General features: G+C 65.5%; 29 protein-coding genes, 2 tRNA genes and 1 rRNA gene. 29 read left to right on the top strand and 3 right to left on the bottom strand.

The window, feature by feature from the left end; all coding sequences use genetic code 11:
• Positions 1-71: 71 nt before the first annotated feature.
• The 18 genes from AC1AYN_RS09520 (at position 72) to AC1AYN_RS09435 (ending at position 23147) form a co-directional block, all read left to right on the top strand.
• A tRNA-Thr gene (locus AC1AYN_RS09520) sits at positions 72-147 on the top strand.
• A 101-nt stretch (positions 148-248) separates the two neighbouring features.
• Positions 249-329, top strand: a tRNA-Leu gene (locus AC1AYN_RS09515).
• A 60-nt stretch (positions 330-389) separates the two neighbouring features.
• Entirely contained in the window at positions 390-1391 is a 1002-nt protein-coding gene (locus AC1AYN_RS09510; RefSeq protein WP_476533043.1) for an AEC family transporter, read from the top strand.
• A gap of 188 nt (positions 1392-1579) precedes the next feature.
• Positions 1580-3280 carry a glucose-6-phosphate isomerase gene (gene pgi, locus AC1AYN_RS09505; RefSeq protein ID WP_476533042.1) on the top strand — a complete coding sequence of 567 codons (1701 nt, stop codon included), beginning with the start codon at positions 1580-1582 and terminating at the stop codon, positions 3278-3280.
• Between the two features lie 158 nt (positions 3281-3438).
• On the top strand, positions 3439-4281 hold the full coding sequence (locus AC1AYN_RS09500) for a hypothetical protein (protein WP_476533041.1): 843 nt from the start codon (positions 3439-3441) through the stop codon (positions 4279-4281).
• A 191-nt stretch (positions 4282-4472) separates the two neighbouring features.
• Positions 4473-6569: a S8 family peptidase gene (locus AC1AYN_RS09495; protein WP_476533040.1), complete on the top strand. Its 2097-nt coding sequence runs from the start codon at positions 4473-4475 to the stop codon at positions 6567-6569.
• 177 nt (positions 6570-6746) lie between these two features.
• Positions 6747-7670: a DUF362 domain-containing protein gene (locus AC1AYN_RS09490; RefSeq protein WP_476503057.1), complete on the top strand. Its 924-nt coding sequence runs from the start codon at positions 6747-6749 to the stop codon at positions 7668-7670.
• A gap of 17 nt (positions 7671-7687) precedes the next feature.
• Entirely contained in the window at positions 7688-8275 is a 588-nt protein-coding gene (locus AC1AYN_RS09485) for an ECF transporter S component (protein WP_476533039.1), read from the top strand.
• Complete coding sequence (locus AC1AYN_RS09480; RefSeq protein WP_476533038.1) at positions 8268-8717, top strand: DUF1893 domain-containing protein; 450 nt, start codon at positions 8268-8270, stop codon at positions 8715-8717. The genes AC1AYN_RS09485 and AC1AYN_RS09480 overlap by 8 nt, the downstream gene beginning before the upstream one ends.
• Before the next feature lie 286 nt (positions 8718-9003).
• Positions 9004-9360: a 50S ribosomal protein L19 gene (gene rplS, locus AC1AYN_RS09475; protein WP_476503060.1), complete on the top strand. Its 357-nt coding sequence runs from the start codon at positions 9004-9006 to the stop codon at positions 9358-9360.
• Positions 9361-9544: 184 nt separating this feature from the next.
• Positions 9545-10423: a signal peptidase I gene (lepB, locus tag AC1AYN_RS09470; protein ID WP_476533037.1), complete on the top strand. Its 879-nt coding sequence runs from the start codon at positions 9545-9547 to the stop codon at positions 10421-10423.
• Positions 10423-11193 (top strand): ribonuclease HII, encoded by a 771-nt coding sequence (locus AC1AYN_RS09465; protein WP_476533036.1) that lies wholly within the window; start codon positions 10423-10425, stop codon positions 11191-11193. The genes lepB and AC1AYN_RS09465 overlap by 1 nt, the downstream gene beginning before the upstream one ends.
• A gap of 125 nt (positions 11194-11318) precedes the next feature.
• Complete coding sequence (locus AC1AYN_RS09460; protein WP_476533035.1) at positions 11319-12431, top strand: LacI family DNA-binding transcriptional regulator; 1113 nt, start codon at positions 11319-11321, stop codon at positions 12429-12431.
• A gap of 198 nt (positions 12432-12629) precedes the next feature.
• Complete coding sequence (locus AC1AYN_RS09455; RefSeq protein ID WP_476503064.1) at positions 12630-14273, top strand: xylulokinase; 1644 nt, start codon at positions 12630-12632, stop codon at positions 14271-14273.
• 87 nt (positions 14274-14360) lie between these two features.
• On the top strand, positions 14361-15053 hold the full coding sequence (locus tag AC1AYN_RS09450; RefSeq protein WP_163196825.1) for an L-ribulose-5-phosphate 4-epimerase: 693 nt from the start codon (positions 14361-14363) through the stop codon (positions 15051-15053).
• A 281-nt stretch (positions 15054-15334) separates the two neighbouring features.
• On the top strand, positions 15335-16852 hold the full coding sequence (gene araA, locus AC1AYN_RS09445) for an L-arabinose isomerase (protein ID WP_476503065.1): 1518 nt from the start codon (positions 15335-15337) through the stop codon (positions 16850-16852).
• Between the two features lie 241 nt (positions 16853-17093).
• Positions 17094-18050, top strand: coding sequence for a CTP synthase (locus tag AC1AYN_RS09440; RefSeq protein ID WP_476533034.1), 957 nt, complete (start codon positions 17094-17096; stop codon positions 18048-18050).
• A gap of 378 nt (positions 18051-18428) precedes the next feature.
• Complete coding sequence (locus tag AC1AYN_RS09435) at positions 18429-23147, top strand: beta-L-arabinofuranosidase domain-containing protein (protein WP_476533033.1); 4719 nt, start codon at positions 18429-18431, stop codon at positions 23145-23147.
• A 9-nt stretch (positions 23148-23156) separates the two neighbouring features.
• On the opposite strand, the gene AC1AYN_RS09430 is transcribed toward AC1AYN_RS09435, so the two are convergent.
• The gene (locus AC1AYN_RS09430; protein ID WP_476533032.1) at positions 23157-24209 is read right to left on the bottom strand and encodes a LacI family DNA-binding transcriptional regulator; all 1053 of its coding nucleotides are present in this window, start codon (positions 24207-24209) and stop codon (positions 23157-23159) included.
• 817 nt (positions 24210-25026) lie between these two features.
• Between AC1AYN_RS09430 and AC1AYN_RS09425 the strand changes: the two genes are divergently transcribed.
• Both AC1AYN_RS09425 and AC1AYN_RS09420 read left to right on the top strand, forming a co-directional pair.
• Positions 25027-29772, top strand: a complete 4746-nt coding sequence (locus AC1AYN_RS09425; protein WP_476533031.1) for a hypothetical protein — start codon at positions 25027-25029, stop codon at positions 29770-29772.
• A 350-nt stretch (positions 29773-30122) separates the two neighbouring features.
• The gene (locus tag AC1AYN_RS09420) at positions 30123-36197 is read left to right on the top strand and encodes a family 43 glycosylhydrolase (protein ID WP_476533030.1); all 6075 of its coding nucleotides are present in this window, start codon (positions 30123-30125) and stop codon (positions 36195-36197) included.
• A gap of 446 nt (positions 36198-36643) precedes the next feature.
• On the opposite strand, the gene AC1AYN_RS09415 is transcribed toward AC1AYN_RS09420, so the two are convergent.
• Positions 36644-38467, bottom strand: a complete 1824-nt coding sequence (locus tag AC1AYN_RS09415; RefSeq protein WP_476511896.1) for an AMP-dependent synthetase/ligase — start codon at positions 38465-38467, stop codon at positions 36644-36646.
• A gap of 239 nt (positions 38468-38706) precedes the next feature.
• Between AC1AYN_RS09415 and AC1AYN_RS09410 the strand changes: the two genes are divergently transcribed.
• Positions 38707-42516 (top strand): thiol reductant ABC exporter subunit CydD/CydC, encoded by a 3810-nt coding sequence (locus AC1AYN_RS09410; protein ID WP_476533029.1) that lies wholly within the window; start codon positions 38707-38709, stop codon positions 42514-42516.
• Between the two features lie 91 nt (positions 42517-42607).
• Here the strand turns inward: AC1AYN_RS09410 and AC1AYN_RS09405 are convergent, their stop codons facing one another.
• Entirely contained in the window at positions 42608-44902 is a 2295-nt protein-coding gene (locus AC1AYN_RS09405) for a sugar porter family MFS transporter (RefSeq protein WP_476533028.1), read from the bottom strand.
• A 362-nt stretch (positions 44903-45264) separates the two neighbouring features.
• On the opposite strand from AC1AYN_RS09405, the gene AC1AYN_RS09400 reads away from it, so the two are divergent.
• The 8 genes from AC1AYN_RS09400 to AC1AYN_RS09365 all read left to right on the top strand — a co-directional run.
• The gene (locus AC1AYN_RS09400) at positions 45265-46599 is read left to right on the top strand and encodes an ABC transporter substrate-binding protein (protein ID WP_476503072.1); all 1335 of its coding nucleotides are present in this window, start codon (positions 45265-45267) and stop codon (positions 46597-46599) included.
• Between the two features lie 266 nt (positions 46600-46865).
• Complete coding sequence (locus AC1AYN_RS09395; RefSeq protein WP_476533027.1) at positions 46866-47804, top strand: carbohydrate ABC transporter permease; 939 nt, start codon at positions 46866-46868, stop codon at positions 47802-47804.
• Positions 47801-48802, top strand: coding sequence for a carbohydrate ABC transporter permease (locus AC1AYN_RS09390; RefSeq protein WP_476533026.1), 1002 nt, complete (start codon positions 47801-47803; stop codon positions 48800-48802). Before AC1AYN_RS09395 ends, AC1AYN_RS09390 begins: the two co-directional genes overlap by 4 nt.
• A 454-nt stretch (positions 48803-49256) precedes the next feature.
• Positions 49257-51488, top strand: a complete 2232-nt coding sequence (locus AC1AYN_RS09385; RefSeq protein WP_476533025.1) for a beta-galactosidase — start codon at positions 49257-49259, stop codon at positions 51486-51488.
• A gap of 55 nt (positions 51489-51543) precedes the next feature.
• Positions 51544-52599 carry a LacI family DNA-binding transcriptional regulator gene (locus tag AC1AYN_RS09380; protein WP_476503399.1) on the top strand — a complete coding sequence of 352 codons (1056 nt, stop codon included), beginning with the start codon at positions 51544-51546 and terminating at the stop codon, positions 52597-52599.
• A 257-nt stretch (positions 52600-52856) separates the two neighbouring features.
• Positions 52857-55607, top strand: a complete 2751-nt coding sequence (locus tag AC1AYN_RS09375) for a glycosyl hydrolase 53 family protein (RefSeq protein ID WP_476533024.1) — start codon at positions 52857-52859, stop codon at positions 55605-55607.
• Between the two features lie 387 nt (positions 55608-55994).
• The gene (locus AC1AYN_RS09370; protein ID WP_476533023.1) at positions 55995-56891 is read left to right on the top strand and encodes an aldo/keto reductase; all 897 of its coding nucleotides are present in this window, start codon (positions 55995-55997) and stop codon (positions 56889-56891) included.
• 704 nt (positions 56892-57595) lie between these two features.
• Positions 57596-57671, top strand: a 16S ribosomal RNA gene (locus AC1AYN_RS09365); the annotation flags it as partial.

Genomic DNA, 57671 nt, shown 5'->3' with positions numbered 1-57671 from the left:
GTTGCGTTTTGCGCGACGGCCCCTATACTTTTTCTCTTGTGCATGGGTAGCGAATGCTTCCCAAGCGCAAAGCCACTTTAGCTCAGTCGGTAGAGCGGCTCACTCGTAATGAGCAGGTCGTCAGTTCGATTCTGACAAGTGGCTCCAGCACCCGGATTCGGTTCGCCGAATCCGGGTTTTTCGTTTCCCCGTCCGTCTTCCGGTGCCGTGCCCCGTTTTCCCAGCCGACTGATAGATTGTCTTCTTGCGCGCGAGTGGCGTAATGGTAGCCGCGCAGGATTTAGGTTCCTGTGTCTTCGGACGTGTGGGTTCGAGTCCCATCTCGCGCACGAAATCCCCGGGCCCCGTCCAATCCGTCGCTCGCACGGCCGCGGGGTGGGGAGGGAACCATGACGGCGATACTCGGCCCGGCCTCGCTGCTGCTCATCATCCTGGCCGGATACCTGTTCAAGCGCTTCGGGCTGTTCGGCGCGAAGGACTACCGCGTCATCCAGACGGCCGAGTTCAACGTCGTGCTGCCGGGCGCCATCGTCTACTCGTTCGCCACGAACCCGCACGACGTGAGCTATCTGTGGATCAGCGTGTTCGCGTTCTTCTGCGCGCTCATCCCGCCCGTCCTCATCTACCTGACCACGCGCCGGCGCAACGTGACCGACCGCGCGTTTCTCATGCTCAACGGCGCCGGCTTCAACCTCGGCTGCTTCTGCTTCCCGGTCGTCACCTCGTTCTGGGGCGCGGGCGCGGTGGTGCCGGCCGCCATGTTCGACATCGGCAACTGCATCATGGTCGCGGCCGGCACGAACGTGATGACCCAGCAGCTGCTGCACATCCAGCCGGGCAAGACGCTCGCCGAACAGCATGCGGGCAGCGCGCCCACTCTGCCGTACGAGAAGCCGAAGGACCGGGACGCGAGGCGACTCGCCCGGCGCGCCTTCGCCAAGAACGTGTTCAAGAGCTTCTTCGGCTCCGTGCCGTTCGACACCTACATGCTGATGATCGTGCTCATGGTCGCGCACGTCCAGATCCCCGGCTGGATCGCGACCGTCATGCAGCCGTTGAGCGGCGCGAACGCGTTCTGCTCGATGTTCATGGTCGGCATGCTCATGGACCTGCCGCGCGACCGCCACGACGTCAAGGAGGTGCTGGCCGTGGTCGCCTGGCGCCTGCCGTTCGCCGTCGTGTTCGCGGCGGTCGCTTGGTTCCTGCTGCCGTTCACTGCGGAGATCCGCGCGGTGCTGGTGATCTGCGTGCTCGCGCCGATCGCGATCTTCTCCACGCTGTTCACCGACAAGGTGCTCGGCAACGCGAAGCTCGCCGGCTTCTCGCTCGCGTTCACCGCGATCATCGCCCTCGTGATGATGGCCGTCGCCCACGCGCTGATGGGTGTGTGACGTCCCGCCGCGTCCTGTCTCCACCTTTCCGTTCACCGCTACGTCGCCGGCGCGTAGCCGCGTGTTCTTTTTGTGTTCTTGTGTCCGCTTTTGTGAGTATTCTGTTGCGTGATACGGAACGGTAGGCGGACCGAGATGCAAGCGGCCCGCACGCCGTCTCCAATCAATGATGAAAGGAATGGAATCCTATGGCCATCAATCCGCCCGTTGACGCCACCACCACCCCGGCGTGGGTCGCCCTGCAGAAGCACTACGACGAGCTTCAGGCCGAGGGCATCAGCCTCAAGAAGTGGTTCGCCGAAGACTCCGACCGTGTCAAGGAGCTGAGCTTCGACGCCGGCGACCTGCACTTCGACCTGTCCAAGAACCTCATCAAGCCGGAGACCCTCCAGCTGTTCGTCCACCTCGCCAAGGAAGTCAAGCTTGACGAGCGCATCAAGGCCATGTACAGCGGCGTCCACATCAACAACACCGAGGACCGCGCCGTCCTGCACACCGCGCTGCGCCGCCCGGTCGAGGACGAGGGCAAGTACATCGTCGACGGCCAGGACACCGTCAAGGACGTGCGCGAGACCCTCGACAAGATCTACGCCTTCGCCGACGACGTGCGTTCCGGCAAGTGGACCGGCGTGACCGGCCGCAAGATCGAGACCGTCGTCAACATCGGCATCGGCGGCTCCGACCTGGGCCCCGTCATGGCGTACGAGGCGCTCAAGCCGTACGCGGACGCCGGCATCTCCGCCCGCTACATCTCCAACATCGACCCGAACGACCTGGCCGAGAAGACCAAGGGCCTCGATCCGGAGACCACCCTGTTCATCATCGTCTCCAAGACCTTCACCACGCTGGAGACCCTGACCAACGCCCGCGAGGCCCGCACCTGGCTGCTCGAGGAGCTGGTCGCCAACGGCGCCATCTCCGACAACGACGAGGCCCAGAAGGCCGAGGCCATCAAGAAGCACTTCGTCGCCGTCTCCACCAACCTGGAGAAGGTCGAGGAGTTCGGCATCGACCCGGCCAACGCGTTCGGCTTCTGGAACTGGGTCGGCGGCCGCTACTCCGTCGACTCCGCCGTCGGCACCTCCCTGGCCGTCGTCTTCGGCCCGGCCCGCTTCGAGGAGTTCCTGCACGGCTTCCACGAGATCGACGAGTACTTCGCCAACACGCCGTTCGAGAAGAACGTCGTCGTGCTGCTCGGCATGCTCAACGTCTGGTACCGCAACTTCTTCAAGGCCGCCTCCCACGCCGTGCTGCCGTACGACCAGTACCTGCACCGCTTCCCGGCCTACCTGCAGCAGCTCACCATGGAGTCCAACGGCAAGTCCGTGCGCTGGGACGGCACCCCCGTCACCACCGAGACCGGCGAGATCTTCTGGGGCGAGCCGGGCACCAACGGCCAGCACGCCTTCTACCAGCTGATCCACCAGGGCACCCAGCTCATCCCGGCCGACTTCATCGCGTTCGTCAACACGCCGAACCCGACCAAGGACGGCGACCAGGACGTGCACGAGCTGTTCCTCGGTAACTACTTCGCGCAGACCAAGGCGCTCGCGTTCGGCAAGACCGCCGACGAGGTGCGCGCCGAGGGCACGCCGGAGGAGATCGTCCCGGCCCGCGTGTTCACCGGCAACCGTCCGACCACCTCCATCTTCGGTGTGGCCCTGACCCCGTTCGCGCTCGGCGAGCTCATCGCCCTGTACGAGCACATCACCTTCGTCGAGGGCACCGTGTGGGGCCTCGACTCCTACGACCAGTGGGGCGTCGAGCTCGGCAAGCAGCTCGCCAAGCAGATCACCCCGGCGATCTCCAAGGACGACGAGGCCCTCGCCGCCCAGGATGCCTCCACGAAGTCCCTGATCGAGTTCTACCGCAAGAACCGCGAGTTCTGATTCCGTGAACCCGATTCCGGCGAAGCTGGGCGGGGACGGGGCCGATGAGACATCGGTCCCGAATCGGAACGCATGATGATGCCCGGCGTCGAAGAGGCGCCGGGCATCATCCGTATACGACGAAAGCGCCATCGGCGCCAAGGAGAGACAGGAGACACATGGTGGCAAGCAATTCGCAGAGGAAACGCAAGGCCGCGCGCCGCAACGCGCGGGGCGGCCGCGCCGACGCATCGCAGACGCGCGAACGCTGCGAACGGCCGCGCTCCGGCGCGCCGGAACCGGCACGGCGCGCCGGCGGCGGCCGGGACGGGCGCAACGGTCGGCCCGGCTTCGGCATGACCGTGCACGGCGAGTTCACCGTCGTCATCACCCAGCTCGTCGCCTACGCGCTGTTCTTCGGCATCGTCTACACGCTCGGCGTGCTGACTCCCGGCGGCATCATGGGTTCCGGCATGCTCGCCATGTCCGCCACGATGCTGCTCATCGTCGGCTGGCCGTTCGGCGGCGACGATTCGCAGGCTGTGTTCGGCCGCGCCGTGGCCGCCGCCACGTTCGTGGTCTCCGCGATCGTCGTGCTGCCCAGCGAGTTCTACACGGACGTGACCTACATCCGTTGGGCCGCGTATCTGGTGATCGCCGCCGCGCTCGTCGTCGCCGCGTCGTTCCTGTGGAACAACCTCCAGCGGGGCAAGGGCAGGAACGACGGCTACACGCGCGTCGGCATCACCGCCGGATTCACCACGCTGTGCGGCGCCTCGTGGATCTTCCTGCCCGCCATGTATTCGGACATGTCGAAGCCCGAGGCCGCCTCCTCCGTCGGATGGACGGTGTTCATCGTGCTCGTCGTGGCGGCCGTCGTGCTGCTGCGCGTCTCCACGAAACGCTGGAACGCGCTGGAGAAGCCGGGTGCGTACTCGTGGCTCGGCATGGGCATGGTGCCGGTCATGTGGTTCGGACTGGCCGTGTTCCTCGCCTCCTGCGCCACCAACTGGCTGCTGTGAACCGTGAGCCGTGAGCGCTTGGCCGGTCGAGAGCGGGCCGGGTGGCCGAGGCTTCCCGATTCCACGATGCGGTCGGTCCGCCGCATCGTAACACGACTTTCATAGAGTGCCTCTTGTCATCGCGGATCGCGTCCACATACGTGGGCGCGGTCCGCTTGTGCGTTATGCACGGATTGGAAGAGAGGAAAGTCATGCAGCACTTTGCGCTGACCAGGAAGTTCGCGACCGCATGCGCCGCGTTCGCCATGGCGCTGTCGTGCGGCGCCATGGGCGTCGCCTCCACGGCGCACGCCGCCGACGCGACCCCGGTGTACTCGCCGGTCGAGCAGTCTGATGCGGCCCGCAACTACGCGGTGAACCTGCCCGAAGGCTCCAGCGAGGCCCAGGTCAAGGCCGCCGTCGCCGAGGCGGAGGGTATGGGCGACGTCGTGGCGCTGGCCCAGTACCCGCAGTTCGGCACGTTCTTCGTGCAGGCCAAGTCGAAGAGCTTCGCCAAGGATTATGCCGAGAAGGCCACCGCCGACGGCATCGCCATCGACTCGGTCGGCACCACCCGCCAGGCGCGGGTGACCGGCAGCGAGGACGTGGTCGACAAGTATGGGATTTCCCCATTCTCGATGACCCGACTGAGCGAAAACAGCCAGTTCGCCAAAGAGGAATCGTTGCAGTCTGATCCGGATACCACGGCAGGCGGCGCGTGGGGCGTGCTTGCGCTCGGTGCGGACAAAGCGGCAGAAATCACTGATAAGGACGTTCCGTTGGCATCAGTGACTGTCGGTGTGATTGATGCCGGCGTCGATGCCCGTCATGCCGAATTCCGCAATAGCGACGGCACCAGCCAGATTGATGCCAGCAAGTCGGTGGGATGCCAGAACAACGGCATTCCGGATCAAAGCTATGAGGCGTGGCAGCCGACCACGAGTTCACACGGTACACATGTGGCGGGTACCATTGCCGCAGCTACCAATGGCACTGGTGTGGATGGCGTCGATCCGAAGGTCAAAATCGCCGCAATCAAAGCCGGCAATGATGCGGGCTCCCTGTACCCCGAATATGTGGTGTGTGCATTCAACTGGGCCGCTACACATGACATCGACGTGACCAACAACAGCTATTACGTCGATCCTTGGGAGTTCTGGGTGCCGTCCGACCCGACGCAGACCGCCGGCTACGAGGCCGTGCGCCGCGCCGTCGCCTACGCCACGTCCAAGGGCGTGACCAACGTCGCCGCCGCCGGCAACTCCAATCAGAACCTCGACGACCCGTCCCCTGACAACAATAGCCCGAACGACGTCGCAGATGATCCGGACGGCAAGACCGTCATCAAGAACCGCGATGTGAAGAACGGCGTCGATATTCCGGCGTCTCTGCCCGGCGTCGTGACCGTCTCCGCGGTCGGCGAGACCGATTGGGGCAAGCTCGGCAGCTACTCGCGCGCCTCCTTCTCCAACTACGGCAAGAACAGCATCGACGTGGCTGCTCCGGGTCTGTACATCTATTCCGCCGTCGACCCCGACATCGACAACGGCAAGGACTACGCCTACTACAGCGGCACCTCGATGGCTTCTCCGCATGCGACCGGTGTCGCCGCCCTCATCAAGGGCATCCACCCCGACTACACACCCGCCCAAGTAGTCAATCTCATGAAGAAGCAGGCCGTTGAAAACTATGGTCAGCTTGCTGATCCGTCCACTGATGCCAGCAAAGAATACCGTGGTGCTGGCTTGGTGAATGCGCTCGCTGCCGTCACCAAGAATCAGCCGCAGCCGACCGTTGCCGAGCCGGAATACTCCACTGATGCCGGCAAGACGTGGGCTCCGCTCAAGGACGCCACGGTTAAAGGCAAAGCAACCGTACGCGTGAACGCCAGTGGTCCGGTGAGCGCGCTGACGTTGACGGTCGCTGGCAAGACTACCACGGTCAGAGCCGACAAGAAAGCGTTCGACAACGTGTTGACTGCCAGTGCGGATGTTGAATTCACGGAGGCCGGTGATCAAAAGGCCGACGTCGATGCCAACGGCCTGAACGATTATGCTGATGCCGATGATGACGTGACCGTCGCCACCGCCTTCAAATCCGCACTCGCTGACGGTTCTGCCAACACGTCGGGTAAGAACCCCGGTGACGGTGCCGCTAATCCTGTGGGCAAGGATTCCGCTGTGAACAACGCCTCCGCCGCCAAGCCGACGCTGTCGAGCACCGGCAGCACGGTCGCCGGAATCGCCGGCGTCGCGCTCCTGCTCGCGGCCGTCGCGACCGCGCTCGTCGTGCGCCGCAAGCGCGCGTGAGACGCGTATGACCGTGGACCGGTCATACGCGACAAGGCGTAGGCCATGAACCCGATGCCCGACATCCCCGCGGATGCCGGGCATCGTTCTTTTGCCGGGGAAGAGTGAAGCGAGTTCACGCGGACGAAGTATCCTTGGAGACGGGAAACCGACCGTCCGGCAGCAAGGAGGCACCACATGACGGAGACGACGCCCAGAACACCCGGAACCTACGAGACCGACTATCCGATGGCGGCCAAAGTCTACTTCACGCGCGACATCAGCCCGGCCGGGCTGATGCGCGTCTACGAGGCGCTCGGCGCGAAACCGCAGGGCAAGGTGGCCGTCAAACTCAGCTCCGGCGAAGGAGGCAACACGCACTACCTGCAGCCGGCGCTCATCAAGGACCTCGTGCAGCGGCTCGACGGCACCATCGTCGAATGCAACACCGCGTACGCGGGCACCCGCGACACCACCGAACACCATTGGAAGACCATCAAAGAGCACGGATTCCTCGACATCGCCCCCTGCGACATCCAGGACGAGGACGGCGAGATCGAAATCCCCGTGGAAGGCGGCAGGCGCATCACCGCCGACATCGTCGGCTCCCACTTCCCGAACTACGACTACTACGCCGTGCTCTCGCACTTCAAAGGCCACATGATGGGCGGCTTCGGCGGCGCGCTCAAGAACATCTCCATCGGCATGGCCTCCTCGCGAGGCAAGAAACGCCTCCACTCCGGGCAGGACGAGATTCTCGCCAACCCGTTCAGCGGCGACCAGGACGCGTTCCTCGAGGCGATGGCCGAAGCCGCCACCGCCGTGTTCAACACGCTCAAAGGCGAGATGTGCTTCATCAACGTGATGAACAACCTGTCCGTCGACTGCGACTGCGACGGCAATCCGCACGCGCCCGTCATGGCGGACATCGGCATCTGCGCCTCGCTCGACCCGGTCGCCGTCGACCAGGCGTGCGTCGACATGGTGTACGTCTCGCACGACAACAAGGAGCCGCTGATCGAGCGCATCGAATCGCGCCACGGCATCCACACCATCGAACACGCCGTCGAAATGGGCCTCGGCAGCCGCGAATACCAGCTCATCGACCTCGATTTGCGCTGAATCGAAAGGAATCCAACATGCGACCACAATCCACTGTTTCGGCCCGCGCCGCCGCGCTGCCGTCCATCAAGTTCCAATCCGTTGCCACGCTGCTCGCCGTCGTGGCCGCCGTCGCCCTGCCGCAGGTCTTCCACCTCGCCGGTGCGGCGATGGGGCTCGGCGCGATGATCGGCCAGACCCTGCTGCCGATGCACCTGCCTGTGCTGCTCGTGGGGTTGCTCGCCGGTCCGTTCGCCGGCCTCGTCACCGGAGCGCTCGCTCCGATCGTGAGCTTCCTCCTCACCGGCATGCCGATGGCTCCGATGGTGCCGTTCATGGTCATCGAACTCGCCTCCTATGGCCTGATCGCCGGTCTTCTGCGCGGCGTGCGCGTCCCCGAAGCCGTCCCCTCGCCGCTCGGCTGGCTGGCGAAGCTCGTCGTCGCCCAGGTCGGCGGACGACTGGTCGACGCGCTCGCCATCGCCGTGGCCGTCTTCCTGCTCGGCAACGCGCAGATGTCGGTCGCGAGCGTATGGGCCGCCGTCGGCACGGGCCTGCCCGGCCTCGTGCTCCAATGGGTGCTCATCCCGCTGGTCATGTTCGCCGTGGACCGTCACCGTGACTGACGATCGTCTTCGCGCCCGCGACGATCTGCTCGCCGATGGCGCGCTCGGCTGTGTGGCCTGCCGCACGGACGCCGCCGGCCGCGCCGAAACGCTGACCGGCACGGGCCGTGGCGTGCGCCCGCTGCTCATATGGCTCGACGAAGGCCGCAGCCTCGCAGGCTTCTGCGCCGCCGACCGTGTGGTGGGCAAGGGCGCCGCCCTGCTCTACGCCCGCCTTGGAGTCAAAGCCGTATGGGCGTGCACGATGAGCGAAGCCGGACTCGCCGCCCTGCGCGCCCACGGCATCGAAGCCGCCTACGGTGCGCTGGTCCCCGTCATCCTCAACCGCGGGCGAGACGGCATGTGCCCCATCGAGCAATCGGTCGAGCACATCGACGACCCGACCGCCGCCGAACCCGCCATCCGAGCCGCCGTTGCCCGCCTCATGGCGGCGCGCCGCTGACTGTGCGGGCGCTGCGCGCTGTCCCGGTCCGGCCATAGACTAGACGATTGCTGTGTCGTGGCGGGGGTCGCCGCATAAACCCCTGTCGCATGAGGTCCAGCCGGGCCGCCCTCGGGCGCGATTTCCGGCGGATCGGCACCCCTCGCAGGCAGACCTGCGGGGAAGGAACATCGGTGCGTGCACCGAAGCCGGGAGACGGATACGTCCCCGGAGCCCGCGAGAGAACCGCGGGTCGTGCGCGCGCCCCGTCCGGTGGCCGATATGCGGCGGCACCTAAGGAACAATCATGGTCAACGCCATCGAGGCTTTCGACGCCAAGCACATGAAGCCGGCCGAGGAGATCCCGACCTTCCGTCCCGGCGACACCGTCGACGTGAACGTGAAGATCAAGGAAGGCAACAACTCCCGTATCCAGACCTTCACCGGCGTGGTGATCGCCCGCCAGGGCGCCGGCGTGCGCGAGACCTTCGTGGTCCGCAAGATCAGCTTCGGCACCGGTGTGGAGCGTCGCTTCCCGCTGCACTCCCCGTCCATCGACTCCATCAAGGTCGTGCGTCTGGGCCGCGTCCGTCGCGCCAAGCTGTACTACCTGCGCGCGCTGCGCGGCAAGGCCGCTCGCATCGTCGAGCGCCGCGCCAAGTGAGCAGCCTGAGTCGCTGACTCGCTCGAAGCGTAGAACGGTCCGGAACCTCCGTGGTTCCGGACCGTTTCGTATTTCCGGCACCCGTGCGACCCGTGCGTGTTCGGTGCAAGTCGTGCCCGCGGCGTGCGTGTGGGCATGCGCCCGATTACGATGAGTGGAGTTTTCGCGGGGAACAGGAGGGCACATGCCATACGACAACGATGAGCGCGACCGTCACACCGTCCTGGTGGCCGATCACGGCGTCGATCCGGCCGTCATGCCGGAGACGCCGGAATCGTCGGCATCGCCCGCACGGGCCACGGCCGCGACGCCGGCGGACCCGAAGCGGACCCGTCGCGACGACCGCTTCTCCTGGCGCGACACTCTCATCTGGTGCGGCATCCCGATCCTCGTCGTGATCCTCATCCGCGTGTTCCTCGTCGGCTTCTACGAGATCCCCACCCGGTCGATGGAAAGCACCATCGAACCCGGCGACCGCGTCATCACCTTCAAGCCCGCACCGAAGACGGTCGGCCTGAAGCGCGGCGACGTGGTCGTCTTCCACGATCCGGCCGGCTGGCTCGCCAACGAGCAGACCGCGAGCCCGCTCGCCGGCGACTATCTCATCAAGCGCGTCATCGGTCTTCCCGGCGACACCGTCACCTGCGAGGGCGCCGGCCAGCCGATCAAGGTGAACGGCGTCGCCATCACCGAGACCGCGTATCTCAAGGACGGCGTGCAGCCGAGCGCCTTCCCGTTCAGCGTGACCGTCACCGCCGGACATGTCTTCGTCATGGGCGACAACCGCGCCAACTCCGCCGACTCCCGCTACCATCAGGACGACGGCGACCACGGTCTCGTCCCCATTGCCGACGTGGTCGGCGTGGGCCTGTGCCGCTATTGGCCGCTGAGCCGTCTCGGCTCGCTCGACGCGCACCACGAGGTGTTCGCCGACGTGCCGGACGCGAGCGTCTCGGCCACGTCGGATACGTCCGGCACGACCGCCGGTACGTCCGGCGTCACGTCCGAGTCGAGCGTGACGACCATCGACCCGAAGCACGCGAACGACGGTCTGGGCAACTGATGATCACGCCGACGCTCGACCTCGAACGTGAGCTCGCCTCCCGCGGATTCGACCTCATCGCCGGCTTCGACGAGGTGGGACGCGGTGCGCTCGCCGGCCCGGCGATGGTCGGCTGCGTCATCATCCGCGCGCGCGATCTGATGGGGAAGACGGCGGACGGCGGCGATGTCGCCGGAACCGGCGATGTCTCCGGCGGCGGCTCCAGCGACGGCTCCGGCCTCGCCGTGCCCGCCGGCGTCGCCGACTCCAAGCTGCTCACCGAACGCCGCCGCGAGGCCATCTACGACGAGCTCACCGGCTGGGCCGCCGCGTGGGCGGTCGGCGCGGCGAGCAACGCGGAGATCGACGAGTGGGGCATCGGCCACGCACTCGGCATAGCCGCGTTGCGCGCGCTCGCCGAGGCGGAATCGAAGCTGGGACTCGGCGCGCCGGGCGCCGCGGGGGAGCGGCGCGTGCGCGTCGGCGCGATCCTCGACGGTCCGTACGACTACATCACCAAGGCGCTCGACACGTTCGACGCGCCCGACGTGCCCGTGCCCGCCGACGTGACGACCAAGGTGAAGGGCGATCGTTCCTGCGCGACCGTTGCGACGGCCGCCGTCATCGCGAAGGTGACGCGAGACCGGCTCATGGAGCGTCTCGCCGAACGCCCGGAATACGCGGCGTACCAGTGGGGGAGCAATAAGGGCTACGGCACGGCGGCGCACAAGGCCGCCATTGCCGCGCAGGGCCCGTGCGACCTGCACCGCGTCTCCTGGAAGCTCGTGTGACCGGCGTGCGACACATGCGACACGCGCGACACGGGAAAACCGGCGTGTGAACGTTCACGTGTCGCGGTGGTTTTCGCGCTACACTGCGTAAGTCAGTGCAGTGCCGCGCGAAAGGAGAAGAGGTTATGTCTGCTCGCCGCGCCAACAAAAGGCCATCGATGTTCGAGGTGGCGAAACTCGCGGGAGTGAGTCACCAGACCGTCTCCCGCGTCATCAACAACTCCCCGGACGTCTCCGACGCCACGCGTGCGCGCGTCAAGGCGGCGATCCGCGAGCTCGGGTACCGTCCCTCCAACTCGGCGCGCGCCTTGGCTTCCAGCCGGTCGCGCACCATCGGCCTCATCGCCGGCGGCCTTAAGTTCTTCGGTCCGATCTCCGCTATCTCGTCCATCGAGTCGATCGCGCGCGGGCACGGCCTGTTCATGAGCGTGATGATGGTGCACGAGGCGCTGTGCACGCAGGCCGAGTTCGACGACCTCATCGACACGTTCAACGAGCAGAACGTCGACGCGTTCATCTTCCTGACCCCCACCGACGTGATGCTCGACGTCGCCTGCCGCGCGCGCGTCAGCCAGCCGCGCGTCATCGTCACCTCGACGCACGGCGGCATGAGCATGCGCGAGGCGCGCTCGCTGATCCCCGCCGAGGATCTGGAGCGCACGTCGTTCGTCGGCATCGACCAGTGGGGCGCGATGGCCGACGTGATGCGCCTGGTCAAGTCCGCGGGGCATCGTCGCGTCCTCTATCTCGCGGGTCCCCACGACTGGCGTGACGCGGCGACGCGACTGGCCGCGTGGGAGACGCTGTCCGGCGCGGAGGCGATCCAGACTCAGGTGATGCGTTGCGAGACGTGGGATTCCGGCGAGGCGTACGCGAAGATGAACCGTCTCATCGACACGGCCGGCGTGACCGGCGCGAAGCTGCCGACCGTGGTCGTCGCCGCGAACGACGCGCAGGCGGTGGGCGTGGCGCGTGCGATCCAGGAGCACGGCCTGCGCATCCCGCAGGACGTGAGCCTCGTCGGCTTCGACGACATGACCGGCATGGACAACCTCTTCCCGCCGCTGACGACCGTGCGCCCCGACTTCGAGGGACTCGGCACGGCCGCCATGCGCGAGGTGCTGCGTCTGCTCGGCGAAGGCCAGGAGCCCTCGCTGCCGAACTCGCAGCATGGCGTGGGCCTGGTGCCGGCCGCGGTGCGCGACCGCATCTCGCTCGGACCGGTGCCTCGCGTGTAGGGGGTATCAGACGTGTCGATGACCTGTTATCAAACCGTTATCTTTCATGGCACGTCGGGGTTGTGATACGGCCTGAAGGCCGTTACAATGAATACGGAAATTGTGAGCGTTAACGGCCACCCAAGGAAGGGGTGCGGTAAGCGCCCAAGGAACGACGATCGGGCGGTGCTGGCCGGCCGGTCAGAAGGAGTCCACAGAATGGCAGCAACGAACGCCTCCGAGCAGGTCGCCACGATCGCGGAGAAGATTCGCGCCGGCAAGACCTCGCTGGGCATCGAATTCGGTTCCACGCGCATCAAGGCGGTCCTGATCGACGACGAATACAAGACCATCGCCTCCGGTGACTACGGCTGGGCCTCCCATCTGGAGGACGGCCTGTGGAGCTACTCCAAGGAGGAGATCTGGAAGGGCCTGCAGACCGCCTACGCCTCGATGGCCAACGACGTGAAGACCGCCTACGGCGAGACCCTCACCCACATCGGCCACATCGGCTTCTCCGCCATGATGCACGGCTACCTCGCCTTCGACAAGGACGGCGAACTGCTCGTGCCGTTCCGCACCTGGCAGAACACCAACACCTCCGAGGCCCACAAGAAGCTCTCCGAGCTGTTCCAGTACAACATCCCCGAGCGCTGGTCCATCGCCCACCTCTACCAGGCCGTGCTCAACAAGGAGGAGCACGTCTCCAAGGTCGCGTACTTCACCACGCTCGCCGGCTACGTCCACTGGAAGCTCACCGGCAAGAAGGTCCTCGGCGTCGGCGACGCCTCCGGCATGTTCCCGATCGACCCGACCACCCACGACTACGAGACCGAGTTCATCGAGAAGTTCAACGCGCTGCCCGAAGTCGCCGCCCAGCCGTGGAAGCTCACCGACCTCCTGCCGAAGCCGCTCGTCGCCGGCACCCCGGCCGGCGAGCTCACCGCCGAAGGCGCCAAGCTGCTCGACCCGTCCGGCGCCCTCGAGCCCGGCGTCGTGCTCGCCCCGCCGGAAGGCGACGCCGGCACCGGCATGGTCGCCACCAACTCCGTGCGCGTGCGCACCGGCAACGTCTCCGCCGGCACCTCCATCTTCGCGATGGTCGTGCTCGAGCACAAGCTCAAGGCCCTCCACCCGGAAGTCGACCTCGTCACCACCCCGGCCGGCGACCTCGCGGGCATGAGTCATGCCAACAACTTCACCTCCGACCTCAACGCGTGGGTCGGCCTGTTCGGCCAGTTCGCCAAGGCCATCGGCAACCCGGTCGACGCCGGCACCCTGTACGGCACGCTGTTCCGCGCCGCCATCGCCGACGACGTCGACGCCAACTGCGGAGGCCTGCTCAACTACCCGTTCCGCTCCGGCGAATTCCTCGCCGGCCTGCCGGAAGGCCGCCCGCTGTTCGCCCGCAGCCCCGAGGCCAACATGACCCTCGGCAACTTCATGCGCGCCCAGCTGTTCTCCGCGTTCTCCCCGGTCAAGATCGGCATGGACGTCATGACCAAGCAGGAGCACGTCCAGATCGACTCCCTCGTCGGCCACGGCGGCATCTTCACCACCCCGAAGGTGGCCCAGAAGATCCTCGCCGCCGCGTTCAACACGCCGATCAAGGTCATGTCCACCGCGGCCGAAGGCGGCGCCTGGGGCATGGCCGTGCTCGCCGACTACCTGTGGCACACCGACGAGGCGCACGACAACCTCGCCGACTACCTCGACGGCTGCGTCTTCAAGGACGCCCAGTCCACCACCGAGGCGCCCTACGCGGGCGACGTCGTCGGCTTCGAGGACTTCTTCGAGCGCTTCAGCAAGGGCCTGCCCATCGAGCACACCGCCATCGAGAGCATCGACCTCGAAGACAAGTAACCCCATAACCCCCATATATCCATGAGACTTCGGCTCCCTCTCCGGAGGGAGCCCATAGACGTCAGAACAAACGAAAGGAAACCAACAATGGCAACTCTGGCTGATTACGGTCCCGAGGTCCGCGCCGAAGTCAAGCAGGTGCGCGAGGTCGTGTCCAACCTGCACCAGCAGCTGATCAAGTGGAACCTGGTCGTGTGGACCGCCGGCAACGTGTCCCAGCGCCTGCACACCGCCGACCTCATGGTCATCAAGCCGTCCGGCGTGCGCTACGAGAACCTGACCCCGAACTCGATGGTCGTGTGCGACCTCGAAGGCAACGTGGTCGACGGCTCCGAAGCCCCGTCCTCCGACACCGCCTCCCACGCCTACATCTACCGCAACATGCCCGACGTCTACGGCGTCGTGCACACGCACTCCACCTACGCCACCGCCTGGGCGGCCACCGGCCAGAACATCCCGTGCGGCCTGACCATGATGGGCGACGAGTTCGGCGGCCCCGTGCCGGTCGGCCCGTTCCGCCTCATCGGCTCCGAGGCCATCGGCAAGGGCGTCGTCGAGACCCTCAAGAAGTACCCGAAGTCCCCGGCCGTCCTCATGCAGAACCACGGCCCGTTCACGATCGGCAAGGATGCTGAGGGCGCCGTCAAGGCCGCCGCCATGACCGAGGAGGTCGCGCACACCATGTGGGCCGCCCGTCAGCTCGGCGACATCATCGAGATCGACCAGGCCGACATCGACAAGCTCAACGACCGCTACCAGAACGTCTACGGTCAGCACTGATTCGATGGAGCGCCTCCCGCGTTGCGGAGGGCTCGACGTACCTTCGTACGCCTTCGCCCTCCGCGCCTTGGAGTCGCACGCATCGGATGATCGCCGGCTCCGCCAGCACTGAGGTTTTTCCCTTGGCCACCTCTGACGAGGGGGCTCCCGGCGAAGCCGGGTGGGGGAGAGACCCCACAAGAGACCCCGACAACACAACAACAAAAGACTTTGGGTCCTGCTTTGAAGGCGGGACCCGAGATGTGATTCCATCCATCACAACGAAGTAAAGGAAGTAACCCATGGTTATGGAGAACCCCTTCGAGGGCAAGGAAATCTGGTTCGGCGTCGGCTCGCAGGACCTGTACGGCGAGGAGGCGCTGCGCCAGGTCGCCGCGCACTCTGCCGAAATGGTCGACTACCTGAACAAGACCGGCAAGATTCCGGCCAAGATCGTCCTCAAGCCGACCCTGAAGTCCTCCGACGGCGTCAAGCAGTTCATGGTCGAAGCCTCCGCCAACCCGAACGTCATCGGCGTCATCACCTGGTGCCACACCTTCTCCCCGGCCAAGATGTGGATCCGCGGCCTCGAAGTGCTGACCAAGCCGCTGCTGCAGCTGGCCACCCAGCACCACAAGGAGATTCCGTGGGAGACCATCGACATGGACTTCATGAACCTGAACCAGGCCGCCCACGGCGACCGTGAGTTCGGTTACATCGTCTCCCGCCTCGGCATCCCGCGCAAGATCGTCGTCGGCCACTACACCGACCCGGAGGTCGCCGAGAAGGTCGGCACCTGGGCCCGCGCCTGCGCCGGCTGGGACGCCTCCAACAACATGAAGGTCATGCGCTGGGGCGACAACATGCGTAACGTCGCCGTCACCGAAGGCGACAAGACCGAGGCCGAGCGCGTCTTCGGCGCCTCCATCAACACCTGGGCCGTCAACGAGCTCGTCGCCGCGTACGACGCCGTCAAGGACGACCAGGTCAAGGAGATCATCGAGGACTACAAGGCCAAGTACGACGTCGATCCGGCCCTGCTGGACGCCAAGTACGACTCCCTGTTCATCGCCGCCAAGGAAGAGGCTGCGATGGTCAACATGATGCGCGCCAACGGCTGCACCGCCGGCGTCGACAACTTCGAGGACCTCGGCGCCCTGCCGCAGCTGCCGGGCGTTGGCCCGCAGCGCTTCCCGTCCGAGTACGGTTGGGGCTTCTCCGCCGAAGGCGACTGGAAGACCGCCGTCCTCGTGCGCATCGGCGCCGTCATGGGCTACGGCCTCGAGGGTGGCGCCTCCCTCATGGAGGACTACTCCTACAACTTCACCGAGGGCAACGAGCTCGACATGGGCTCCCACATGCTCGAGGTCTCCCCGGCCATCGGCACCATCGCCAAGCCGAAGCTGGAGATCCACCCGCTCGGCATCGGCGGCAAGGCCGACCCGGTCCGCCTGGTCTTCTCCGGCAAGCCGAAGAAGGACGCCGTCGTCGTCTCCATGGCCGACGAGCGCGAGCGCTTCCGCCTGCTCATGGACGTCGTCGACGTCGTCGAGCCGCAGGGCTCCCTCAAGGAGCTTCCGTGCGCCCGCGCCGTCTGGAAGCCGCAGCCGGATCTGAAGACCGCCGTCCAGTGCTGGATCACCGCCGGCGGCTCCCACCACACCTGCATGACCACCTCCGTCGGTCGTGAGGCCTGGGAGGACTTCGCCCGCATCGCCGGCGTCGAGCTCGCCGTCATCGACGACAAGACGACCGCCCGCCAGTTCGAGAAGGAACTGCAGCTGTCCGAGATGTACCACCGTCTCGACAACCGTCACTGATTAGAGGTGGGACGTTCGTTCCCGCTGACTGATTGGTAAATCAGGGCCCATCCCACCCGGGATGGGCCCTTGTCGTTCCCCTTCCCGCATTTCTCCCCGTACCAAACCCCCGTTATCCCCGATTCACAGCGTCAAATGCCCGGAACAACCCCATCAAAACGGGTGTTTGGTGCTGTAAATCTCGGATAACGGGGGTTTCGTCCCTGAGATTCGCGATGCCGGGCCCTTCTACAATGGGGACATGGTAAGGCATCATGCGGTTGATGCGCTGTTCGCCGAAGCGCGTCGGGAGAAGCGTTGCGTCGTGGCTCCCACGGACACCGAATTCAAGGCGATTCAGCGTCGCATGCGTTCCGGCGCCATCGTGAAGCCTTTCCGCGGACTATATGCGCAGGTCGATTATTGGAATTCCCTCGACCGTTACGAACGGATCCGGCACATCGTCCGGGCATTGGCCAAACGGCATCCCGATTGGGTGTTCGGCGGGCCCACCGCAGCGGTCATGCATCGGTTGGACTGCTCCTATCGTCTGGCGTGGCCGTTGCATGTCGTGGGCGCTCCCGGCACGCACTACCGCAATACCAATCGGTTGGAACGGCACGTCATCTCCGATCCCGAGGTCGTGGAGGTGGAAGGAGTGAAGGTGACGGGCTTGCTGCGTACCCTGTTCGACTGCGCCGCCACCTTGAGCCTGAGATATTCGTTGGCCCCCATCGACTCGTCGGTGCGTTCCGGCTCCGTCGACAAGGATGTCCTGCTCGCCTATCCGTCGTCGGTGAAGTATTCCCGCCATCGCCAAACCGTCATGCGGGCGTTCGATCTGGCGGACGCGCGCAGCGAGAACGGCGGTGAATCGTCGGCGCGGGGCATGCTGCATGACATGGGCTGTCCTCCGGACGATATCCAGGTCGAATTTCCCTGTCTGGACCGCCCGAATCGCTGCCATCGCGTCGATTTTCTCTGGAGGACGTCGGGCGATGGGCAGGTGGCATTGGAATTCGATGGAACGCGGAAATACGTCGATCCGGACATGACCTCCGGCAGGGCGATTCGTGAGGTCGTTGACGATGAGCGTCGTCGGCAGCATTGCCTGGAGCGGCAGGGGCTATCGGTCATCCGCATGCATGCCAACGAATTGGACGCCCCATGGCGCGTCATCCACGAACTGGAGGAACAGGGCGTACGGAGGACGAAGTGATGGTGACGGTTGCCGATGCAATGGCGACGGACGATGACGACCTCTACCTGCTGCCGCAGGAGCGGGCGTGAAACGTGTGCGTTATCCGCACAAAAACGCGCGTGGGAGATGTGCGAATCAACGTGGGTGAACACTTGTGAACATGAGCTGCGCCGTTGTCAATGGCGACACGCGGTGAAAGCCTTTTCTCAATGTGGTATCGCTCTTATCGTTATAAACTTGAGGCCAATCGGTTCGAGAGCGTTCACGGTCAATGTTCACAGTCAATGGAGACAAGCCCTGTAAGCGTTCACGAGGAAGAAGCCGACGGCACGGCGGACAGCAGACCCACAACGGCGTTCGGGCCCGTACCGTGCAGTCACCATGTAAGGAGAGAATGTGCTCGATCACATCCGAAACCATACGCTGAAGAGCCGTGCGTTTCGCGCGGCGATCGGCGTATTGGCGGCCCTCGCCATGTTCGTCACCGCGCTGCCCGCGCAGGCGGCGGTCGACTGGGCCGGCAAGAGGCTCGTCAATCTCGCCCTCTACGCCAAGGCAGGCGCGGACAAGGAGAACACGCCCGTATCCAACGTGAACAACGGCTACCTGGCCGGCTCGGCCTCGACCTCGTGGAACACGTGGTCGCAGGGCGGCGTCGAATACCCGACCAAGGTGTGGCTCAAATGGGACACTCCGCAGCAGCTGTCCGGATCGCGCGTCATCTGGTGGGCCGACAACAACGACATCACGGCCACCGACAACGTCACCTTCCCGAAATCCGCGACCATCGAATACCTCGACGACGCCACCGGCGAATGGAAGCAGCTCACCGGCATGACCGACGAGGACGGCAAGGCCACCGACCAAATGGGCGTCAAGTACGACACCTCCGACGGCAACGGCCTCAACGGCGCCAACAAGTACTGGAACGAGGTGCTGTTCGCCGCCGACGTGACCACTACGCAGGTCCGCATGAAGATCGAACGCAACGGCAGCGGCAAGAACGGCGTGGGCATCAGCGAATGGGAGGTGTACGGCGCGCAGGGCGAGGACTTCCAGCCCGGTATCGCCCAAGGCAAGAACATCGCGCCCGAGGGCGTCGTCTCCGCCGACTACACGAACTCCGGCACCAATACGGCCAACGTCAACGACATGAACCTCGCCGGCAAGAGCGACACCTCGTGGAACACGTGGAAGAGCGAGGGCGACCTCGAATACCCGCAGCCCATCGAACTCACGTGGAGCGAACCGAGGAACATCCGCAGCATGCAGGTCATGTGGTGGGCCGACGGCGGCGGCGTCAAGTATCCGAAGAGCGCCAGGCTCCAGTACTGGAACCACGCCACCGGCAAGTGGGCGGACGTCACCGGCATGCTCGACAAGGACGGCAAGACCGTCGACACGGTCGGAGTCGACCACGCCGACGGCAAGTACAACGGCGACAACCGCACGTGGAACGGCGTCGCCATCGACGCGAAGCACCCGATCAAGACCACGAGGATCCGCATGCTCGTCGACCGTGACGGCAGCGGCCAGACCGGCGTCGGCATCGGCGAATGGCAGGTGTACGGCGAGACCGTCACCGACGAGTTCGTCACCGCGAAGGTGACCGGCAAGGCGAAGATCGTCAACGGCGAGAACGCCACCTACACCGCCTCCCCGCTGCCCACCGGATACGCGGGCGACTTCACCTACCAGTGGAGCACGGAAGGCGACGCCCTCTCCATCATCGGCGACAGGACCGGGGCCACCGTGACCGTCGCCGGCGCGAAGAAGGGCGAGGGGACCGTCAAAGTCGCCATGACCGACAAGACCAGCGGCGAGACTCGCACGGCGACCGCCTCCGTCGCCGTCGAGGAGGTCACCGGCGTCGACACGTACAAGACGTCCACCGTGGCCGGCATCGCGCCGATCCTGCCGAACAGCGTCGTCGTCAACGGCATCCAGTTCGACGATCCGACGCCCTCCACGCACAACACCGGGCAGAAGACCGTCTCCTACGACTTCGGCGAGACCTTCGACTCGAAGCTCATGCCCGTCACCTGGGACAAGGTCGATCCGGCCAAGTACGCGGCCGACCAGGTCGGCAAGACGTTCACCGTGACCGGCACCGTGTCCGTCAACGGCGTCGCATTCCCCGCCAAGGCGGAGATCGCCGTGAACAGCAAGGTCGCCGCCTCCACGGCGAACAAGTCCGTCACCTTCGAGAACGTGACCCTCACCGACGACTTCTGGAGCCCCAAGCAGAAGGTCAACATGATGAAGTCCCTCGAGGTGTCCATCGGGCACATCGAGGAGGCGTCCGGCGGCGAACCGAACTTCGAGAACGCCGTGAAGAAGCTCAACGGCGAGGAGTATGCGGCGTTCCAGGGCTTCGTGTTCCAGGACTCCGACATCTACAAGTCCCTCGAGGCGATCAGCTACACGCTCGCCGCGATGAAGGACGAGAGCGACCCGACCGTGCTCGAGCACAAGGCGCGCCTCGAGAAGAAGCTCGCCGAATGGGTGGACCTCATCCAGAAGGTGCAGTACGCGGACGGCTACATCAACACGCACTTCACGCTGCGCTCCTCCAGCTACTCCGGAGGCCGCGCCCCCGGCACCCACCGCTGGCGCAACTTCAACAACCACGAGATGTACAACGCCGGCCACTTCATCGAGTCGGCCGTCGCGTACACCCGCTACCGCGAGGGCATCGGCGACCCCGACTACAGCCTGTACGTGGCCGCCAAGCGCTACGCGGACGAGATCGTGAACCTGTTCGGGCCGAACGGCACCCGCCACGAGGTCCCCGGACACGAGGAGATCGAGCTCGCGCTCGCCAAGTTCTCCGAACTCGTCGAACAGCATGAGGGCGAGGGCGCCGGCGACAAGTACGTCCAGACCGCCAAGACGCTCATCGACCGCCGCGGCGAGGATCCGAAGCTGCGTGACAGCCAGTATGACGGCTACTCGTCCGGCCAGCGCGAATACTCGCAGGACGCGCTGCCGTTCACCGAGGAGACCAACGCGGTCGGACACGCCGTGCGCGCCAACTACCTGTACGCGGGCGCGACCGACGTGGCCAGGCTCGTCGGCGGCGAGACCGAGACCTCGTACCTGCATGCGCTCGACGAGGTGTGGGATTCGGTCGTCAACCGCAAGATGTACGTCACCGGATCGATCGGCGTGGCCAGTCACGGCGAGGACTTCGGCACCGACTACGAGCTGCCCAGCAACGACTCCTACGCGGAGATCTGCGCCTCCATCGCCCTGGCGAACTGGAACCTGCGCATGAACCTCGTGCACGAGGACGCCAAGTACGCGGACGTCATCGAACGCGCCATGTACAACGCGATCCTCGACGGCGTGAATCTCGAAGGCGACCGCTTCTACTACGCGAACAGGCTCGAACTGCCCACCAAGAACGGCGGCACGCTCGGCCGCTCCAGCTGGTTCGCCTGCGCCTGCTGCCCGCCGAACCTGATGCGCACGCTCGCACGCCTCTCCGAATACATGTACACGACGCACGGCGACAACGTGTTCGTCAACATGTACATCGGCAGCGAGGCCACCATCAGCGTGTCCGGCGTGAAGGTCGGCGTCACCCAGAAGACCGCCTATCCGAACGACGGCAACGTCGAGATGACCGTCAACCCCGAGCAGTCCAAGGAGTTCACCCTCAAGGTGCGCATCCCCAGCTGGCTCAAGGGCCAGAGCGACGAGACGCCGGTCATCAAGGTCAACGGCAAGAAGGTCAAGACCGACGCCGTCAAGGGCTACGTGTCCATCGACCGCACGTGGGTCAAGGGCGACGTGGTCTCCCTCGACTTCCCGATGGAGATCAAGCTCACCGAAGGCAACGAGAAGGTCTCCGACCAGCAGGGCAAGGTCGCCGTCGAACGCGGACCGCTCGTCTTCTCCATGGAGAAGGCCGGCAACAAGCAGCTCAACAGCGGCATCGCCAACTTCGACCCGCGCAAGATCCAGATCCGGCGCGACGAGAAGAACACGCTCAAGGCCGCCGAGGGCACGCTCATCGACGGTATGGACGCCAGCCGCATGATGATCATCACCGGCAAGGCCAAGTACGTGGACGGCGACACGACGCAGGACATCGACATCCAGGCGATCCCGTTCTACGCGACCAACAACCGCTCCGACGGCACCACCTACGTGCAGAACAGCAACTCCACCGGCATGGTGACCTGGACGAAGGCCGCCGGCACGGCCAAGGTCGACACGGCCGCCCTCGAATCGGCGCTCGCCGAAGCCAAGGGCTATGACGCCGCCGACTACGAGGCCGACGAGGCGTGGGACGCGCTCCAAAACGCGATCGACGCCGCCGAGACGCTGCTCAAGAAGACCGGCGCCACGCAGGCCGAGGTCACCAAGGCCACCGCCGACCTCAAGAACGCGATGGCCGCGGTCACGGCGAAGAGCGTCCGGCCCGAGGCGACCGTCGAGAAGATCGAGGTCACCAAGGCCCCGGACAAGACGACCTACACCGTGGGCGACGCCGGCCCGGACCTCAACGGTCTCGAAGTGACCGCCACGCTCTCCGACGGCACCACCAAGGCGCTGGCCTACGGCGACGACTACGAGCTGACCGATCCGTCCGGATTCGACACCGCGACCGCCGGCGAGAAGACCGTCACCATCGTGCTCAAGTCGGACACGACGAAGACCGCCACGTTCACGGTCACCGTCAACCCGGCCGAAGGCAACACGGTCAACAAGGAGGCACTGACCGCCGCCATCCAGAGCGCATCCGCGCTCAAGGAGTCCGACTACACGGCCGTCACGTGGAAGAAGTTCCGCGCCGCCCTCGAGAACGCGATCAGCGTCCACGACGACAAGACCGTCTCGCAGATCGACGTGAACGACGCGCTCGCCAAACTCGAGGAGGCGAGGAAGGCGCTCAAGCCCGCCCCGTCCGCGGGCGAGCCGGGTGCGGGCAAGCAGGACGCCGGCACGCTCACCGGTGGCAAGGGTTCCGGCAAGACCGACGGTTCCGGCACGGTCGCCGGCCTGTCGCGCACCGGCACGGCCGTCGCCGGCCTCGCCATGGCGACGCTCGCGCTCGCCATGGCCGGCCTCGCCGTCCTGACCGTCCGGCGCCGCCGTCGCGAGTGACGGACGGTCTCAGCCGCGTGCCGTCCAATCGACGGTGGTGGCCCTTCTGACGATGCCGGTGGGGGCGATGCGTTCGACGCGCGCCTCGCCGGCCTCGCCGTTCAGGCGCTCGAACAGCATCTCCGTGGCGCGTTCGGAGAGTTCGATCGGCGTGGTCGAGACGTTCGTGACCGGCCATTCGAACGATTCGGCGGCGTAGTCGGAACAGTACGACACCACTGACACGTCCTCTCCCGGAGTCAGATGATGACGCCGCAGCGTGCGCAACAGCCATTCCGTGGGGCGTGGCTGTCGCACGATGATGCCGAGCCGGTCGTCGGCGTGCGCCAGCAGCTGGCCGGCCGTCTTCTCGATGCCGGACCAGTCGTCGTCAAGCCTCTGGACCAGCGAGAATGTCATATCACGCTCCTCCGCCCGGTCTCGGGCGGCGATGTAGAAGTCGTCGACGAAGGTGTATTCGTGCGTGTCGGTGCCGATGATGTTGCCGACCATCGCCACATGGCGATGCCCGGTCGTCGCGAGTTCGTCGACCGCGAGTTGCGCCGCCCGAGCCGAGTCGGCGACGACCGAGTCCAGTCCGCGTGGATTATTCGTGCGTCCGAAGAGCACCACCGGCTGGTTGAATTCGGACGCTATCGGGACGCGTGCGTCTTCGCTGCGCACGTCCATGAGGATGAACCCGTCACAAATGGATTCGCCGGCCATGCGCTTCAGTGCGGACACCCCGTCGCGCATGGTGTTGATGATCACGTCGTAGTCGTGGCGTCGCGCGCATTTCACGATGGTATCGATATATGGAGTCGATTCGTTGGCGTCAGAGGCCTTGTTCATCTCCACGAACAGGGCGATGATGTTCGTCTTCGAGGTGCGCAGCATACGCGCTCCGGCATTCGGCTGGTAGTTCAGCTTGCGCATCGCCTCCTCGACACGCTTGCGCGTGGATTCCGCCACCACGCTCTTGCCGTTGATCACGAACGAGACCGTGCTCTGCGATACGCCTGCCAATGCGGCGACGTCCCTGCTGGTGGGCGGCCTGTTGCCACGTATGGCTTTTCTCGACATGAGTGCTTCCTTCGCATAGTGATTGCTTCACATGGAAATGTGTGCAGGCATGCATTGAATAATGCATTCAAACGTTTTCAATCTATTCTAGTAATAATATTTGCTACGTATTCATTAACTGTAGCCATGCGCCAGGTGTTTGGATTGTAGGTAAGCTTGATTCGCTGTGCTAAGCCGATGAAGGAATGCTGATATATATATAACCAGCGTAGGGCAATCCAATAGGGGGTTTTCTGCGGAACCTGTCTTCAAAATCGTCGCCGTCGCACCGCCACACTGGTATCCGGTTCTCCTGCCGGTTGGGTTCCGATGCTGTCGGAAGAGAAGCGAAAGAGGACGGTTCCGTCATATCCCGATACGGCTTATATACTCGACAAGGCTGGCGCAGTTGTTGGGCAATCGGAATTAATACGTATCAACACGCGGAATTGATGTTTTCGCAAACATCGGTTACGATGCAGATAACACATGCAAAGCATGTGAGACCCCCGAAGTGGGGAGGGCCTTGAAGGCGAGGTATGACTGGGAAGAGGTGGTTTCACCGACTACAACATCTGATATAAGACGGATTCCGACTACCTGCAAGTAACGGAATCCGATTGAATACGACGAACGATGGACGTCCCATCGGCAAATGACGCGTCAATCGTTCGAAATAGAAAGAACAACACACGAATCGTGTGTCCTTCCATTGATAATGGTAGCAGAAATGCAGTCGAAAACAAGGAATATCAGGATATTCCCTGTTTTTAGGGTGATTGTTCGCAGATTGCGAATCCGTTGTCGGTGTGAAGGTGCACGGGAACGGAAACAGGATATGAGCAAGAAAGCAATCAGAGGCCTGGCCTTGATGGCCTCGGCGTCCATGCTGCTGTCGTTGATCCCCGCCGCGGCGGTGGCGACGACGGCGCTGGCCGACGAGCCTGTGGGCACGAAGACCTATGTGGTCGATAACTCGACGGGCAAGACCCAGGACGGTGTCGCCATGGCGTCTCCAGGCGTCAAGGTCGGTGATATGTACTACACCATCGGTTCGAGCGCCATCGCGGCATCCGCCGGTGGCTCGAGCAACCTCGTGCTGTACGGCGGCAAGGACTGGCTCAACAAGCAGCCGGTGCTCGACAAAGACGGCAACGAGATCGTCATCATCGGGCCGGAGACGCACTTCACCGACCCGAACACCGGCGACGAAGTCTACCCGCTGGCCAATGCGAAGTCGGAACGTGTGGCGTTCTCCCAGACACCGAACGGCAAGTTCATCGTTTGGATCCACTGGGAGATGAACTCCGACTACTCCGCCTCACAGACGCTGGGCCTGATCGCCGACAGCGTCGAGGGGCCGTATCGCATCTATCAGAACCATCAGCGTCCAGGAGCCAGCACTGTCGACAAGAACGGCGGGCATGCCGCCAAGAGCCTCGACCCGAGCGTGCTTGCAGACAGCGAGCTCAACACGGACATCCCTGAAGCCTACGGCGACAGGCAGGGCAAACTCATCACCGACCGGCACACCGTCGGCACCGACGGCAACAACCTAGAGAAGCCGGCGCGGAACCCATACCCCGAGAGCATCAAACTGTACAACACCAGTGATGGGGGCAATCCGACGGTCAACGGCGACGGTTCCGTGGCTGATCCGAAGTGGAGCACCAAGGCCGGCTGGAACCTCTCCGGCAACGCGAGCTTCGGTTCCTCCGAGGCCGGCAACCGGTGGACGTACCAGTTCAACGACCTCAAGGACACCCTGCATCTGAGCGCTCGCGCCTTCCGTATGACCGACTTCGATTCCAGTGTCTACACCTCCAGCAAGAGCAACTACAGCGGCAACCTATCCACCAGTAGCTATGTCGCCCGCTACCCGGCCGTCAAGACCGACGATCCCAAGGACGAAGGCAAGTATGCGGCGGGCGTAGACGGCTCCGCCTACGTGGGCAAGACCAAGGACGGCGTGGACGGCGTGGCGTATCCGGAAGGTGGCTCCACTCCGGCCTACGATCCGAATACGAAGGATTCGATCGTCCCCCGTATGGGCGAGTACGACGCCTCCTCCACGATGAGGGTCACGGCCGATTTCACCAAGAACGCCAAGTCCGATGGCAGCGAGGACGCCAAGCCCGCGGCACCGGTCATCTCTCCGAAGCTCGATGAGAACAACAAGGACGGCGTGCTGGTGCTGCGAGGCAACAGCGATCCGCAGAAAGCCGACGGCATCTACGCGACCGCAGGATCCGCCGCCACGTACGACTCCACCATCTGGCTGACGAACGACGGTTCGGATCCGACCGACGAGAACAATCCGAACCGCATCTCCTACCACACCCGTTGGAACCCGTATCCGATCGTGGTCACCCAGGGCAATGGCGGCGGCACCCTCGTCCAGGGGAACTTCACCATCAAGGCGGCGACCCAGACCGGTAGCGAGGACGAGGGCAACGTTAAGTATTCCGACGTTGTCTCCCAGACTTTCCGCTACGCCGACCAGGGAACCGACGAATGGTATGACGTGCCGATCTTCCAGCCCGTGTCCACGCACGTGTCCGGCACGTACGACCATCAGGTCGGCTATCAGGAGGTCAAGGTCTTCGAGCCTTCCTACGGCACCGAGGTCTACTACACGATGGACGGCTCCACCCCGGCCCCGACCCGTTACGGCCAGAACTTCGGCTATGGCAGCCGCGACTACTCGTTCATCAACGACACCGTGGAATCCGGCGGCGACGGCAAGGCCTACTTCTTCACCGCGTCCGACGACCAGTACATGCGCGTCTGGGCGATGAACGACAACATGACCGCCGTCGTGCCCACGAAGGAATACGACATGAACGTCGGCGAGCACCGCGAGGCGCCGCAGCTGATTCGAGGCCCTCACGGCAAGTACCTGTACATGTTCACCTCCGGCCAGTCCGGCTGGTACAAGAACCAGGCCCAATACCAGCGCACCACCGGCGCGACCGTGGCGGCGGGCTTCGACGAGTCGAAGTACCCGCGCGACAAGTACGGCTACCGCGACGGCAGCGGGGCCTGGACCAGACTCCAGCCCTTCTCCGACGGCACCACGTACAACAGCCAGGTGGGCGGCGTGTACAACCTCGGCACCAAGGACGAGCCGAACTACCTGTTCAGTGGAAGCCACTGGGTGGTGGGCAACCTCGAGGATTCCTACACCATCTGGCTGCCTATGACCATCGACGACGATGCGTACGGTCCTGGAGGCAAATCCGGCCGCGAGCTGCGCGTCAAAGGCAAGGACGACAAGGGCAACGACCAGATTTCGTACCTTCCGATCTACACCGAGGATCCGGGACTGGTCACGGTGAAGTACACCGGCAAGACCTACATCACGCTTGGTGCGGATGGCAAGGGCACCGCTTCCGCTGACCCGTCTACCGAGAAGATCGACATCAAGGCGCCGAAGTCCTACGACCAGCTGAAGACCGATGAATTCAAGGTGAACCCGGACAACCACACGCCGCGAGTCATCGACTACCAGCAGGAGCAGAGCTTCCAAGCGTCCAAGTGCGATATCCCGGACTCCAACGGATGGCAGACCTGCTGGGACGGTAATCCCGCCGACAAGGATTCCGCGGTTTCCAAGAAAAACGGCGTCGTCGCCGATGCCAACGACTTCCTGCTCGGAGCCGACGGCAAGCAGCTGCTTGATGCCGACGGAAACCCGACCACCGATCCGGACAAGGTCATCGACAAGTCCAAGATCCAGTACGAGAGCATGAAGGACGCGGGCATCATCCGCAACTACTCGGTCGCCACCGCCTTCAACAACAAGGACTGGGATCTCGACAACTACGACGGCAACGAGGAGGCGTATCTGGGTTCCGGCGTCGACTTCTACATCACCGTGGACCTCGGCCAGAAGCGCGACGTGAAGACCATCGGCCTGTCGTTCAAGTCCGTCGGTGGCTCGGACAACGCCCACCGCTACGGCATCTACGCCACCAACGACGTGGATAAGAACGGCAATCCGACGAACTGGCAGATCATCGAGAACAACAAGGAGAACAACGTCCCCGGCTTCCAGGGCCACAACTTCGAGAACACGAAGTACCGCTATGTGAAGTGGGCGAACTCCGGCAACCAGGACATGTCGCACGGCAAGAGCGCCTCGTGGTCCCGCGGCCTCTATGAGATGACCATCCGGGCCACGAAGCTCGTCAAGGAAGGCCTCGATGCGACGGCTCTGGAGAAGAACATCAGCCAGGCCACCGCACTCGTCGGCTTCACCGACCGCTACACGGCCGATTCCCTCAAGAAGCTGGGTGACGCGCTCAACGCCGCGAAGTCCCTCGATGACCAGCTGTACGCCGAAGGCCAGGCGACCAAGCTCACCCAGAGCGACATCGACAAGGCCAATACCACGCTCGATGACGCCATCAAGGGATTGACGGACATCAACGCCACCCCGACGCCGACCGTGACGGCCGACGGCCTGAAGCAGGCCATCGCCATCGGCTCCGAGCTGGCGGCGAAGACGGACGTGTACACGGCCGATTCGCTGGCCGCGCTCAAGACGGCCGTGGATGACGGCAACGTGGTGCTGACGAAGACCGACGCCACGCAGGACGAGGTCGACGCCGCGACCGCGAAGATCGCCGACGCGATCAAGGCGCTCGCCGTGATCGAGCCCGAGCCGACCCCGGCGCCCGCCCTGTCCCTCGACGGTCTGAAGGCCGCGATCGACCTGGCCGACAAGGTGAACGCCGACGACTACACGGACGCCTCCGTCAAGTCGCTGGCCGACGCCGCGGCGGCAGCGAAGAAGGTGCTCGAAGCCGCCCAGGCCGAGAACACCACGACCACGCAGGCCGACGTGGACAAGGCCACCTCCGACGTGCTCGCCGCCTACGGCAAGCTGGAGAAGAAGCCTGTGGAGCCGACCCCGGCCCCGCTCGACTACTCCGCCCTGCAACAGGCCATCGATGACGGCAACGCCATCGTGAACGGCGTAGATGCGAAGAGCCTGTACACGGAAGACACCCTCAAGGCCCTCTCCGACGCGATCGCCGACGGCGAGAACGTGAAGAAGACCGCCACCGAGCAGAAGCCCATCGACGCTGCCGCCAAGGCGATCAACAAGGCGATTTCCGGCCTCAAGAAGCAGGAGACCAAGCCTGAGACGGCCAAGCCGGACACGTCCAAGCTCGACCTGGCGATCAAGGAATCCGAGAAGCGCAAGGCCTCCGACTACACCGCCGACTCCTGGGCCGTGTTCCAGAAGGCGCTCGACAACGCTAAGCAGGTGCGCAACCACGCTGCCACCCAGCAGGCCGTCGACGACGCGCTCGCCCAGCTTGCCGACGCCGCGTCCAAGCTGGTGCCCGCGCAGTCCGGCGACAACGGCGACCAGTCCGGCGACCAGTCCGGCGACGGCAGCCTGACCGGCAACGGTTCCAACGGTTCCAACGGTTCCGCCGACGGCAAGACCGGTTCCGCGTCCGGCCGTCTGTCCAAGACCGGCGCCGACACGGCCGGCCTGGTCGCGGTCATGGTCCTGATGACCATCGCCGCGGCAGGCGCCGCCTTCGTCAAGGAAAGGAGGAACGACTGATCTTCTGATCCCCTAGTTTTTCTCCTCCTTCACCGCGAAGCCCGGTCCCATCGCCATCCTCCTTCCACACAAGGCGACGGGAACCGGGCTTCGCCGTCTTCGCATCCCGTATTCCCGCGTCCTGTATCCCACACATACGTGCGGAGGTGTCATATCGTCCGGAAGGCCGCGAAACGCCGTCGTATTGTTAATACGTATGAACGCTGTGGTAACGTAAACATTATTGCGGATGCATCATCGCATCACACGCCGGACCACGTGCGTCGCGGTGAGGGCGGGATGCGGCGACGCGGACGAAGGAGTCGGCACCCACCGATCGCCTCCGCACAACAGAAGGAAGGATTGCAGCAATGCCCACCAACGCAGGAAGAAGGACGGTCGCGCTGCTGGCCGCCGCGGCGACGCTCGCCTGCGGCGTACCGGCCGCCGCGGCCGCGACGCCGCAGGCGAGCGCCGACGGCGCCACGCTGGGAATCGCCGCACAGGCGTTCCAGTTTGCCGGCGAGACCGACGTCGACAACATTAAGGTCAACTGGGCCGGCGAGGCCGGTGCCACCTACGACATCGCACGCGCCGAACGCAAGGACGGCGCGACCGGCGGCTTCACCACCGTGAAGAAAGGCGCCACCGGCTCGTCATGGGACGACTACGACCTGAAGACCGGAACCGACTACGTCTACAAAGTGACCGCCTCCTCCGGCGCGGCCGGCGAGAGCAACACCGTCGCGACCTATAAGGCGCCGGGCGGCCTGGCCACGTGGGAGAACACGAAGGCCGGCGTCTACCAGGGCAAGAGCGGCATCAAGGTGGGCGACACCTACTACCGGTACGAGGCGAAGAAGGCCGACGGCGGCGTGGACGTCGTCGAATACACGTCCGCCGACGACGCGACTTGGTCGAAGCCGCGCACCATTCTCGACCACACCAAGGTGAGCTGGCTGAAAGGTGCGAAGATCGAAAGCTTCGGTGCGCACTACAACGCCAAGACCGACAAGGTCGTCATCTGGGCGCACTGGGAAAACGACAAGGACTACACCGAGGCCAAGGTGTTCTCCGCCTCCGGCACGCCCGGGAAAGACGATTTCAGGAGCGTCGAGCCGTACCGCCCGCAGGGCAACGAATCGCGCGACCTGAGCTTCTACGAGGACTCCGACGGTAGCGCCTACCTGATTTCCTCCACCAACAACAACTCCGACCAGATCATCTACACGCTCGACAAGGACTGGACCGCCGTGTCCGACAAGTCCGGAGTGACCGTCAACAAGGGGCTCAACCGCGAAGCGCCGAGCCTCGTGCGCGTGGACGGCTGGTACTACCTGTTCACCTCCGGCACCAACGGCTGGTATCCGACCCAGGGCCAGGTGCTCGCCGCCAAGACCATCGCCGGACTCGCCGACGCCAAGCCACAGCTCATCGGCAACAGCCAGACCTACGGCGCGCAATCCGGCGGAGCGGTCCGCGTCGGCGACGACTACATGATCGCCGCTAACCGCTGGTCCGGCGGTTGGGCGAAACCCGACCCGGCGTTGAACGGCGCGTTCTCCTCGCAGCGCATGCTGCCCGTCGCGTTCAACAACGGGTTCGCCGCGTACGACTACTACGCGCAGGTCAAGTACAGCAAGGATTCCGACGCGAAGAACGCAGTGATCGTGCCCGTGCAGTCCGGCCGTGACCTCACCGCCGGAGCGACCATCCTCACCGATCAGACCACCGAGGCCGGCACCAACACCGACGCCGGCTGGACCGGCGAGGCCTCCTACGCCATCGACGGACTCGACGACGAGAACGCCCGCCAGTACATCCCCTCCGGGAACGGCGCGTACACATGGACCGTCGACCTCGGCAAGCTGAGCACCATCAGCCAGGTGGATATCGACTTCCATGAGGTACGCGGTTCCGACACCTACGCGCAGTACGTCATCAAAGGCAGCGCCGACGGCGTCAACTACACGACGCTCGCCGACAAGTCCGCCAACACGATTCCCGGATTCAACGAGAACCTCATCGACGCCAACGGCCAGTACCGCTACCTGCAGATCGCGGTCAACGCGACCAAGCGCGTGAAGGACGACGCCTCCGCCGAGACCTGGTGGCAGCGCGGCTTCAAGGAGGTCCGCGTCTACGGCATCCAGACCAACGCCCAGTACGACGGCAAGACCTATAGCGGCGTACCCGTGGGCGAGGAATGGTACGACACCTCCGGCCAGCCCATCCAGGCCCACGGCGGCGGCTTCCTGCAGGAGAAGGACGCCAAGGACAATCCGGTCTACTACTGGGTCGGCGAGGACAAGTCCCACAACTCCGCCAACTTCAAGAGCGTGAATCTGTACAAGTCCACCGACATGCTCAACTGGACCAAGGTCGATTCCATCCTCACCAAGGACTCCGCCAAGGCGGCCGGCGCCGAATACGGTCTGATCGACGTGAAGATGGAACGCCCCAAGATCCTGAAGAACAAGGCAGGCAAGTACGTGGTCTGGGCCCACTGGGAGGACGCCACCGGTTACGCCTCCAGCCAGATCGCCGTCGCCACCGCTGACAGGATCGAGGGACCGTACACCTTCCAGGGCCATTGGCGTCCGGGCGCGGGCACGGCCGCCAAGTACCGCAACTGGCGCTCCGTGTCCAACGGCAACGAGACCATCCAGATCACCGACGCCGATTACGCCAAGGACACGGACGACGGCGGCAAAGCCATCACCGATCCGGCCGTCTGGGCGGCGATGAAGGCCGACGCCATCACGGACAAGGGCTTCAACGACACCATCGACGAGAGCGACTGGAGCGAAACCCCCGATCCCGAATACGGCCAAGGCCAATACGGCTACGGCTCGCGCGACATGACCCTCTACCAGGAAGGCGACGAGGCGTACATCGTCACCGCCGAGGACTACCAGCAGATGCGCATCCACAAGCTGAACGCCGACCTGACCGACGTGGCCTTCACCGACGCCTCCAAGACCAAGGAGACGATGACCTACCGCGCCTTCCAGGGCAAGCGCCTCGAAGCGCCCGCGCTGATGAAGCACGACGGCGTCTACTACCTCATCATGTCGACGCAGTCCGGCTGGTACCCGAACCAGGCCCGCTACTACACGAACACCGATCTGACCAAGGCGAACGGCTGGAGCGGACCGACCATGATCGGCAACAACTCCACGTTCTACAGCCAGCCCACCAGCATCATGACGGTGACGGCGAACGGCAGGAACAGCTACATCTACCTCGGCGACCGCTGGCAGCCCGACCGTCTCGGCTCGTCCACGTACATCTGGTTGCCGCTCACGTTCGGCGGCAAGGACGGCAAGACGCTGACGATGGACTACACGCCCGGCTGGAAGCTCAACACCAAGACCGGCGACATCGAATACGCGAAGACCAAGCTCGTCTCGCAAGGCCGCCCGGTCTACGCCGACCCGCGCAAGGACGGCAAGACCGATGCCGCCTACGCCCCCGGAAAGGCGAACGACGGCGACTACCAGATCGACACCTGGTGGGACGAGAACAAGACCTACTACGCGCAGGACCACGTGCCGTTCACCTGGACGGTCGACCTGGGCGCGGTGAAGGACCTCGCCCGCGTCGACCTGAGCTTCCCGATGGTCGGCGGCTCCGAAGCGAAGTTCGGCTACCTGATCAAGGGCTCGAATGCGCCGATCTCGTCACTCGACGAGGCGAAGGCCGCCGACTGGACGACGCTCGCCGACCAGCGTGACAACCAGACCGTCGGATTCAAATCCGATCGTGTGTCCGGCAAGTACCGCTACGTGCAGATCGAAGTGGACAGCGCCATCAACGTGCACAACGGCAATTCGGTCGCCGACTGGCTCAACGGCCTCGTCGAAGCGCAGGTCTACGAGAACACCGGCACCGGCGAACTCGCCGCCCTGCCGACCTCCAGCCTCAAGGCCGGCACCTACACCAGCGATCAGCAGGTGACGCTCTCCTCCAGTGACGAGGGCGCGACGATCCACTACACCACCGACGGCTCCGCGCCGACCACCGACAGCCCCGTGTTCGACAAGGCCAAGCCGATTACGGTCACCAAGGGCGTCACCACCGTCAAGGCCATCGCGGTCGCCGACGGCAAGGCGGCCAGCGGCGTGGCCTCGTGGACATACCGGATCATCGACCCGAACGACGTGACCGGGCTGCAGGACGGCCAGGCCACCGCGTTCGCCGTCACCCCCGACGAAGGCGCGAACGGCCTGCCGAAGACGCTCAAGGTGATCACCGCCGACGGCAGGAAAAAGGACGACGCCGCCGTGACGTGGAACACCGACGGCGCCGACCTGACCACCCCGTACACGCAGACCAGCGTCACCGGCACGATGGCCGGCGGCTACACGGTGCACGCCACCGTCGCCGTCGCGCCGAAGAACCTCGTGTTCATGATCGACTCCGGCACCAAACCCGCCGAGGAAGCCACCGGCACGTCCGCGTACTTCCAGGCCGTCAAGAACCGCTTCGGCGACCAGGTGCTCAACGCGCAGTCCGACCAGAAGTTCGACGCCGCCAGCGGCTGGGGCTACACCGGCAAGGTCGGCAACCCGAACAACTCGGACGCCACCATGGGCATCTACAACGGCGACGGGATCGACACGACCGGCTGGTACTCGCAGGGCTCCAAGGCCATGACCTACTCGCTCACCCTGCCCGCCGGAACGTACACGCTGACCACCGGCCACCAGGAATGGTGGACCGCCACCCGCAACATGAAGGTGGACGTCACCGTGGACGGTACGACCCAGACCAAGGACGTGCACGTCGACAAGAACGCGCCGCACGCCGAAGCCGCGTTCGAGCTGACCCTCGACAAGACCTCCAAGGTCGACGTCTCCGTGCATGAGGACGGCGCCGTCATGGCATGGATCGGCGTGTCCAAGTCCGACGCCTCGCCCGACGACCTCGTCGCGCTCAAGACCACGGACCTCGGCACCGCCGTGGCCAGCGGCACCACCGCCGACGAGCTCAAGGCCAAGCTGCCGAAGACGCTCGAGTTCACGACCCGCGGCGGCGACACCGTCACCCGCGACGTGGCCTGGGCCGTGCCCGACGGCTTCGCCAAGGGCAAGGACTACGACGCCTTCGACGTGACCGGAACCGTGGACGGCTATACCGCGGGAGCGATCTCCTACCATGTGGAGATCGCTCCCGAAAACCTCGTCTACTTCATCGATTCCGGCACCGCGGGCAAGGACTCGCCCGCATGGCGGGCCGTCAAGGCCGGCGTGCCGTCGCTGAAGAACGCGGACGTCTCCGACCAACAGGCCGCCGACGGCACATGGGGTGCGAACCTCGCCGACGTGACGGCCTACGGCAACGGCGCCGACAAGTCCGACACCGCGCTCGGCGGCGAGAAGGACGGCGGCAAGAAGGACATCGTCTACACGCTGCCCCTCGACGCCGGCACCTACCGGTTCTACATCGGCTCCAAGGAACTGTGGCAGGGCCCGCGCTCCGCCACGTTCACCGTGACCTACACGGACGCCGACGGCGAAACCAGGACCGCCAAGCTCAACGACGGACAGCCGGTCGTCATCGGCAACAAGTCCGGCGAAAGCTACGAGCCGTACGCGATCACCACCAGCGACGAGATCACCGTCGGCTCCGGCATGGTCACCGTCACCGCAGCATACGGCGGCAGCGGCGACGCGGCGCTCGTCTCTTGGCTGGGCGTCGCCGGCAAGGCCAAGGAAGCCGTGAAGACTGACAAGTCGAAGCTCGAAGCCAAGATCGCCGAGATTGACGGCGAACAGCTCGACCAGTCCAAGTACACGGCCGAATCCTGGTCCGCGCTCGAAACCGCGCTGACCGCCGCCCGCAACGTGCTCGCAGACGAATCCGCCACCCAGCAGCAGGTCAATGACGCGCTCGCCGCGCTGACCGTAGCCCGCGACGGCCTCAAGCCCGCCGAGAGCGCCAAGGCGGACAAGACCGTGCTGAACGAGGCGATCGCCGCCGCCGAAGGCCTCACGCAGGACGACCTGGCCAAGTACACGGACGACTCGGTCAAGACGTTCCGCCAGGCGCTGGCCAAGGCGAAGCAGGTGGCCGCCGACGCCGACGCCACGCAGGCCGAAGTGGACGCCGCCGCGGCCGCACTGGTCGCCGCTAAGACCGGCCTCGTGCCGAAGACCGACAACGGCGGCAATGGCGGTAATGGCGGTTCTGATGGCGGTTCTGATGGCGGTTCTGATGGCGGTAACGGTGATGCCGGCAACGGTGGTAATGGCAGCGCCGGTGGCTCCGGCTCCGGTACGGAATCCGGAATCTCCGGTACGGCCGGCGCCACCGCATCGACCGGCAAGCGAGGCCTGTCCCGCACTGGTTCGGCCATCGCACCGATCGCCACGGTGATGCTGCTGGCGCTCGCCGCCGGCGTGGCGGCCGTCATCCGCCGCAAGCGCCGCACCCGCGGCTGATCCAATCCGCCGCAAGCGTCATATCCGCGGCTGATCCGACCCATCGGCGTCGGTTTCGTGCCATCCTTGGCATGGAAGCGACGCCGATGCGGGTCCTGGCGTCGTCGTTGTGCCATGGAATGGCCGGCGGCGACGCGAAACGAGCCCTTGGCGTCGGTTCCGGCCAGTGATTGGCACGGAACCGATGCCAAGGGCTCTCTCAGTGGCGTTTCCGTGCCATCGGCCGGCCGGAACCAACGCGTATGGCACGGAACTGACGCGTATGGCACCATGCCGACGCGGATGGCCGTGGCCGGGGCCGGGCGGGACTACCCCTCAGTCGGCTCCGCCGACAGCTCCCCTGACAAGGGGAGCCGGGAAAACCGCTGGCCCAACTCGGCACCTAGCCCAACCCGGCCCGGCCGGCCCCACAAGCACCCGGCCCAATCCGGTCTTCTCCGCCACGCTCACCGCTTGCCGTTGTAGATCTCGTGGTCGATCACGTCGGCGAACACGCGGTTCACGGCCGGGCGCACGACCTTGAGCGACGGCGTCAGGCACTTGTTCTCCTGCGTGAGGCGTTCGTCGAGCACGACGAACTTGCGCACCGATTCGGCTCGGGAGACCGTCGCGTTCGCCTTGTCCACGTACTCCTGGATCTCGTCGCGCACCGCCGCGTTCGTGGCGAGGCGGTCGACCGGCGTGTCCAGCGACAGCCCGTGCGCGGGCAGCCACACGGCCAGCGCCTCCGGGTCGAGCGTGACGAGCGCGCCGATGAACGGCCGTTGGTCGCCGACCACGACCGCGTGCTCGACGATCGGGCACTTGGCGATCTCCTCCTCCAGCGGGATGGGGGAGACGTTCTTGCCGCCGGCCGTGATGATGATGTCCTTGATGCGGCCGGTGATCGTGATGCGGCCCTCGTCGTCGATCGTCGCGAGGTCGCCGGTGCGCAGCCAGCCGTCCGCGGTGAACGCCTCGGCGGTCTTCTCCGGCAGATTGTGGTAGCCGCGGAACACGTTCGGGCCCTTCACCTGCAGCTCCCCGTCCTCGGCGATACGCACCGAGGAGCCGGGCGCGGGCTGGCCGACCGTGCCGATCACGTTGTCGTGCACGCGCGTCGCCGCGAACGGGGCGGCCGTCTCGGTCATGCCGTAGCCCTGGATCATCGGCAGGCCGATGCCGTTGTAGAAGTGCGCCAGGTCGAGCGACAGGGGGGCGCCGCCGCACGCCACGTACTTGATCTTCGGCCCCAGGGCGCCGCGCACGGTGCGGTAGACGAGCGTCTCGTACTTCGCATGCTCGGCGATCTCCTTCAGCGTGTGCTTCTCGCCGGCCTGCTCCTCACGGCTCCACACGCGCGCCGCCTCGGCCGCGCGAAGGAACAGGCGTCCCTTCCAGCCGGCGCCCGCCTTGTGCGAGGCCGCGTTGTACACCTTCTCGAACACGCGCGGCACGCCCAGCAGGTACGTGGGTTCGAACGAGCGCAGGTCCGGCAGCAGGGACTTCGTGTCCGGCAGGTAGCCGACCACGCCGTCGTCGGAGGCGATCGACGCGTACTGGATGAAGCGCGCGAAGCAGTGGGCGAGCGGCAGGAACAGCAGCAGGCGCGGATGGTCGTCGGTGATCATCTCGTGCAGCGCCTCCGAGGCGGCGATGGTGACGGACACGAAGTTGCGGTGCGTGAGCTCCACGCCCTTCGGCGTGCCGGTGGATCCGGACGTGTACACGATGGTCGCGAGGTCGTCGATGCGCACGGAGGCGATGCGCTCGTCCAGCTCCTCGTCCGACACGGTCACGCCGAGGCCTTCCAGCGCGCCCAGCGCGTTGCCTTCGATCATGAGGATCTGCTTCAATGCCGGGCAGTGGTCCTTCACCGAGTCGAGCCGGTCGAAGCGCGTGCGGTCGTCGGCGACGGCGAGCTTCACGTCCGCGTCGTTCATGATGCGTTCGGCCTGCGAGGCGGAGTCGGTGTCGTAGATCGGCACGCTGACCGCGCCGATCGCGGCGAGCGCGAAGTCGAGCACGCCCCATTCGAGGCGTGTGGAGGAGAAGATCGTCACCGCGTCGCCCTTGCCGATGCCGAGCGCGATGAGGCCGCGCGCGGCGGACAGGACCATGCGGTGGAATTCGCCGGTGGTCACGTTGGCCCAGTGGCCCGGTCCGAGCTTTTTCTCGGCGATGACCGTGTCCGCGCCGGTGCGGTCGAGACGGTCGGAGAGCAGCGAGTAGATGGTCTGGTCGTCGCGCAGTTCGACGGACGATCCGGGGGTGGTGTAGTGGTCAAGCATGGTGCGCGTTCCTTACCGTTCCTTGCGTTCTTCCGTGGCCGGGCCCCTTCCCGCGATCCGCATGTCGCGGTGTCGCGGGCGTGGTTCCGGCCGATCATCGCCTAAGTTACGCGTGCGTAGCCTCGTGCGTGTTGTGCGCCATGCCACAACCGCGCCGTCGTCTTTTGTGGATTGCCGCAAACCCTTCCATTCTGCTTCGTTTTCCGTTACGGTGGCTTGAGATTCACGAAAGGGGATTCATGTTCGACAAACGATTGTTCCGGCTGGCGCCCGGCGTAGGCCGTCTGGTCGCCGGCAAGGTCGTCTGCATGTGGGTGGGCCTGCTCGCCAACATCGCGTTCGTGACGGCCGTCGTCGGCCTGTTCGCCCACCTGCTCCATGCCGCCACGCCGGGACTGATCGTCTGCAGCACCACGCCCTCCGGCACCGCCTGTCCCGTGGACGAGCTGTCGATCTCCGGCGCCACCGTCACGCCGCTGCCGGGCGACATCGTGTTCTGCACCGGCGTCATCGTCGCCGCCGCCCTCGTGCGCTATCTGACGACCGCCGCCGCCGCGCGTCTGGGCACCGAGGCCTCCGAGCGCGTCAAACTCGCGTTACGCGTCAAGCTCTACCGCAAGATGCTCGCGTTCGGCCCCTCCTACGCGCAGCGTGTGAAGACCGCCGACGTCGTCCAGTCCGCCGGCGAGGGCATCGAGCAGATCCAATCGTTCTTCGACCTGTTCCTACCGCAGTTGTTCTACGCGGTCCTCGCGCCGCTCACCCTGTTCGCCGTGGTCGCGCCGATGGACCTGCCCGCCGCCCTCACGTTCCTCGTGTGCGCGCCGCTCATCATCGTTGTGGTCGGCATGGTCGCGATGAGCGCCGCCCGCACGTTCAAGAGATACTGGGGCCGCTATACGGACATGGGCGCCGCGTTCCTCGACGACCTGCAGGGCCTCGAGACGTTGAAGGCGTTCGATGCCGACGCGCGCGCCGCCCGCGACCTCGACGGGAAGGCCGAGAACTTCCGCGTGATGACGATGCGCGTCCTCCAGATTCAGCTGCGTTCCCTCACCGCGATGGACGCGGTCGCCTACGGCGGCACCGCGGCCGGCATCTGCGTCGCCCTGTGGCGTTTCTCCACCGGCGCGCCGATGACGCTCGCCTCGCTGCTGCTCATCGTCCTGCTGTCCGCCGACTTCTTCATCCCGTTGCGCCAACTCGGTTCGTTCTTCCACGTCGCGATGAACGGCATGACCTCCACGAAACGCATCTTCGCGCTCCTCGACGCCCCCGAACCCGCGCGTGGCGACGCCGATCTGCCCGAAACGCACGACGCCGGCCTCGACGTCACGTTCGACCACGTCGCCTACACGTACGGCGACGGTTCCGGCGACGCGGCGGAAGCATCCGGCGCGGGCACGCCCGTCGCGCCGGCGCTCGCCGACGTCGCCTTCGACGCGCGCCCCGGCGAGCTCACCGCCATCGTCGGCGTCTCCGGTTCCGGCAAGTCGACGGCGGCCTCGCTGCTCGCCGGCACGCTCGCCGGATACTCCGGCTCGCTGCGTCTCGCCGGCGTGGAGGTCGCGACGCTCGGCGGCGAGGCGCTGTCGCGCGCCGTCACGGTGATCGGCGCGCGCAGCCACCTGTTCGCCGGCACGTTGCGCGAGAACCTCGCGATGGCGTTGCCGAAACGATATGACGACGATGATGACGCCGCCGACGTCGACATGATGATGTGGGACGCGCTGCAGCGCGCCCGCATCGACGATTTCGTGCGCGCACAGGCCGACGGACTCGACATGACGATCGAACAGGACGCCGCCAACCTGTCCGGCGGGCAGCGCCAGCGCATCGCCATCGCGCGCGCCCTGCTGCACGACGCGCAGGTCTACGTGTTCGACGAGGCGACCAGCAGCGTCGACGTGGAAAGCGAGACGCTCATTCTCGACGCGATCCGTGACCTCGCGCACAAGGACGGCAGGACGGTCATCATGATCACGCACCGCATGGCCAACGCCGAACACGCGGACCGCATCGTCGTCCTCGACCACGGCAACAGCGTCGAAACCGGCACGCACGCCGAACTCATGGCCCTCGAAGACGGCCGCTACGCGAAACTCTTCCGCACCCAAGCCGAAGTGGAGGACCTAGGGGAGGCAGATGGGAACAGGCCCCCTCTGACGAGGGGGCTGTCCCGCAACGCGGGACTGGGGGAGAGAACCGCCACAGCCCAGCCTGCCGACACACCGGACCAACCCCTTTCTACCTTCCGGACCATCACACGGCTGCTGGGGGAGGCGCGGCCGCTCGCACGGCTCATGGCCGCCGCGTCGCTCGCCGGCACCGTCGGTCACCTCGCCGCCACGATGCTGCCCGTGTTCGCGATGATCGGCGCGTTCGCGCTCGCCGGCCACCCCGTATGGTCGATGGGCGTCGCGCCGGCCGTCGCCGCGATGATCGTGTGCGCGCTGCTGCGCGGCCTCATGCGCTACGTCGAACAGTATCTCAACCACAACGTCGCCTTCCGCCTGCTCGCCCTGTTCCGCTCCAAGGCGTTCGCCGCGCTGCGCCGTCTCGCGCCCGCCAAGCTCGCCGGCCACGGCAAGGGCGACCTCATCGCCCTCGTCACCACCGACGTCGAACTGCTGGAGATCTTCTTCGCGCACACCATCAGCCCCGTCGTCATCGCCGCGACCACGACCATCGTCTACGCGCTCCTGCTGCTCATGCTCGACCCGTGGATGGCGCTCGCGCTCATCGTCGCGCACCTCGTCATCGGCGTGCTCGTGCCCCGCTTCTTCGCGACCGGCGTCAGGAACCTCGGCCCCACGATCCGCAAACAGGCGTCGTCGCTCGACGACGTCATGCTCGACGACATGCGCGGCCTGGGCGAGATCATCCGCTTCGGCCGCGGCGAGGACCGCGTCGCCATGATCACGCGGCTCACGAAACGCCTATGGGCGGAACACGTGCGATTGAGCCGCGTCAACGGCCGGTTCGCCGGCATCGCGGGCGTGCTCGTGCTCGTGCTCACCACGGCCGCCGCCGCGCTCGCCATCGCGCTCGCCGCCGCGGCTCCCGCACACGGTCCGGCATTGGTCGTCGCGTTCACGCTGATCGCCAGCTCGTTCGGCCCGACGATGGCGTTGAGCGCCCTGCCCGCGAACCTCACGCAGACGTTCGCCTCCGCCCGCCGCCTGTTCGCCCTGATGGACGAGGCCCCAGCCGTCGCGGAGACCGGCACCGCCACCCCCGCCTACAAGGGCATGCGCCTCGACCACGTCACCTTCGCCTACCCCGCCTCTTCTTCGCGCCCTCTGCCCGAACCGGACGGTACCGCTTCTTCGCGCCCTCTGCTTGAGCCGGAGACTACTTCTTCTTTGCGCCCCCTTGAGGGGGAGCTGTCCGCAACGCGGACTGAGGGGGTGTCCGCCGCCCTCACCGCCTCCGCCCCCGTCCTCGCCGACTTCTCCCTCGACGTGCCGGCCACCGGCATCCTCGGCGTGCAGGGCCCGTCCGGCCGCGGCAAGTCCACGACCATCAAACTGCTCATGCGCTATTGGGACCCGCAGTCCGGTGGCGTGACCCTGTCCGGCACGCCGCTGCCCGACGTGGACGCGCATCACCGCCGCCGCGTGCAGGCGCTCATGGGACAGGAGACGCACCTGTTCGACGGCACGATCCGCGACAACCTGCTGCTCGCCCTGCCGGAATACGATGGTGGCGATGCCGGTGACGCCGTGGCGGACGACCGTCTACGCGACGCCCTGCGCAAGGCCTCCGCGCTGGAGCTCGTCGACTCGCTGCCCAAGGGGATCGACACCCCGGTGGGCGAGCTCGGCGACCGTCTGTCGGAGGGCGAACGCCAGCGCATCGGATTGGCGCGCGTGTTCCTGCGCGACGCCGACCTCGTGCTGTACGACGAGCCGACGAGCCGTCTCGACGCGTTGAACGAGGCGGTCATTCTCCGGTCCATCCGCGACACGTCCGAGGGACGGGCCGCCGTGCTCGTCTCGCACCGCGAATCGGCGATGCGTATCGCCGACCACGTCGTGACGTTCTGACCGTATCGCCCGTACCGTCCGCATGGTTTCCGGGCATGCGAAAGCCCCCGCCGAATCGTCGACGGGGGCTTTCGCATATCCGAATCGGGGATTATCCCTTGATGAACGAATCCAACGTGTCGAGGGCGTCGTCGATGGCCTTCGCCTCACGCGCGTCCTCGGCGCGCTGGCGGGCCATCGCCTCCGCACGCTCATGCGCGGTCGCCAGCGAATCGGGGGCGCCGGAGACCGGGGGAAGCCGCTGAAGGTCGAAATGCCGGGTCGCGTCCATGTCCGTCATGCCGGAGCCGGGGAGGGAATCCAGATCGATGTCGGTGCGCCTCGTCCCGGACGTCTCGGCGTTCCGTCCCCTGCCTTCGCAGTCGAGCATGTCGATGGCGTTCACGGCGGCCTGCGCGTCCGCGTCGAGGTCGCGCGCCGGACTATCCGGCGCGATCGCGGCCGCGGTCTTCGCCGCGTCCGCATCGGAGCCGGCCGCCCGGCGTTCCGGCAGGTCGATGGTGACGTCCTTGGCGATGTCCGCGCCGCTCATCGGATTCGATTCGACGGTGATGCGCCGTACTTCGCCGTCGCCCACTTCGGTGGCCGTGGCGGTGCCGGCCATGAGGTCGGCGGCGATGCGGTGCGCGCGCGCCGTCGCGGCGACCGCATCGTGACGCGTGCCCGACGACGGCAGCGGCACGGTGGTGGACATCAGCGTGCCGTCGGTGCGGTTCTCGGCCGTGCCGAAATCATGCGTGACGCGTGCGGTGAGGTCGTCGGCCGTGGGATGGTGCGCCGCCGTCGCCCCCGAAACCGCGCCGGATGCCGGAGACGGCACGGATACGAGCGTATGCGCGGCCTTGCGCGCCTCCTCGACGGCGCGTTCGGCGGACAGGCGTTCCGCCTTCGCGCGCTCCTTCGCCTGGATTTCGAAGATCTGCTTCTGGGCGGCGACGCGTGCACGTTCCGCCGCCTCCAGGATGCCCATCGCCTGCAGCCGCTCGTTCTCGGCGCCCACGATCGTCGCCTCGGCGTGACGGATGTTCGCGTCCGCCGAGCTCAGCGCGTACTTCGCGACGGCGAGCGGCGTCTTCGGCTGCCACAGGTGCTCGATCTCCTCGAGCGTGCGTCCCATCGTCTCCGGGACGAGCGCGACGATGCCGGCCACGCAGATGATGTCGAGCAGACCGAAGATGAGGAACGTGATGCCGCCGCCGAGACTGTCCACCAGCATCGGGGTGAACTGCGCGATCGCCCAGTTCACGGTGAGCAGGCACATGATGCACAGACCGGTCGCGCGGCCGCGCAGGAACGTGGGGAACAGCTCGGGGATGACCACCCATGGGATCGGGCCCATCGAGAAGGCGAACGACGCGGCGAACAGCATGATGAACACGAGCGTGAGCAGCGGCATGCCGACGAGGTAGGAGCCGGCGATGCACAGGGCGAACACGGCCATGAGCCCGGCGCCCACGGTCATGAGGCGCTTGCGGCCGACCGTGTCGATCAGGTACATGCCGATCACGGTGCACACGAGCTCGCAGCCGCCCACGCATGCGGCGGTCATGAATTCGGTGTCGCCGCCGAACCCGAGGCGCGAGAACATGACGGGGCCGTAGTAGGAGATCGCGTTGATGCCGACGGCCTGGTTGAACACGGCGAGGAAGATGCCGATGAACAACGCCTTCTTGAGACCCGGGCGGAACAGGTCGGTGAACTCGTTCGACATCTCCTGCTCCAATTGGATGGACGCCTGGATGTCGTCGGTGCGCACACGGGCGTCCTCGGTGCCGAGGATGTGCTCGAGCACGTGGAAACCCTCCTCGGGGCGCCCGTTCTGGATGAGGAACCGGGGGCTCTCCGGCGACCGCCACATGGCGATCAGGAACGCGAGGGCCGGGATCGCGCCCAGGCCGAGCATCCAGCGCCAGCCGATCGCGAGGTCCCATGCGGGCGTGCCGTAGGAGGCGATGATGTAGTTGATGACGTTCGTCAGGAAGATGCCGCACACGGCGAGCATCTGATAGGAGAACGTGAGCGTGCCGCGGATGTTCGTCGGCGCGGATTCGGTGATGTACGTGACGGCCAGCGCGGCGGTCAGACCGATGCCGAAGCCTCCGACGATGCGTGCGGCGATGAGGTCGTAGGGGCCGAACGTGAGCGCGCTCCATATGGCGGAGACACAGAAGAACCATCCGCCGGCGATGAGGACGCGGCGGCGGCCGAACCGGTCGGAGAGGAAGCCCGCCCATGCGGCGCCGACGATCGCGCCGAGCATGATCGAGGAGATGACGAGGCCTTCCATCACGGTGTCGAGCCGGTAGCGGGTGCGCAGGAACTCGATGGCACCGGAGATCGACACGGTGTCGTATCCGTACAGCAGGCCGGCCAGGCCCGCGCTCAACGCCAGTCCGAAAGTGTACCGTCCCGACCCGTGCAATCGTACCGCCGTTCCCAAGGGGTTCCGCTGTTTCGAGACAGCATGAAACAGACCCGCCATGCGCCTTCCTCTCAAATGCATCGATGGGGGATTACATACCGATGCTATCCGGAGGGGCCGTTTTCGTCACCGGGTATTCCACAAGCGGATGCCGAATTCAGATGCGGCCCGTGGGGTGGAGAGTGGCGTCGGCTGCGACACGCCGGCGGCGTGGTGTGGTACACGGGTGTATCATATGAACTGTTGGTACACGGGTGTACCGCTGGAAGTCACTCGTGAGGAGCGCTGTGGAGGAAGGTCTTCGCGGCGGGAACAAGGAGAATGATATGCGTAACGTCAAGAAGGTCATCGCGGCCGCCGCGGCCGTGGCCACGCTCGTCGGCCTCGCCGCATGCGGCGGCGGTGACGATACCGCGTCCGTCGACACCGATACCGCGAACGCCAAGGGCGAAGTCGTGTTCTGGGGCTGGGGCAACGGCATCAAGGAGACCATCGCCGCCTTCGAGAAGGAGAACCCCGGCATCACGGTCAAGTATTCCAGCACCGGCACCGCGGCCGACACCGCCACGGCCCTGCAGAACGCCGTGGCCGCCGGCAAGGGTGCGCCGGACGTGGTGATGATGGAGGACGCCACCATCTCCCAGTTCGCCGTGGACGGCAGCATCGTGGACCTGAGCCCGTTCGGTGCCGAGAAACTCGAATCCGATTTCGCCGCTGGCCCGTGGGCCAAGATGCTGCAGGGCGAGGGCAAGCCGTACGCCCTGCCCATCGATTCCAGCCCCGAGGTGTTCTTCTACAACAAGGCCGTGTTCGACAAGGCCGGCGTCGACGGCGAATCCATCAAGACCTGGGACGACTACTACGAGGCCGCCAAGAAGATCCGCGCCCTCGGCGACGACTACTACATCGCCAACAACGCAGGCGATTCCAACGGCTACCAGCCGTTCACCGCGCAGGCGTGGCAGGCGGGCTCCAACCCGTGGAAGGTCGACGGCGAGAACATCACCATCAATATGAACGACAAGGGCATGCAGCGCTACGTCGCGTTCCAGCAGAAGCTCATCGACGAGGGCCTGATCAACACCAAGATCTCCAACTGGTCCGACGACTGGTACCGTTCGCTCGGCGACGGCACCACCGCATCCCTGACCATCGGCGCGTGGATGCCGACGAACCTCGAGTCCAGCGCCGCCGCAGGCAAGGGCAACTGGCGCGTCGCGCAGCTGCCGCAGTGGCAGGATGGCGACCAGGCGTCCTCCGAGGACGGCGGTTCCGCGCTCGCCGTCACCGAGCAGTCCAAGAACAAGGCCGCCGCCTACAAGTTCATCGAATATCTCACCCATGGCAACGGCGCCCAGGTGATGGCCGACCACGGCACCTTCCCGGCGAAGACGGCCATCCTCGACGACGAGGACTTCCAGTCCCAGAAGAACGAGTACTTCGGCGGCCAGGAGGTCAACAGGGTGCTTGTCGAGGCTGCCAAGCGCAAGGTGAGCAAGTTCCAGTACCTGCCGTACAACCCGTACGCGCAGTCCAAGTACGGTGACGACATCGCTCCGGCCTATCAGGGCAAGAAGACCCTTAAGGCGGCCATGCAGGCGTACGCCAAGACGCTGGCCGACTACGGCGAGCAGCAGGGCTATACCGTCACCGTCAAGTAAGTGGCATGGGGCCGGTCCGGCCCGTGGCGACTGCGTCCGGGGGCGTCTCCTCCTTCCGCTCCCGGTCCTCCTTCCCTGGTCGCCGCATACCACTTGCATGATGGCGAGGGCGGGGATGCGTCCGGTATCCCCGCCCTCGCCATGTCCGACGGCGACCGAAGGCCGCTGCGGATCGTTGCATCGTCGGTTTGGCGATTGTTGATTGTTGATTGTTGATTGTCGTAGATCGATCATTTCGATCATTATGGAAAGCGCAAGGTGAGTAAATGTCTGGGCAGACGATGGAGTCGTCGGTCGCCATGACCGCTCGTCACACGCAACAGGCGCGTGTGAACCGGCATAAGGCGGATTGGCGTGGTTGGAAGTTCATGGGTCCGTTTGCGGTGGTGTTCGTGTTCGTGTTCATCATCCCGATCGTGTATGCGGTTTATATTTCGTTCTTTAAGAAGCAGATGATCGGTGGGACGCAGTTCGTGGGGTTGCAGAACTACGCGCGTCTGTTGGGTGATCAGCAGTTCTGGTCGTCTGTGGGTCGTGTGGCGTTGTTCACGGTGGTGCAGGTGCCGATCATGTTGTTCCTGGCGGCTGCGATGGCGTTGGCGATCGACAGCATGAAGTTGCATGGGACGAAGTTCTTCCGTATCTCGACGTTCCTGCCGTATGCGGTGCCGGCGGTGGTGTCCACGTTGATCTGGGGTTTCGTGTATGGCGCGAAGTATGGTCTGGTGGGTTCGCTGAACGACGTGTTGGGCGTGAATATCGACATGTTCGCGCCGAACGTGTTGTTGGCGTCGATCGGGAACATCAACACGTGGGAGTTCACGGGCTATAACATGCTGATCTTCTACAGCTCGCTGTCCACGATCCCGCATTCGCTGTATGAGGCGGCGAGCATTGATGGCGCGTCGGAGTGGCAGATCGTGAAGTCGATCAAGCTGCCGGAGCTGAGGGGTTCGTTGGCGATCACGGTGATCTTCTCGATCATCGGTTCGTTCCAGTTGTTCAACGAGCCGAGCATTTTGCAGAACATGGTGCCGGGTAACGCGATCACGACGTACTACACGCCGAACATGTACGCGTACAACCTGTCGTTCTCGGGTAACCAGTCGAATTACGCGGCCGCGTTGGCGATCGTGATGGCGGTGATCACGATGGCGATCGCGTATGCGGTGCAGTTGAACAGCATGAAGGAGCAGATGAAGTGAGTGCGACGACGGGTATCGAGACGTTGACTCCGGCCGAGCTCAAGGCGCAGGAGAAGGCCGTGAGGGCGGCGGAGAAGGCGCGCCAGAAGCGGGTCGCCAAAGACGAGGCGGCCGAGCGGCGCCGTGCGGAGAAGTCCGGGTTCGCGAACGTGAACAATCCGCGTCGCAGCACGTTGATGACGGTGTTGTGCGCGATCTTCGCGGTGTACTGCCTGTTCCCGTTCGTGTACCTGATGATCAACGCGACGAAGACGCAGGCCGACTTCACGAGTACGTTCGGCCTGGGGTTCGGCAAGTCGTTCGCGTTGTGGGACAACATCGTGACGGTGTTCACGTACCAGGATGGGATCTTCGGCCGTTGGCTGGTCAACACCCTGCTGTATGTGGTGGTGGGCGCGGGCGGCGCGACCTTGTTGGCGATCATGGGCGGCTACGCGTTGGCGAAGTTCCGTTTCCCGGGCAGGAAGGCCGTGTTCGCGGTGATCATCGGCAGTATTTCGGTGCCGGGCATCGCCTTGGCGGTCCCGCAGTTCCTCCTGTTCGCGAAGCTGGGATTGACGAACACGCCGTGGGCCATGATCATCCCTTCGCTGATCTCCCCGTTCGGCTTGTATCTGATGTGGATCTTCTCGGAGCAGGCCGTGCCGACCGAGCTTCTTGAGGCGGCGCGCGTGGACGGTGCGAGCGAGTTCCGCACGTTCTGGCAGATCAGCCTGCCGTTGCTGGCGCCGGGTATCGTGACTACCGCCTTGTTCACGATCGTGGCGACGTGGAACAACTACTTCCTGCCGTTGATCATGTTGAAGGACGCGGACTGGTATCCGTTGACGATCGGCTTGAACCAGTGGAAGGACCAGGCTTCCACGGCGGGCGGTCAGGCGATCCAGAACCTGGTGATCACGGGTTCGCTGATCACGATCATCCCCCTGGTGGTCGCGTTCCTGTGCCTGCAGAAGTACTGGCAGTCCGGCCTCGCCGCCGGCGCCGTCAAGGAGTGACGGAACCGGCCTCCGGCCGGTGCCCCGTTTTCGGCTCCCTCTGACGAGGGAGCTGTCCGCCGCAGGCGGACTGAGGGAGAGCAGGAGAGCGGCCTCCGGGCCGCGGGGAAAACAGCATCGGCCGAAGGCCGATCCCGCTTCCTGCGGCCTTCCGGCCGCGGTCTCTCCCTCCGTCATCGCTTCGCGATGACACCTCCCTCGTCAGAGGGAGGCGAGAGCACCGCATCGGCTTTCGGCCGATTCCGTTCCCCCTGCCGGGTGGCGGTACCCCCTCAGTCCGCCTGCGGCGGACAGCTCCCCCTGGAAGGGGGGAGCGGGGAAATGGGTGTGTTTGCTCCCCCTTTCAGGGGGAGCTGTCGGCGAAGCCGACTGAGGGGGTTCAGAATACCGCATCGCCCGCAGGACGATTCCGAGATTCCGAACGATTCCGAAGCTTGATACTAAGGATTGTGTTATGACTACTCGTAGAGCGTTCAGGTGGCCGGCGTTGCTCACGCCGTCGACCCGTGGCATCGCGTTCGGTGGCGACTACAACCCCGACCAGTGGCCGGACGAGACCGTCGCCGACGACATCCGGCTCATGCGTGAGGCGCACGTCAACACGGTGGCCCTCGCCATCTTCAGCTGGGATCGGATCGAACCGCGTGAGGGCGAGTTCACCTTCGACTGGCTCGATTCCGTCATCGACCGGCTCGGCAAGGCCGGCATCGCCGTCGACCTCGCCTCCGCGACGGCGACCGCGCCGTTGTGGCTGTACGAGCGGCATCCGGAGGTCCTGCCCGTCGACCGGTACGGACATGTCGTCAACGCCGGGTCGCGCCAATCCTGGCAGCCCACCAGCCCCGTGTTCCAGGAGTACGCGCTGCGTCTGTGCCGCATGCTCGCCGAACATTACCAGGACAACCCGTACGTCACCGCATGGCATATGGGCAACGAGTACGGCTGGAACAACCGCTACGACTATTCCGACAACGCGCTCCACGCGTTCCGATCATGGTGCGAGGCGAAGTACGGCACCGTCGAAGCATTGAACGAGGCGTGGGGCACCGCCTTCTGGTCGCAGCACGTCAACTCGTTCGACGAGGTGTTGCTGCCGCGCCACATGGGCGGCGACGCCATGGTCAATCCGCCGCAGCAGCTCGACTACGAGCGTTTCGGCAACGACATGCTCCTCGACTTCTACAAGGCGGAACGCGACGCGATCGAGGCGATCTGCCCCGGCAAGCCGTTCACCACGAACTTCATGGTCTCCACCGATCAGTGCTGCATGGATTACGCGCAGTGGGCGAACGAGGTCGACTTCGTCTCCAACGACCACTACTTCCATGAAGGCGAATCCCATCTCGACGAACTCGCCTGCTCGGACGCGCTCATGGACTCCCTCGCCCTCGGCAAACCCTGGTATGTGATGGAGCACGGCACGTCCGCCGTCCAGTGGAAGCCGCTCAACACGCGCAAGCGCCACGGCGAGCTCGTGCGCGACTCGCTTGCCCACGTGGCGATGGGCGCCGACGCCATCAACTTCTTCCAATGGCGGCAGTCCTCCTCCGGTGCCGAGGCGTTCCACTCGGCGATGGTGCCGCACGCCGGCGAGGATTCCAAGGTCTTCCGCGGCGTCGTCGAACTCGGCGCGACGCTCGCCACGCTCTCCGAGGCCGGACTGCAGGGCACGGAGCTGAAGCGTTCCGACACGGCGATCCTGTTCAGCGCCGAAAGCGAATGGGCGACGCGCAGCGAGACCCTGCCGAGCATGAAGCTCGATCATTGGCATGACGTGCGCGACTGGTACCGCGCCTTCCTCGATGCGGGAAGCCGCGCCGACATCATCCCGCTCGCCTACGACTGGAGCGGTTACCGGACCATCATCCTGCCGAGCGTGCTCGTCCTGTCCGACGCGGACACGCGACGCATCGCCGATTTCGCCGAAGCGGGCGGCACCGTCGTCGTCGACTACGCGACCGGCATCATCGACGAACACTTCCACGCCGGTCTCGGCGGCTATCCTGGCGCCGGCAACGGGCTCCTGCGCGACGTGCTCGGTGTGCGCGGCGAGGAGTTCAACATCCTCGGCGAGGAGGCGGAAGGCGAACCCGACGCGATCATCCTGTCGAACGGGCTCACGACGCGACTGTGGCAGACCGACGTGACCTCGGTCGCCTCCGACACGACCGTCATCGCCACGTACGCGGGCGAGGTGGCCGCCGACTGGGAGCTCGACGGCACGCCTGCCGTCACCAGCCATCCCTATGGTGAGGGCCGGGGCGTCTACGTCGGCTGCGATCTCGATCGCCACGACATTGCCGCCCTCATCCCCGCACTGGGGGTATCGGAACCCGAATCGTGCGGCGGTCCGGTTCCGGCTCCCTCTGACGAGGGAGCTGTCGGCCGCAGGCCGACTGAGGGAGAGACGTCCGCTCGCATCACGGATTCCCGCATCATCCACACCGTCCGCGAGTCCACGGACGGCGCCATCCGCTTCGACTTCTACCTCAACCGCACGCGCGGCGACGTCACGCTGGAAGACGTTCCTGGCGAGCCGGTCGTCGCGCATCGCACGGAAGCCGGAACGGCGGACCGTGCGAACGGCGCGGACGGCGCGAGCGATACGGACGCCGCGAACGGAACCGGCGCATACACATTGCGGCGCAACGCCATCCTCGTCACGAGGACCGTGCGTCCGGAATAGCCGGACGCAAGCGGGTACAATGGCGACGTCGAACCAACGGAAGCGAGGTGCGGAGATGAGCGGGACGAAACCGGCGAAAAGGCGCGTCACCCTGCGCGACGTGGCGCAGGAGGCCGGCGTCTCGCTCAAGACCGCCTCGAACGTGATCAACGGCAACGGGCGCATGAGCGAGGCCACGCGCGAACGCGTCGAAACGGTCATCAAGGATCTCGGCTACCGCGTCAACGTGGCCGCACGCAACCTGAACCGCGACCACACCGGATTCATCACGCTCGCCGTACCGTCGCTCACTCCGCCGTACCTCGCCGAACTCGCCAACCGCGTGATCGACGCGGCGCGGCGGCACGACTACTCCGTATACGTCACCACGTATGCGGAGGGGTCGGCGAAAGGCGCGCGCGACCTGTTGGAGAAGTTCAATTCCACCGTGTCCGACGGCATGATCCTGTCGATGAGCGAGGTGGAGAGCATCACGCCCGACGATCTCAAGGTCGATTTCCCGCTCGTCGTGGTCGGCGCGCGCACCACGTGGGGCATCGCCGACCACGTGACCCCCGACGACGTCAACGCGGCCGCCCGGGCCGCCGGATATCTGTACGACCATGGTTCCACGCGTCTCGCCGTCGTCGGCGCGCGCGGCGTCTACGACGAGACGGCGCTGCTGAAAGCGACCGAGGGCAACGCGCAGCTGCGTCTGCGCGGCATCATCGAGGAGAGCCGTCGCCGCGGCGTCGCATTGGACGCGCGGCTCGTCGGCAACACGGATTTGGATTGGACGATCGGCGCGGGGGCGCGCGTCACGCAGCGCCTCATCGACTCGGGAATCCCGTTCGACGGGGTCGTCGCATTGAACGACCAGCTGGCGATCGGCGCGATGACCGCGCTGCGCACCAGCGGCATCGACGTGCCCGCTCAGGTGCAGGTGATCGGCTTCGACAATATCGAGGAGGCGCCGTACCTGCAGATTCCGCTCACCACCATGTCGTCGCGTCTCGAATGGACGGCGCCCGTCGCGGTCGAGAGGATTCTCGGGCGCATCCGCGGCGACATCACGAAACCGGAGCTGCTCACCTGCGAGTCGGAGGTCATCGCGCGCGAATCCACGCGGTGAGCGGTGAACGGCGGGTGCGTGGTGCGCGGTGGCGTCCGACGCGTCGACTCCGTTGCATCGTTCGTCTCCGACGCGTCGCGTCCCTGTTGAGGTACACCGGTTGACCAAAGCCGGAACCGGTGCTACGCTGTAACCGTTGTGATACACTGCTGTATCTATTGGTACGCAAGGAATCGTTGTGTACCAGATTGTGTACCAGATTGTGTACCAGAGCAGAGCCGCTGCAATCATCCCGTTCGGGAATCGTAAGGAGAAGCATGAAGCAATCAGCATTATGGGGCCGCGTCGTCGCGGCCGCCGTCGCGGCGATGACCCTGTGCGCATCAGGCATGGTCGCGGCGTCCACCGCGGCCGCCGCCGAGACGCCGGTCAAGGCGGACATCAACGTCAAGGCCATCGACGGACTGTCCAAGGACTTCATCGGGGGAGCGGACGTCTCCTCCATGCTGTCGCTGGAGGAGAGCGGCGTCACGTTCAGGAACGAGCAGGGTCAGGTCGAGGACCTCTTCACGCTGCTCAAGGAGAGCGGCGTCAACTACGTGCGCCTGCGCGTGTGGAACGACCCGTTCACCGCCGACGGACAAGGCTACGGCGGCGGCAACGTGAACGCCGACCGCGCGCTCGTCATGGCCGAACGCGCCACCAAGGCCGGTCTCAAGGTGCTCGTCGACTTCCACTATTCCGACTTCTGGGCCGACCCCAGCAAGCAGCAAGCACCCAAGGCATGGAAGTCGTTCGAAGGCGACGCCGACAAGACTGCGCAGGCCGTCCACGACTACACCAAGGAGACGCTCACCCGGTTCAAGGAGGCCGGCATGGACGTCGGCATGGTGCAGGTCGGCAACGAGACCACCGCGAAGATCGCCGGCGTCTCCGGCTGGGACGGCATGTGCAAGGTGTTCTCCGCCGGAGCCAAGGCCGTGCGCGAGACGATCCCGCAGGCCAAGGTCGCCATCCACTTCACCAATCCGGAACGCAACACGTACGCCGGCTACGCGAAGCAGCTCGCCGACCACAAGGTCGACTACGACGTGTTCGCCAGCTCCTACTACCCGTTCTGGCACGGCACCGCCGACAACCTCGCCAAGCAGCTGAAGAACGTCGCTGCCGCCTACCACAAGGACGTGATGGTCGCCGAAACCTCATGGGCCTACACGCTCGACGACGGCGACGACGACTCCAACACCATCACGGCGAAGAACGTGAACGCCGCCGACGTGAAATTCGACATCAGCCCGCAAGGCCAGGCCGACGAACTACGCTACGTGGCCGAAGCGGTGAACTCGGTCGGCGACAACGACGGCGACGGCGAGAACGACGGCCTCGGCATGTTCTACTGGGAGCCCGCATGGCTGCCCGTCGGCCAGGGCGGCCGCGACAACGCCGACCTCGTCGACCTGTGGAACGAATACGGCGGCGGCTGGGCCACCGCGGCCGCCGGCGAATACGATCCGAACGACGCCGGCAAGAAGTGGGGCGGCTCCGGCGTGGACAACCAGGCGCTGTTCGCCTTCGACGGCACCGCCCTGCCCTCGCTGAAGACCTTCTCCTACCTGCACACCGGCGCGGTCACCGACCATGTGTTCGCCGGCATCGACGACGTCGCCATCACCGCCTCCGACAAGGACTCCATCGACGCGATCAAGGCGAAACTGCCCGCCGACGTGACCGCCCGCTACAAGGACGGCGTCGACGAGACCGAAACCGTCACCTGGCGTTCCGCGGCGCTCGACTGGATCCGCGGCGCCGGCACCTACACGATCGACGGCGTGACCGCGTCCGGACACACCGTCAAGGCGGTCATCACCGTCGAAGCCACCCCCGCGACCAACCACGTCGTCAACGGAAGCTTCGAAGACGGCGCGAAGAGCGGCTGGACCGTCACCGGCAGCGGCGCGAGCATCAAATCCGACAAGGGCAACGCCTCCGACGGATCGTGGGTGCTCGGCTTCTGGGCGGACAAGGCGTACACGTTCCAGGCGTCCCAGACCGTCACCGGCCTCGAGCCCGGCGCATACACGCTCACCGCGAAAAGCCAGGGCGCGCTCGTCGGCGGTACCGCCGGCACGAACAAGGTGACCCTCGACGCGACGACCGGCGGCACCGGCGATACCGGCGACGCGGGCAAGACGCAATCCGCCGAACTCAAGCTCGACGGCTGGAAGCAATGGCACATCGCCAGCGTGCCCGTCACCGTCGGCGAGGACGGCACCGTGACCATCGCCATCACCGGCGACCTCGGCGCCGCCGACTGGGGCAGCGTCGACGAGGTCACGCTCACCCGCACGGCCGAAACGCCTGCCAAGCCCGACACGGCCGCGCTCGAAGCCGCCGTGAAGAAGGGCGAGGACGTGGACCGCGCCGGCTACACCGACGACTCGCTCGACAAGCTCGACGACGCGCTCGCCGCCGCCCGCGTGCTGCTCGCCGGCAGCGCCGCCACTACCGACGACGTCACGCAGGCGACCAAGCTCGTCGACGACGCCATCGCGGGACTGACGGCCAAGCGGTTCGTCAGCATCTCCGTCACGCCGAAGAAGACCGCCTACCAGGTGGGCGGGAAGATCGCCGCCGACGACCTGACCGTCACCGGCAACTACGAGGCCGGCTCCGGCAGCGTCGAACTCGCCGCCGACCAGTACACGCTCACCTACGACTTCTCCGCCGCCTCCGATGCGGCGAAGGTCACCGTCGCGCTCGCCTCCGATCCGAGCGTCACCGAAACGTACACGGTGAAGGTCACCGCGAAGACCGACGCCGGCACCGGTGGTTCCGGCGAGACCAGCGGCTTCGGCGAAACCGGTGACGGCACTGTCGCCGGCGACGGCACCGGCTCCGGCGCCGCCGCGACGCGTCCGGGCGCCAAGCCGGGCGCGACCGGCCGGAACGCCGAAGCCGGCGGCCTCACCGCCACAGGCGCCGCCGTCGCCTCCATCGCCGGATTCGCGGCCGTCGCGCTCACCGCGGGCGACGTCGCGCTGGTGGTCCGTCGCCGGCGTCGCGGCTGACATGGACGGATCGGAGGTGGTTGCGTCAGCCGCTGGGACATGACGGCGTTCGTCCGGTGAGGATTTCGGACGAACGCCGTGCGTCGCGCCGACGTCGGTGGCGACGGCGGAATTCGGCGACCTCTTCCGGACGGCCGCCGCGCGTCGTCGCCCATGCCGGGGCCGTATCATCCCGTCGACGTTGCGCCGGAGCGGGGCGTCGGGCGGGACCCGCGCCTCCGCTGTCCCGCTCCGCCCATCCTCACGTGGCCATGTTGCGCCGGGAATCACGGGAACCGCGCGATAGAATCGTGGGGAAAGTACCGTTCATCTCGGATGGCCGGTGCCGGGCCGGCGACGTGACGGATCGCGCCGCCGCCCGGTCTCCGCCGATGCCGGTGAGGAGGCATGGCAATGGTTGACGGCTTGCATGCGGATAGTGCGCGAGATGTGCGCGATGAGGTGACGCTGCCGGACGGGAGCGTGATGCCACGGCTCGGCATGGGAACCTGGTATCTGGGCGAGGGACGACGGCCGTTCGACGACGAGGCGGCGGCGTTGCGCGCTGGACTGGACGCGGGAGTGCGCCTGATCGACACGGCGGAGATGTACGCGGACGGCGGTGCCGAACGACTCGTCGGCGCGGCGATTGACGGGTACGATCGCGGATCGCTGTACATCGTCTCGAAGGTGTATCCGCACAACGCCGGACGCCGTCACCTGCGCCGCAGTCTGGAGGCGTCGCTGCGTCGCCTCGGCACCGATTACCTCGACATGTACCTGCTGCACTGGCGCGGCAGCGTGCCGTTGCGCGAAACCGTCGACTGCATGGAACAGGCGGTCGAGGACGGTCTGATCCGCCGATGGGGCGTCTCGAACCTCGACCTGAACGACATGCGCGAACTGATGGATGTGTCCCGCGGATCGCATTGCTGCGTCGACCAGGTGCTCTACCACCTGGGATCGCGTGGCATCGAAGTCGATCTGCTGCCATGGCTGCGCGGGCGGCGCATTCCCGTGATGGCGTACTGTCCGCTCGCGCAGGCCGGGCGCCTGCGTGACGGGTTGCTCGGCAGTGCGGCGGTGCGCGAGGTCGCGGCCGCGCACGGATTCACACCGATGCAGGTGCTGCTCGCGTTCGTGCTCCACCAGCCGGACATGATCGCCATCCCGCGTTCCGGCGTGCCCGAACACGTGCTCGCCAACGCCGCCGTACTCGATTCCCCGCTTTCGGACGCCGAGTACGCGGCGTTGTCCCAAGCCTTCCCCGCCCCCAATCACCCCGTCCCGCTCGACATGGAGTGACCCGCTTCTCTGGCCCTTTTTGTTGAGGGGGTTGTCCGCGGAGCGAGCTGTCTGAGTCGAGCGCGTCAAGCTTGTCGGCGGGCGCGTGTCGGCCCTCTCTGTTGAGGGGGCTCCCGGCAATGCCGGGTGGGGGAGAGTGTGCTCTCCCTGTGAGGGGGAGCTGCCGGCCTTTGGCCGGCTGAGGGGGTTGTCGGGTTGTGGTTGTGGGGTGTCGTGTTGGTGAATGGGGTGGTTGGTTTGGTTGAATTCCTGTGACACGCCGGCTGGTGGTGGTTTTTGGTGGTGTGGTGGTGTGTCGGGTGGGGTTATGATGTGGTTATCGGGTTGTCGGGCCTGTTTTCGACACGCCGTGGGAGCGCCGTCGTTGCAACGTTTCGGGCGTGGTTTTGTCATGCCGGTTTGCGTTGTGGCGTGAGTTCATGTAGATTGTTCGTCTGTTGCCGCTCGGCGCGGCGGGCTGGTTCCCTTTCCTTCTGGTTGGGTTGGTCTGCCTGTCGGCGTGGTGGTGGTTTGAGAACTCAAGAGTGTGTTGTACTACTTACTTCTTTATAGTCAATGATTGCCAGTCCGATTCCCGCTCGTTTTCGAGTACCCGAGGGGGTTTGATGGGGGTCGGGGTTTTTGTGCGAACCTCTTTCCTTATTAGAGGTTCCGTCAATTGTTTTTAGTGAGAGTCATCTGTCGATGTCTTTCTGCAATGTTTTTTTGTGGAGGGTTCGATTCTGGCTCAGGATGAACGCTGGCGGCGTGCTTAACACATGCAAGTCGAACGGGATCCTG

It is taken from the genome of Bifidobacterium sp. LH_413 (genome assembly GCF_056357015.1).
This window is presented reverse-complemented; position numbering and strand designations above follow the sequence as displayed.

Bases quoted from the DNA above. Each gene is read 5' to 3' on its own strand.
- AC1AYN_RS09510 (WP_476533043.1), top strand. From the start codon at position 390: ATGACGGCGATACTCGGCCCGGCCTCGCTGCTGCTCATCATCCTGGCC.
- pgi (WP_476533042.1), top strand. From the start codon at position 1,580: ATGGCCATCAATCCGCCCGTTGACGCCACCACCACCCCGGCGTGGGTC.
- AC1AYN_RS09500 (WP_476533041.1), top strand. From the start codon at position 3,439: ATGGTGGCAAGCAATTCGCAGAGGAAACGCAAGGCCGCGCGCCGCAAC.
- AC1AYN_RS09495 (WP_476533040.1), top strand. From the start codon at position 4,473: ATGCAGCACTTTGCGCTGACCAGGAAGTTCGCGACCGCATGCGCCGCG.
- AC1AYN_RS09490 (WP_476503057.1), top strand. From the start codon at position 6,747: ATGACGGAGACGACGCCCAGAACACCCGGAACCTACGAGACCGACTAT.
- AC1AYN_RS09485 (WP_476533039.1), top strand. From the start codon at position 7,688: ATGCGACCACAATCCACTGTTTCGGCCCGCGCCGCCGCGCTGCCGTCC.
- rplS (WP_476503060.1), top strand. From the start codon at position 9,004: ATGGTCAACGCCATCGAGGCTTTCGACGCCAAGCACATGAAGCCGGCC.
- lepB (WP_476533037.1), top strand. From the start codon at position 9,545: ATGCCATACGACAACGATGAGCGCGACCGTCACACCGTCCTGGTGGCC.
- AC1AYN_RS09465 (WP_476533036.1), top strand. From the start codon at position 10,423: ATGATCACGCCGACGCTCGACCTCGAACGTGAGCTCGCCTCCCGCGGA.
- AC1AYN_RS09460 (WP_476533035.1), top strand. From the start codon at position 11,319: ATGTCTGCTCGCCGCGCCAACAAAAGGCCATCGATGTTCGAGGTGGCG.
- AC1AYN_RS09455 (WP_476503064.1), top strand. From the start codon at position 12,630: ATGGCAGCAACGAACGCCTCCGAGCAGGTCGCCACGATCGCGGAGAAG.
- AC1AYN_RS09450 (WP_163196825.1), top strand. From the start codon at position 14,361: ATGGCAACTCTGGCTGATTACGGTCCCGAGGTCCGCGCCGAAGTCAAG.
- araA (WP_476503065.1), top strand. From the start codon at position 15,335: ATGGTTATGGAGAACCCCTTCGAGGGCAAGGAAATCTGGTTCGGCGTC.
- AC1AYN_RS09440 (WP_476533034.1), top strand. From the start codon at position 17,094: ATGGTAAGGCATCATGCGGTTGATGCGCTGTTCGCCGAAGCGCGTCGG.
- AC1AYN_RS09430 (WP_476533032.1), bottom strand. From the start codon at position 24,209: ATGTCGAGAAAAGCCATACGTGGCAACAGGCCGCCCACCAGCAGGGAC.
- AC1AYN_RS09425 (WP_476533031.1), top strand. From the start codon at position 25,027: ATGAGCAAGAAAGCAATCAGAGGCCTGGCCTTGATGGCCTCGGCGTCC.
- AC1AYN_RS09420 (WP_476533030.1), top strand. From the start codon at position 30,123: ATGCCCACCAACGCAGGAAGAAGGACGGTCGCGCTGCTGGCCGCCGCG.
- AC1AYN_RS09415 (WP_476511896.1), bottom strand. From the start codon at position 38,467: ATGCTTGACCACTACACCACCCCCGGATCGTCCGTCGAACTGCGCGAC.
- AC1AYN_RS09410 (WP_476533029.1), top strand. From the start codon at position 38,707: ATGTTCGACAAACGATTGTTCCGGCTGGCGCCCGGCGTAGGCCGTCTG.
- AC1AYN_RS09400 (WP_476503072.1), top strand. From the start codon at position 45,265: ATGCGTAACGTCAAGAAGGTCATCGCGGCCGCCGCGGCCGTGGCCACG.
- AC1AYN_RS09395 (WP_476533027.1), top strand. From the start codon at position 46,866: ATGTCTGGGCAGACGATGGAGTCGTCGGTCGCCATGACCGCTCGTCAC.
- AC1AYN_RS09385 (WP_476533025.1), top strand. From the start codon at position 49,257: ATGACTACTCGTAGAGCGTTCAGGTGGCCGGCGTTGCTCACGCCGTCG.
- AC1AYN_RS09380 (WP_476503399.1), top strand. From the start codon at position 51,544: ATGAGCGGGACGAAACCGGCGAAAAGGCGCGTCACCCTGCGCGACGTG.
- AC1AYN_RS09375 (WP_476533024.1), top strand. From the start codon at position 52,857: ATGAAGCAATCAGCATTATGGGGCCGCGTCGTCGCGGCCGCCGTCGCG.
- AC1AYN_RS09370 (WP_476533023.1), top strand. From the start codon at position 55,995: ATGGCAATGGTTGACGGCTTGCATGCGGATAGTGCGCGAGATGTGCGC.